This window comes from Sanguibacter sp. Z41_6 (assembly GCF_059621145.1).
Genome location: NZ_JCAQIF010000005.1, coordinates 57,672 through 114,644, shown reverse-complemented (window position 1 = coordinate 114,644; position 56,973 = coordinate 57,672). Strand labels below are relative to the sequence as shown.

Below are 56,973 nucleotides of genomic sequence, written 5' to 3'. Positions count from 1 at the left end.
GCAGGTCGTAGCACCACACGAGCAGCGCCTTGAGCTGGTCGAACACGGCGTCGAACGTGTCGGTCACCCAGTCGACGGCGGAGTCGACGACGTCGCCCAGCTCCACGCGGGGGACGCCGGTCGAGGATGCGGTGGTGCGGCTCATGCGGCGGGTCCTTCCTCGACGGGGGAGATATCGTCTGCGCTCGCCGGCACCATGGCCTCGAGGAGCGCGACGCGGGGGATGGCCCCGACGAGCCGTCCGGCGCTGTCGACGACGGGGACGGGCAGCGCGGACTCGGCTGCCGGAGCGAAGATCTCGGAGAGCGGGGTGTCCTCGGCGACCGAGGCGACGTCGGTGCGGACGAGCGCGTCGAGCGTGCTCAGGCCGTCGCGCTGAGCGGTGACGGCCTCGTGGTCGTGGACGACGCCGATGAGCTTGCGTGCACGGTCCACGACATAGGCGGAGGACACCTGTGCCTCGCGCATGATCCGCAGGGCGAGGCGGGGTCCGCCGCTCACGGGCACGACCGCGGGAGCGCGCTGGGCGAGGCTCGCGGCGGTGAGCACGCGGGTCCGGTCGACGTCGGCGACGAACTGGGCGACGTAGTCGTCAGCGGGAGCGGAGAGGATCTCCTCGCTCGTGCCGATCTGGACGATCCGTCCGTCGCGCATGACGGCGATGCGGTCGCCGAGGAACATCGCTTCGTTGAGGTCGTGGGTGATGAAGACGATCGTCTTGTTGAGGGTCTGCTGGAGCTCGACGAGCTGCTCCTGCATCTCTCGTCGGATGAGGGGGTCGAGCGCGGAGAACGCCTCGTCCATGAGGAGGATGTCGGTGTCGGCCCCGAGGGCGCGGGCCAGGCCCACGCGCTGGCGCATGCCACCGGAGAGCTGGGACGGCAGGTGGTCCTCCCAGCCCTCGAGCCCGACGAGGGCGAGGGCCTTGGCCGCGCGCTCGCGCCGCTCGGCCTTGTCGATCCCCTGGATCTCGAGGGGGTAGGCCGCGTTGTCGAGAACGGTGCGGTGGGGCAGGAGCGCGAAGTGCTGGAACACCATGCTCACCTTGGCCTGGCGCACGGCGCGCAGCTCCTTGGCGGAGATCGCCGAGAGGTCCGAGCCGTCGAGCAGCACGCGACCGCTCGTCGGGCGCCAGAGGCCGTTGAGCATGCGGATGAGCGTGGACTTGCCGGAGCCCGACAGTCCCATGACGACGAAGATCTCTCCGGGCGCGACGTCGAACGACGCGTCGACGACGGCCGCCGTCCCGTGGCTCTTGACCTCGGCGCGGGTGGCGCCGGCCTGGAGTGCTCGGACGGCTTCCTGGGGTCGTCGTCCGAACACCTTGTAGACATTCTCGACGTGCAGTGCGGTCATACGTCACCTCGTTCGGTGCTTGCGTCGGCATGGACGGCACGGCGCAGTGGCGCCGTGGATCTCGTCCGGGCCCGGGCGGGCCTGTCCGGCCGGGTCGAGTCGCGCTGCTCGGAGCAGCCGCGTTCGGCGCGCACGGTCCCGCGAGGGTTCCGGTCGCCGCGACAGCGGGCAGGACGGCCGACGTGGGGCACGTCGGCCATGACCAGCGTGCCTCATCCAGGGGTAATGCGGCCCAGATGGAGACCGTGCGAGGCCAGAATGAGGGGATTCCTTTACCTGCGAGGCGCATGATCTCGGGGATCCTGCGAGTTATGGAATCGTTATGGTCTGGGTACTGCCGGTACCGACAAACGGTGCAGGCCCGGCGCCGTGCCGTGCGCCTGTCACCCGCCGCCGTCCCGCCCTCCCGTCTGGACGGTCCGGGGCGCGCCGGGGCGGGGCGAGTAGGCTGAAACCCCACCTGCACCCGATATCTGCGGAGCGTCATGTCCACGCGAGGTTTCAGCGAAGTCCCCGGTATGTACAAGGTCCGCGACCTGTCCCTCGCAGAGGCGGGGCGCCACCAGATCCGCCTCGCCGAGCACGAGATGCCCGGCCTCATGGCCCTCCGCGAGGAGTACGGCGAGGCTCAGCCGCTCGCGGGGGCGCGCATCGCCGGGTCCCTGCACATGACCGTGCAGACGGCCGTCCTCATCGAGACCCTCACTGCTCTGGGTGCCGAGGTGCGCTGGGCATCGTGCAACATCTTCTCGACCCAGGACGAGGCAGCCGCCGCGATCGTCGTCGGACGCGACGGCACCCCGGAGGATCCCCGCGGCGTGCCCGTCTTCGCCTGGAAGGGCGAGACGCTCGAGGAGTACTGGGAGTGCACCGAGCAGATCCTCGTGTGGCCGGGGGAGGGCGACGACTACGCCGGACCCAACATGATCCTCGACGACGGCGGGGACGCCACGCTCCTCGTCCACCAGGGTGTGGCCTACGAACGTGCCGGCGCGGTGCCGAGCGACACGCGGCCCGGCGAGCCCCACCACTCCGAGGAGTCGAACGTCGTGCTCGCGCTCCTGCGCCGGGTGCTCCAGGAGGACCCGCTGCGCTGGTCCTCCATCGCGGAGAACATCCTCGGCGTGACGGAGGAGACGACGACCGGCGTCATGCGCCTCTACCAGCTCGCCGAGGCCGGACAGCTGCTCTTCTCGGCCATCAACGTCAACGACTCCGTGACGAAGTCGAAGTTCGACAACAAGTACGGGATCCGCCACTCCCTCCCGGACGGCATCAACCGCGCGACGGACGTCCTCATGGGCGGGAAGGTGGCGTTCGTCGCGGGCTACGGGGACGTGGGCAAGGGTGCCGCCGAGGCGTTCCGGGGCCAGGGCGCGCGCGTGATCGTCAGCGAGATCGACCCCATCTGCGCACTGCAGGCCGCGATGGACGGCTACCAGGTGGCGCGGATCGAGGACGTCCTCGACCAGGCGGACTTCTTCATCACGACGACGGGCAACAAGGACGTCATCACCGCCGAGCACCTCGCGGGGATGAAGAACAAGGCCATCGTCGGGAACATCGGGCACTTCGACAACGAGATCGACATGGCCGGCCTGGCGGCCGTGCCGGGCATCGTCCGCACGGAGATCAAGCCCCAGGTGCACGAGTGGACCTTCCCCGGAGGGACCTCGATCATCGTCCTGTCCGAGGGTCGGCTGCTCAACCTCGGCAACGCGACCGGTCACCCCTCGTTCGTCATGAGCAACTCGTTCGCCAACCAGGTCATCGCCCAGCTCGAGATCTTCACGAAGGCGGGGACCGACGAGGAGTACGAGCGCCAGGTCTACCGCCTGCCGAAGATCCTCGACGAGAAGGTGGCACGGCTGCACCTCGACGCCCTCGGTGTCCGGCTCACCGAGCTGTCGAAGGAGCAGGCCGACTACCTGGGCATCGACGCCGCGGGCCCGTTCAAGGCGGAGCACTACCGGTACTGACGGACGGAACGCCCGCGGGCGGGTACGGACGACCTCCGCCGCCCGCGGGGAGCGGGTCGTCGCCCGCGGGCATCCGCGCTGGTAGTGGTGCGCGTGCACCGTGCGCCACCCGCACCATGAAGCGTCAGCTCACGGGGTCGGGGACCTCGTACGGGAGCCGGTGGACCACCTCGGCCTGCTCGAGCGCGAGGGCGTGCGCGCGTGCACCGGCGCGGCGCTCCCGGTCGCTGCGCTCCGCGAGGACCGCCATGAGGAACGCCTCAGGGTGCGTCCCGGGCGGGGGCGCAGGGGCGACGAACCTGCTGACGCTCGCTGCGAGCTCGCGCCCGACCCGGTCCCGGGAGGGCGCGTCGAGGCGTTCCGCCCGGCCGAGGAACTGGCGGCAGGCCAGGGCCAGCCCGTCCGGGAGGCGCCGCATGTCGGCTGCCGCCGCCCATGGCGCCAGCCGGGCAGGCATCGCCAGCGGGACGAGCGTGGGCCGTCCGCCGCGCACCCTGATCGCGTACGTCCCCGCGAGCATGTCGCCGACCCGACGGCCCTTGGTGTTCGACAGGGACACGATGAGCGCGACGGAGCCCGCTGTGAACCACAGCTCGCCGAGGCCCACGAGGGCGCGGACGAACGCGTGCCGCAGCCGGACGGGTCCGCCGTCGTCGCGGACGATGCGGATGCCCGCCGCGAGCTTGCCGAGAGACCGACCCCGGGTGAGGGTCTCGACGGTCGTGGGCAGGACGATCGTCACGACGACGAGGATCGCGATGAACAGGGCCGGGGCGATGTCCTCGCCGGAGACGACGAACGAGCCCGTCGTCGCCCAGAGGAGCAGCAGGAGCACGGCCACAGTGACCGCGAGGTCGATGACGCTCGCGAGCATGCGCGTCGCGAACGATGCCGGCCGGGCGTCGAGGACCACGCCCTCACCGATGACGATGCCCTCGCTCACGCTTCCTCCGGTCGTCGTGCGGACGCGGGACGGGCGCCCGTCCCACCGCTGGCGTTCTATGGCAGGGTAGCGCCCGTGGACCTCGACGCCTTCTCGGACGTGCACGCCCAGGAGTGGGCGCGACTGAGGACGCTCACGCGTCGCCGTCGGCTCACGGGCGCGGAGGCGGACGAGCTCGTCCGCCTCTACCAGGCGGTGGCGACGCACCTGTCGACCGTGCGGTCGAGCGCCCCCGACCCGGCTCTCGTCTCCCAGCTCTCGGAGCTCCTCTCGCGGGCACGCACGACGATCGCCGGGGCGCACGAGCCTGCGTGGCGGGACGTGCGGACCTTCGTCCTCGTCTCGCTCCCTGCAGCGCTCTACCGGGTCCGGTGGTGGACGCACGGAGTGACGATCGGGTGCGTCGTCCTCGCGCTCGCGGTGGGCGTCTGGGTCGCGACGACACCCGAGGGACTCGCCTCCGTGGGGCCACCCGACTACCGCCAGGACTACGTCGACACGGCGTTCGAGTCGTACTACGACCCGGGGGGAGGGTTCGCGGCCGTCGTGTGGACGAACAACGCCTGGATCGCCGCCCAGTGCATCGGTTTCGGCATCAGCGGCATCTGGCCGGTCTTCGTGCTGTTCCAGAACGCTGTCGCGGTCGGGTCGATCGGCGGGATGATGGCCGAGTACGGCCGGCTGGACGTCTTCTTCCAGCTCATCCTCCCGCACGGCCTCATGGAGCTCACGGCGATCTTCGTCGCCGGGGGAGCGGGTCTCAAGCTCTTCTGGACGCTCGTGGACCCGGGTCGACGGTCGCGGTCACGTGCACTCGCCGAGGAGGGGCGCTCGCTCTTCACGGTCGCTGTCGGGCTCGTCGGCGTGCTCGCCGTCTCCGGCCTGGTGGAGGGCTTCGTCACCGGCTCGCAGCTGCCGTGGTGGCTGAAGATCGCGATCGGGGCGGTCGTGCTCGCGGCCTTCTGGACATACGTCCTGTGGTTCGGCCGCCGCGCTGCCCGGGCCGGCGAGACCGGTGATCTCGCGCAGGACGAAGCCGGTTATGTGCTGCCGGAGGCCGGCTGAGCCTCCTCAGCCGAAGAGCATGGCGAGCGCTGGCGCGGCGGTGATGAGGATCATGGCCGCGACGACAGACAGCGCGATGCGGCGGTTGCGCCGCTCCCGTGCTGACGTTCCGTTCGGTGTGAGTCGCATCTAGAGCCTTCCTGCTGCCTTGAGTGAGAGGTACGTGTCGGCCAGCCGTGGTGCGAGCGTGTCCGGGAGACCGGAGACGACCTCGACCCCACGTCGTGCCAACACCATTGTCGCTGCTCGTCGCTCGAGCTCGGCCCGTTCCGCCGCAGCGGCGTCGAAGACGTCGGCCGCGCTGTCCCGGCCAGCGCGGAGTGCAGCGACGTCCGGGTCGGCGACGGACGCCACGACCACCTGGTGCGCGGCGGTGAGCTGCTCGACGACCGGCAGCAGTCCCGCCTCGATCGCGGCGGGTTCGAGCGTGGTGAGCAGCACGACGAGCGACCGCTGGGAGGTGCGTTCACGCACCGCCGCGACGAGTCCGGACCAGTCCGTCTCGACGAGCCGGGGGTCGAGGGTCGAGAGGGCGTCGGCGAGGCCCGGCAGGAGCCGCGGGCCGCTCAGGCCCGCGACCTGTGCCCGCACGGCACGGTCGTAGGCCATGAGCTCGACCCGGTCGCCCGCGCGAGAGGCGAGCGCCGCGAGGAGCAGCGCCGCCTCGATGCTCGCGTCGAGACGAGGCTGTGCTCCGATCCGCGCGGCGGAGGTCCGCGCGGTGTCGACGACGATCAGCACCCGGCGGTCGCGTTCCGGACGCCACGTCCGCACGACCATGCCGAGGCTGCGGGCGGACGCCCGCCAGTCGATGGACCGGACGTCGTCCCCGAGCACGTACTCCCGCAGCGAGTCGAACTCGGTGCCCTGGCCGCGTACCTGGACGGCCGCGCTCCCGTCCATCTCGCGCAGACGCGCCAGCCTGCTCGGCAGGTGCCGCCGCGAGGCGAACTCGGGCAGCACGCGCAGACGGCCGGGCACCGGTAACGACGCCTGCCGTCCGGCAAGACCGAGCGGACCCAAGGTCCGCAGGGTCACGCGGTCGGCGTACCGGTCGCCCCGGCGGACCGGGGTGAGGACGGTGACGTACCGTCCAGCCTCTCCCTGCGGGAGGTCGACCAGATGGCGGTTGTCCTCCGCGCCGGCGGAGGGTGGCCACGCGTCCCGCACGACGCCCCGCAGTGCGCGGCCCGCGCCGTTCGTCAGGACGAGGGTCGACGACACGCTCTCGGTGAGGCGTACCGCACGTGCCACGGTCCGCTGGACCGCCACGCGCCGGGGGGACGCGGCGAGCGCCGCGTCTCCGGCGCACAGGAGCGCCACGGCGACCACCCACAGGAGGAGGACGCCGCGGCTGCCCGTCCACAGGACGGGGACGAGACCGAGCGCCGTGAGCGCGACGGCACGTCCGGTGATGACCACGACGATCTCGCCCGGCCCGTCAGCGGGGGACCGGCACGGACGCGAGGACGGTCTCGAGGACGCTCTCCGCGCTCACGCCCTCGAGCTCCGCCTCGGGCCTGAGCTGGACCCGGTGCCGCAGCGTCGGGTGCGCCAGCGCCTTGACGTCGTCGGGCGTGACGAATCCACGGCCAGAGAGCCACGCCCACGCCCGAGAGGTCGCGAGGAGGGCCGTCGCCCCGCGGGGTGAGACCCCGAGAGACAGCGAGGGAGACTGCCGCGTGGCCCGGCAGACGTCGACGATGTAGCCGAGGACCTCGGGCGAGACGTGCACCCCGGCGACCTCGGTGCGAGCACGGTCGAGGTCCGGGATGCTCGTCGTGGCACGCACGCCCGCCGCGGCGAGGTCCCGCGGGTTGAAGCCTGCTGCGTGGCGGGCGAGCACCTCGATCTCCTGGTGGCGCTCGGGCAACGGCAGGACGAGCTTGAGCAGGAAGCGGTCGAGCTGGGCCTCGGGCAGCGGGTAGGTGCCCTCGTACTCCACGGGGTTCTGCGTCGCGATGACGAGGAACGGGTCGGGCAGGGGGCGCGGCTGGCCGTCGACGCTCACCTGACGCTCCTCCATCGCCTCGAGGAGGGACGCCTGGGTCTTGGGGGGCGTGCGGTTGATCTCGTCAGCGAGCATGAGGTTCGTGAAGACGGGTCCCTCGCGGAAGCTGAACTCGGCTGTGCGGGCGTCGTACACGAGCGAGCCGGTGACGTCCCCGGGCATGAGGTCCGGGGTGAACTGGACGCGGGTGGTCCGCAGGTCCAGCGACGCCGCGAGGCTGCGCACGAGGAGCGTCTTGGCGACACCTGGGACGCCCTCGAGAAGCACGTGGCCGCGGCACAGGAGCGCGATGAGCAGGCCGGTGACGGCTGCGTCCTGGCCGACGACCGCCTTGGCGACCTCGTCGCGGACCAGGGCGATCTGCGTCCGCAGGGCGCGGTCCGGCTCGGGCGCTGCGCCGGGGGCGGGCGGGGTCTCGTGGGGGTCGGGGGGTGTGCTCACGGGCGGTGAACCTCTCTCTCCAGCTCGTCGAGTTCGGTGGCCAGACGCGTCAGCTCGACGTCGCTGGAGGGTGGGGGACCGTAGATCAGCCGGTGGACGTCCGCCGGGCTGCGCCCGGACGCCCGGGCGACCGCGTCGACCAGTGCCGGTGCCCCTGCCGAGCGGGGGAGCCCGAGGCGTGCTGCCATCCGGTCGGCTGCTCCCGCACGCAGCGCCGCGCCGGCGTGCCCGCGCGCGCCGGCGCGGCGGTAGAGCCGGCCGCGGCCGCGGGTCGTCTCGGAGGCCTGCACGACGACGGGCAGGTCCTCCGTGACGACCGGCCCGAGCCGCCTGCCCCGCCACAGGGCGAGGACGCCCGCCACGACGAGGAGGTGGAGCAGGGCGAGAGCCAGCCACCCGGGCACGGCGACGCCGCCCGGGGCCGGTTCCTCGGGCAGCAGCCACACGAGGCGTTCCTCGTGCCCGAGCATGCGGAGACCGAGTGCAGCCTGACCGTTCTCGGTGATGCGTGCGTTCGTCAGCGGGGCGGGGTCGTCGAGGATGCGGACGGCGGGGTTCCCGCCCGTCACGGCGTAGTGGCCGGTGTCCGGGGCGTCGCCGAAGCACAGGACGGATGCACCGACGCCGTCGGATGCGCCGGCCTCCTCGGATGCGCCGGCCTCCTCAGATGCACCGGCACGTCGCAGGCCGGGGCCGGGGCTCGCGAGCGAGCCCGCGGCCCGTGCGTCGGGGTCCGAGCAGTCAGCGGGGAGGGGAGAGCCTGTGTCCTGCTGCCCGAGGGCGAGGTCCGGGGCGGCGGCGGCGAGCAGCTCTGCGCCCGGGGCGACGAGCACCAGCGCGGACCCGGTCTCCACGAGAGACTGCGCCACGGCGGCGTCCATCCCGTAGTCGAGCGCGACGAGCAACGTCGTCCCTGGTCCGGCGAGACCGATCGCCTCTGCGACGGACGTCGTGTGCTCGACGCGCACGCCCTGGTCGGTGAGCACGGTGGCGAGCGCTCGCGCTCCCGTGTCGTCGGCGCTGTCGGGCGAGAACGGCTCGGCCGTCGTCTCGGGTCGCACCACGACGGACACGAGGACAGCGAGCGCGAGTGCGAGCGCGGCCGTGAGCGGCCACCGCGCTGCCCGGGCGCGCGCGCGGAAACGGCCCTTCCCGGTCGTCCCGTCCCCCGTCGTCGTTCCCTGCCCGGTCGTCGTCGGAGCACCGGTGGGAGAGCGGTCGGTGCTCGTCGTCGGCATGGCCGTCACCGCGGTGCCGTCCCGGCGCCGGCCGTCTCGTGCCCGGACACGGCGCGCCGTGCGGAGGCGACCGCACTCTCGACACGCCGCATGTGCGCGTACTCGTGGGGCCCGGCGCTCGAGTCCCCGTAGAACACCGAGTCGAAGGTCGACGCCGCGGTGGCCATCTCGTCCCCGGTCCCCGGCAGGAGCGCCCCCAGCGCCGCGGCAGCCTCGTGCGCCGTTCGTCCCGGGCGGGGATCGAGCAGTGCGCGCTCCTCGCAGCGACGCACGATGGCCCGGAAGACCTCGAGGGTCGCGGCGCGCATGTCTCCCTGCTGGGCGAGGGTGGCGGCGTGCGCACTCATGGCGTCGGCCGTCCGGTCGTCGCCGTCGAGGACGGCGGGCGCCCGGCGCAGCGACGTGGTCCTGCGGAGCGGACCTGCGACCCGGAGCGCGACGACGCCGACGCACAGGACGATGAGGACGATGACGAGAGCGGCCCACGGCCCCCTGATGCCGAGCATGGAGACGTCCGCGAAGAGCCCGAGGAACCAGTCGATCACGAGATCCATGAGGTTCGGTGGTTCGTGGTACACCGGGTCCGCGAGCTCGTCGAGCAACCAGTGCCGTGCCCGCAGCGCGTCCGGGTCGACGGGGACGTCCCGGAGCAGCATCAGACCCCGTCAGCCGCCGCAGCGAGCTCGACGTCCAGGCCCTCACGCCGCATGCGCACGTCGATGTAGAGAAGCGCGACCACCGCGGAGAGGAACGCCGTCGTGATCGTGTACGCGACGACGTTGAAGGCGATGCTCACCGCGAGGGCACCGATGCCCCCGTCCGCGAACACGAGGCTCGAGATGATCGTGCCCGGCACGGCGATGATCCCGACGACGACGTTGACGATGAGGTTCGAGAGCACGTAGATGCCCAGGAGCCGCCAGAACGATCCGCGGCTCAGTGTCCAGGCCCGCTTGAACGCCGAGACGACACCCTGCTTCTCGAGCACGTACGCGGCGGGCGCCAGCAGGACGCGCATCGCCACCCAGACCGCGAGGGCGACGAGACCGACGACGGCGAGCAGCATGAGCACGGCGGCCGGCCCGGAGCCGAGGGTGGCACCCACGAGCGCGACGAGGAGGACGACCACGAACACGACGACGGAGATCGCCACGGTGGGCAGTATCGAGATGACGAGCAGGCCGCCGACCTTGCCGCGCACCTCGGCCCACAGGTCGGCCGCGGTGTAGGGACGGTTGATGACGGCCCGTCCGATGGCGACGATGAGCAGCCCGGTGGTGACGACGGATGCGAGGTACACCGCGATGGTCGTCAGGAGCGTGACGGACAGACCAGGGCCGAAGTCGTCGACCGTGAGCAGACCGTCGGGATCGATGTCGGCGACGGCCCCTGCGAGCCAGTCGTTGACGGTGGGGGCGACCGCGTACCCGGCGAGGGCCGCGAGGATCGTCGCGACGGCGATGGCGAGCGCCACGACCCCGAGCATGACCTTGGGGTTGCTCCGGATCGCACCGAACGCCCCGTCGTAGATCTCACCGAGGCTGAGCGGGCGCAACGGGATGATCCCGGGCTTGGCCGCGGGGGCACGGAAGGCGGGGCCACCGAAACCCACGGGCGCGCCGTACGGGGACGGCTGCGACTGCCACCCGCTCGCCGGAGCGGGCGGGTAGGAGCCGCTGTCGGGCTTCTGCGCGCTCAGAGGTCCTCCGGGCGGCGCGTACTGGCCGAACCGAGGCTGGGCGGGGGCGGGGGCGGGGGCGTCCCCGGAGGACGGTGCGCCGCTCGTCCCTGCGGGGTATCCCGGTGCCGGCGAGGGCGGCGTGAACGGCGCCGGGTCAGGGGCCTGGGGGTCCTCGGGCGTCGTCATCGGTGCGGCCTCTCGCTGTCGGTGCCTCAGGTACGTGGTGCGCTCGCTGGGAGCGTGAGCGGGTGCTGCGGGTCGCGGGGCGTGCGGTGCGCCCCGCGTCCGGTCCTCGGGTGATCTTGGCGTGCGCCCCATCCATCGTGCCACGCGCACCCGCTGCGCGGATGAGGAGGTGGCAGGATAGCGGCATGAAGTCACGCGTGCTGGTGGTTGACGACGACACGGCGCTCGCAGAGATGATCGGGCTCGTCCTGCGCAGCGAGGGGTTCGAGCCGTTCTTCTGCGCCGACGGCGACAGCGCCCTGGCCGCGTTCCGGTCGTCGTCGCCGGACATCGTCCTGCTCGACCTCATGCTGCCGGGCAAGGACGGCACCGAGGTGTGCCGGGAGATCCGTGCCGAGTCGGTCGTCCCCGTGATCATGCTCACGGCACGCAGCGACACCGTCGACGTCGTGCAAGGGCTCGAGTCCGGGGCCGACGACTACATCTCGAAGCCTTTCAAGCCCAAGGAGCTCGTCGCACGGATCCGTGCCCGGCTGCGGCGGACGGACGAGCCCGCGCCGGAACGCCTGACCATCGGGGACCTGGAGATCGACGTGACGGGTCACCGGGTCCTGCGCGAGGGCGTCGTCATCCCGCTCACGCCGCTCGAGTTCGACCTCCTCGTCGCACTGGCCCGCAAGCCCTGGCAGGTCTTCTCCCGCGAGGTGCTCCTCGAGAAGGTGTGGGGGTACCGTCACGCGGCGGACACCCGCCTCGTCAACGTCCACGTCCAGCGGCTGCGGTCGAAGATCGAGCACGACCCCGAGAACCCCGAGATCGTGCTCACGGTCCGTGGCGTCGGATACAAGGCTGGTGCCGCACCCTCATGAGCCGTCGACGTCTTGCTCCCGTGCGCGCCGCCCGGCGGGCATGGGCGTGGGTTCGTCGACGCACCCGGCAGATCACCCGCGCATGGCGGTCCTCGCTCCAGCTGCGCGTCATCTCCACGACGCTCGCCATCGGGATCGTGTCTGTCGCGCTCCTCAGCGTGTCCTTGTCCAGCACGATCCGTGACGGGCTGTTCGAGCAACGGATCATCCGGGTGCTCGAGGAGAGCAGGCGGTCGACGGTGCAGGCGCAGGCGAACTTCAACTCCACCACCGCGTCCACCGCACCACAGGTCCAGCAGCTGCTCAACGACGTCATCCCCGCGCTCCAGGCCGGGGGGTCGGCAGGTCGCGAGATCTTCCTCCTGCGGGCCTCCGGGAACACGGCGCCCGTGTCCGTCCTCGACATCAGCACCGCCCCGCAGCTCAGCGACCTCATCACCCCCGCCCTGCGCCGTGCGACGGAGGAGGGCGTCGAGCAGCAGTGGCAGTCCGTGGCGATCCCGTCCTCGGACGGCCCCGAGCCCGGGGTCATCGTGGGCTCCACGGTGGACGTGCCCGCAGCGGGGACCTTCGAGCTGTACTACCTGTACTCGCTGGAGCCGGAGCAGGAGACCCTCGAGTTCATGCAGGGCGTGCTCGGCATCGCGGGTGCTGTGCTCCTCGCACTCCTCGCCGTGCTGTCCGCGATGGTCACCCGGCAGGCGGTCAAGCCCGTGCAACGGGCTGCCGAGGTTGCCGAGCGGCTCGCGGACGGACACCTGGACGAGCGTCTGCCCGTCCGGGGCGAGGACGAGATGGCGACCCTCGCGCGGTCGTTCAACGAGATGGCGGGCAGCCTGCAGGACCAGATCGAGCGGCTCGACGCGCTGTCGACCGTGCAGCGACGGTTCGTCTCCGACGTCTCGCACGAGCTGCGCACACCGCTCACGACCGTCCGGATGGCGAGCGAGATGATCTACGCCAGCCGCGAGGCTCTCGACCCCGTGGCCAAGCGGTCCGCGGAGCTGCTCGCCACGCAGCTCGACCGCTTCGAGGACCTGCTCGTCGACCTGCTCGAGATCAGTCGCTTCGACGCGGGGGCCGCGGTGCTCGACGCGGAGGCCCGCGACCTGCGGGACGTGGTCGGCGCCGCGCTCGACCATGCCCTGCCGCTGGCTGAGCGCAAGGGCGTCTGGCTGAGCGTCGAGCAGGACGACGGCCCGGTGACCGCGGACATCGACCCCCGGCGCGTGGAGCGGATCGTGCGCAACCTCCTCGTCAACGCGATCGAGCACGCTGACGGCGGGCCCGTCGAGGTCCGGGTCACGGGGGACGCGACCGCGGTCGTCGTCCGGGTGCGCGACTTCGGGATCGGGATGGCGCGGGACCAGGTGGAGCACGTCTTCGACAGGTTCTGGCGTGCCGACCCCGCTCGCGCCCGGACGAGCGGCGGGACGGGCCTCGGCCTCGCGATCTCCCTCGAGGACGCCCTGCTGCACGGGGGGTGGCTCGAGGCGTGGGGACGACCGGGGCAGGGTGCGTCGTTCCGCCTCACGCTGCCGCGCAGGGCGGGCATCGTGCTCACCCGTTCCCCCTTGCCGCTCGTCCCGGAACGGTCGGCCGACGTCCCGGAGACCCGGAGCGGCGACCTGGACGAGCACGGCCCCTCCACCCTCCCGAACGTCGACGACCTGCCCCACGACCCGGCGGACGGGTCCCGCCTCGCCGACCCTGTCGCGGCGGGCCCCCGGACCCGTCCCGCTGATCGCCCGACCGTCCCCGACGCCCCGCCCGAGGCACACCCATGACCGTCCTGCGCAGACTCGACCGACCGCTCCACGGACTGCCGGCCCGGGGCGCTCCGACGCGGCGCGGCAGCGTGCGCCGGGTCGTGGCCGGGGCGGTGGCGGCGGTCCTCGCCGTGGGAGTGGTCGCAGGCTGTGCGCAGATCCCGCTCGACGGGCCCGTCCAGCGCGGCGAGGTCGCCGAGAGCGTCGTCGGCCCGATCTTCCCCCAGGTCTACGGGCCCACCCTCGACGCGAGCCCGCTCGTCATCGTCGAGGAGTTCCTCAACGCGCAGGCGGGTGGCCCCTACGAGGACTGGAGCACCGCGCGGGAGTTCCTCGCCAGCGAGACCGCGCAGACGTGGGACCCCTCGGCCCGCACGACCGTCTACGCGGATGCACCGGACCTCGTCCAGGTCTCGGGCCCTGCGGAGGACGACCCGGCCGCGCCCCCGGAGGAGCTGGTGGAGGAGTCTGTCGGCCCGGACGCCGGGGCGCCGGTCCGTACCGCGGTCATCAGCTGGCAGGTGGGCGTGACGTCCACCATCGACGGTGAGGGTCGGTTCACGGAGGCACCGACGGGTGCGACACAGGATCTGCTGTTCAGCCTCGAGCAGGACGCGGCCGACCAGTGGCGCATCGTCGCCGTCGAGGACGGCACGTTCGTCTCGACGCCGATCTTCACGTCGACGTATCGCGCGACGTCCCTGTACTTCCCGACCCGGGACGGCGAGATCCTCGTGCCGGAGGTCCGCTGGTACCCGGGGAGCAAGACGGAGACCTATGCCGTCCAAGGGCTCCTGGGCGGCCCGTCCGAGTGGCTGCGTGACTCGGTCGACGTGTTCATCCCGAAGGGCACGCAGCTCGTCGTCGACTCGGTGACCGTCAACGACGCGGTGGCGAGCGTCGACCTCACCCAGGAGGTGCTCGCCCTCCTGCCAGCCAAGCGCTCCCTGCTCCAGGCGCAGTTCGAGGCGGTCCTCCTGCGGCTGCCAGGTGTACGGGCCGTGCAGATCACCGTACGGGGTGTCCCGCTCGCGCTGGGGGAGCGGGTGACCCTCCAGCGCGATCCCATCCCCGTCGGGCTGCCCTGGGTGCTCGACGAGGCCGGCGTCGTGAGCGAGGTGAGGTCGGGCGCGCTCGAGCCCGTCCCGGACATGCTCCCGCTCACCGGCGTCGACGTCACGGCACTGGCCGTCTCGGCTGACGGCGCGGGCGGTGTGTACCGAGAGGGCACCGGGTCGATCAAGACGTTGCCCACGTCGTCGAGAGCCTCGACGACGCTCGTGACGGGAACGAACCTCGCGGCCCCGTCCGTCGACCGCTTCGGATGGGTGTGGACGGCTGACTCCGGACGTGGCGCGGGGTTGGTCGCCGTCGCGCCCGAGGGCGAGCGGGTGAACGTCACGGGTGACTGGCTGACGGACCGGACGGTCGATGCCGTGCGCGTCTCGCACGACGGTGCCCGGGTGGCCGTGATCTCGACCGTGGACGGGTCGACGCAGATCGACGTCGCGGCGATCGTGCGCGACGACGACTCGCAGCTGCCCCTGCGCCTGTCGGAGGCCCTGACCATCGGCGCTCCCGTCCTGGGCTCGCGCCAGGTGGTGTGGCTCGACGAGTCGACGGTCGGGGTCCTGGCACGCGGCGCGACGTCCGGCATGCCCACGGTCCACGTCGTGCCGTTGGCCGGCCGCTCGGAAGCGTTGTCCAGCGTGGCCGGGACCGAGTGGATCGCCGCGGGGCGCGGGACGAGGTCGGTGTACCTCGCCACGGCCGACGACGAGCTGCTCAGCCGGTCGAGCACAGGTGCCACATGGTCGACCGTGGTCACCGGCGCGCGCCTGCCTGCCTACCCCGGCTGACACCCGCGGCCGCCGGTCGACCGTGCCCGTCCTCCACAGTGCGTCGGCGCAGCCCAGGGTCCACATCGTGCCCGCGCAGCCCGCGCCTGCGGTCGCGGCGCGGGAAGACTCACCGGATGCACCTGCCTGCTCACCCTGCCGCCCCCGCGCCCGCACCGGTCCACGTCCTGCGGGAGCTCGCGCGGGTGGTCGTCCCGCTCGCGTGCGCGGGGTGCGGCGAGCACGACGTCGTCCTGTGCGGGCGCTGCCGTCGCCGGTTCGCCGAGCCGCCGCGACGCGTGGAGCACGGTGCAGCGCGCCTCGACGCGATGGATGGCGCCGCCCGGTGGCCCGTCTGGGCCGCCACGGACTACACGGGTCCGGTGCGCGACGTCGTGGTGGCCTGGAAGGATCACGGCCGTACGGACCTCTCGCGGCACCTGCGCGCGGTGATGCTGCGCGTCGCCGAGGACGTCGCGGCAGACCTCGGGACCCGTGGGCTGCGAGTCCTGGCGGTCCCCTCGAGCGGTGCAGCCCGTCGTCGGCGGGGACGTGAGCCCGTGGTGGAGCTGGCGCGCGCGGTGGCTGACGGCACCGGCCTGCCGTTCGCCCGGGGTCTGGCTCAGCGGGCGGGGCTCCTCGCCGTCCGCGACCAGGTGGGTCTGGGCTCCCGTGCGCGCGCCCGCAACGTCTCGCGCACGGTCCGGCCCACCGCGCGGGCGTCGCTCGACGGTGCGGGCTGCGTCCTCGTGGACGACGTGCTCACCACGGGTGCCACGCTCGCCGAGTGCGCGCGTGCGATCACCGCGTCGGGTGGGCACGTCGTGGCGGCCCTGGTCCTGGCCGCCACCCCGCCGCCCGGGGGCTCCGCGACGTGCCGCGCACCCGGAACAGCGCCACGACCACCACAAACACCCGGTGAACTCCTGCACGGGAGACCGGATGAGGGATAGCCTGTAGACAGATCTCACGACGGAGGAGGTGGTACGGACCCAGGCGCCCGTGCGGGTGCCGCCCAGCTGACCGTCGGGCGCGTGAGCGCCCCCACTCCCCCCAGGAGGATCACATGGAGATTGTTGTTGTCGGACGTCACACCGAGGTGGCCGACCGGTTCCGCCAGCACGTGGAGGACAAGCTCGCGAAGGTCGAGCACCTCGCCCCCACGGCACAGCGCGTCGATGTCGAGGTCACCCACGAGAACAACCCCCGCCAGTCCGGCATCCGCGAACGCGTCGAGCTGACCGTCCGTGACAAGGGACCTGTGATCCGCGCCGAGGCAGCCGCGGACGACCGCTTCGGTGCGCTCGACCTCGCTGTGAACAAGCTCAACGAGCGTCTCCGGCGAGCGCAGGACCGCCGCAAGAACAAGTTCCGCAACCCGACCCCTGCCGACACCGCTGACGTGCGCCCCTACGTCCCGGAGCCGGTGCCGGTGCCCGCCCCGCCGACGGTTCCCGTCGAGCCCGGGGACGAGGTCGAGATCCAGCTGGGCGACTCGCCCGTCGTGATCCGTCAGAAGCTCCACAGCGCCCAGGCGATGTCGATCGACGACGCGCTGTACGAGATGGAGATGGTCGGGCACGACTTCTTCCTCTTCATCGACGCCGAGACCTCCCGCCCGTCGGTGGCGTACCGCCGCCGCGGCTGGACCTACGGAGTCATCGCGCTCGACACGTCGTGCGGGACGTCCACCGGGGACGCCTCGCCCGCCGCGAGCTGACCGCCGGACCCGTGCGGGGCGATACACGCACCGCGCACGGGTGAGCAGCAGGACCGACGTGCACGGCCCGGGACCACAGGTCCCGGGCCGTGCGCCGTGCCGTGCCGGACCGACGACGGAGGACCACCGTGCCGACCTCACGCACCCTGACGGCCGGGCAGGCGCGGCGCACCGCGCTCGCGGCCCAGGGGCTGGCAACGGTCCGACGCCCGGGCCGGGTGACGATGCGCGGCGTGCAGCAGGTGGTCGACCGCATCGGCGTGCTGCAGATCGACTCCGTGAACGTCCTGGCACGCGCTCACCTCATGCCCCTGTACTCCCGGCTGGGTCCGTACGACACCGGTCTGCTCGACCGGGCGACGCGCAGCGCGCCTCGGCGGCTCGTCGAGTACTGGGCCCACGAGGCCTCGTACGTCTCGCCCGAGACGTACGCGCTCCTCGTCTGGCGCCGCCGCCGCTACCAGACGCAGGCGTGGGCGACGATCAGCGGGACGGAGCTCGCGCACAGCGCAGAGGTCCGCGAGGTCCGCGCGATCGTGCGTGACCTCGGTCCCGTCACCGCGTCCGAGGTGGAGCGCCTCCTCACGACCTCCCACGAGCGGGACAGCACGGCGTGGGGGTGGAGGTGGTCGGTTGCCAAGCGCGCGCTCGAGCTCCTCTTCTTCACCGGAGAGGTCGCCTCGGCCGGGCGGGACGCCGCGTTCCAGCGCCGGTACGACCTGGCCGAGCGCGTCCTGCCGGCGTCCCTCCTCGACGCCCCCGAGCCGTCCGACGAGGACGCCGTGCGCGGTCTGCTCGAGATCGGTGCGCGTGCCCACGGGGTCGGCACGGTGCGGTGCTTCGCGGACTACTTCCGCCTGCGCGGGCCCGCGACGCGCACCGCCCTCGCCGAGCTCGTCGAGGCCGGGGTGATCGAGGCCGTCGCGGTGCGTGGGTGGGACCGTCAGACCTTCCTGCACCGCGACGCGCGCACGCCGCGGGCCGCTCGAGCAGCGACCCTCCTCAGCCCGTTCGACCCCCTCGTGTTCGAGCGCCGCCGCCTCGCGGAGCTCTTCGGGACGCACTACCGCATCGAGATCTACGTGCCGGCCCACGAGCGCCGGTTCGGCTACTACGTCCTGCCCTTCCTCGAGGGGGAGCGCATCACGGCGCGCGTCGACCTCAAGGCCGACCGTGCGGCGGGGGTGCTGCAGGTGCTCGCCGCGTACGGGGAGGAGTTCGCGACACCGCTGACCCCCGCACTGCTCGCCCAGGAGCTCGCGGTCCTGGCGGGATGGCTCGGGCTGGGCGGCATCGACGTGCGTGGCCGTGGCGACCTCGCGGGTCCGGTGGGCCTTGCCCTGGACGGGCGTGACGTGGAGCACCCCGCCTCGCCTACGATGGGTCGATGTACGCCGTCTGAGCCACTCGGGTTCGGTCGATGAACGAAACACTCGAATCGGGAGTACTGCGTGGCTGCGATCCTCGAGAAGGTCCTGCGCTTCGGCGAGGGCCGGATTGTCAAGAAGTTGTCCGGACTGGCGAAGCAGGTCAACGCGCTGGAGGAGAGCTTCGAGGCGCTCACCGACATCGAGCTGCGTGAGGAGACCGAACGCTTCAAGGAGCGGCTCGCGGACGGCGCCAGCCTCGACGACCTCCTGCCCGAGGCGTTCGCCACCGTCCGGGAGGCGGCGCGACGCACTCTCGGCCAGCGCCACTTCGACGTCCAGCTCATGGGCGGTGCCGCGCTCCACCTCGGCAACATCGCCGAGATGAAGACCGGTGAGGGCAAGACCCTCGTGGCGACGTTGCCGGCCTACCTCAACGCGCTCACCGGCGAGGGCGTCCACGTCGTCACGGTCAACGACTACCTCGCCCGCTACCAGAGCGAGCTCATGGGCCGGGTGTTCCGGTTCCTCGGCATGAGCACGGGGTGCATCCTCTCCGGTCAGACCCCGGCCGAGCGCCGGGAGCAGTACGCCAAGGACATCACCTACGGCACGAACAACGAGTTCGGCTTCGACTACCTCCGCGACAACATGGCGTGGTCGACCGACGACCTCGTCCAGCGCGGTCACCACTTCGCGATCGTCGACGAGGTCGACTCGATCCTCATCGACGAGGCGCGGACCCCGCTCATCATCTCCGGTCCTGCCTCGGGTGACATCAACAAGTGGTACGGCGAGTTCGCGCGCGTGGCGCGTCGCCTCGTCGCCGAGGAGGACTACGAGGTCGACGAGAAGAAGCGCACCGTCGGCGTCCTCGAGCCCGGCATCGCGAAGGTCGAGGACTACCTCGGCATCGACAACCTCTACGAGTCCCTCAACACCCCGCTCATCGGGTTCCTCAACAACGCCATCAAGGCGAAGGAGCTGTTCAAGCGGGACAAGGACTACGTCGTCATCAAGGGCGAGGTCCTCATCGTCGACGAGCACACCGGGCGCATCCTCGCCGGTCGCCGCTACAACGAGGGCATGCACCAGGCGATCGAGGCCAAGGAGGGTGTGGCCATCAAGGCCGAGAACCAGACCCTCGCCACGATCACGCTGCAGAACTACTTCCGTCTGTACTCCAAGCTCGCCGGCATGACCGGTACGGCCGAGACCGAGGCTGCGGAGTTCCAGGGCACCTATTCGCTGGGTGTCGTGCCGATCCCGACGAACCGCACGATGCAGCGCATCGACCAGCCCGACCTCGTCTACAAGAACGAGGACGGGAAGTTCAACGCCGTCGTCGAGGACATCGTCGAGCGCCACGCGAAGGGCCAGCCGGTCCTCGTCGGGACGACGAGCGTCGAGAAGTCGGAGCTGTTGTCGGCGAAGCTCAAGAAGCAGGGTGTCCCGCACGAGGTGCTCAACGCGAAGCAGCACGCTCGTGAGGCGGCGATCGTCGCGCAGGCCGGGCGCAAGGGCGCGGTCACGGTCGCGACGAACATGGCGGGTCGTGGGACGGACATCATGCTCGGCGGCAACGCCGAGTTCATGGCGATCGAGACGCTCACGGCCCGGGGCCTGGACGCCACCGAGTCGCCCGAGGAGTACGAGGCCGCGTGGCCCGAGGCCCTCGAGGCCGCGAAGAAGGCCGTGTCCGACGAGCACGACGAGGTCGCTGAGCTCGGAGGGCTCTACGTCCTGGGCACCGAGCGGCACGAGTCGCGCCGCATCGACAACCAGCTGCGTGGTCGGTCAGGCCGTCAGGGTGACCCGGGGGAGTCGCGGTTCTACCTGTCGATGCAGGACGACCTCATGCGCCTGTTCGGTTCCGGCCTCGCCGAGTCGATGATGCAGCGTGCGGGGTTCCCGGACGACATGCCGCTCGAGTCGAAGATCGTCACGCGCGGGATCGCGAGCGCGCAGGGCCAGGTGGAGAGCCGCAACTTCGAGATCCGCAAGAACGTCCTCAAGTACGACGACGTCCTGTCCCGTCAGCGGTCCGTCATCTACGACGAGCGCCGCCGGGTGCTCAGCGGCGAGGACATGGCCGAGCAGATCCAGCACTTCATCACGGACGTCCTCACGGCGTACGTCGAGGGCGCGACGGCGGCCGGCAACCCGGACCAGTGGGACCTCGAGGCCCTGTGGACCGCGCTGCGCGCGGTCTACCCGGTGTCCATCGAGGTCGACGAGGTCGTCGAGCAGGCGGGCGGCGTCGAGCGGCTCACGCACGACCTCATCCTCACGGAGGTCCTCTCCGACGCGAAGCACGCCTACGAGGCGCGCGAGGCCGAGCTCGGCGAGAAGAACATGCGTCAGCTCGAGCGTCGCGTGGTGCTCTCGGTGCTGGACCGCAAGTGGCGCGAGCACCTCTACGAGATGGACTACCTCAAGGAGGGCATCGGTCTGCGTGCCATGGCGCAGCGTGACCCGCTCGTGGAGTACCAGCGCGAGGGGTTCCTCCTGTTCCAGGCGATGACCGAGGCCATCAAGGAGGAGTCGGTCGCGTACCTGTTCAACCTCGAGGTGAAGGTCGAGCCGGCGGCGAACGTCGTCTCCGCGGCGGGCGCTGCGGCGGCCGCCACGAGCGCCACGGGAGCGGCCCTCGGGTCCGCAGGTGCTGCGCAGGCGCAGACCGAGGCGGAGCCGGTGCTCGTCGCTAAGGGCCTCGACGGTCCGGACCGCAAGGTCCCGCTGAGCTACACGGCACCGAGCGAGGACGCCGTCGGCCCGGTCGGCGGCGACATCGCCGAGACGACCGGCGAGAACGGCACGCCGGCCCCCGCTGGCGACGCCGGCAACCGTGAGGCACGTCGGCGGGCCGCGAAGCAGACGAAGAAGCAGTAGCACGGTCCCGCGGCGCACCGCGGGGTTCGAGAAGGGCGCCTCCCACTCGTGGGGGCGCCCTTCTCGTGTCTCGAAGCCTCGGCGAGCGCCCGGGCGTGCGCGGTCGTCGCGGCACGCCTCAGCCGATCTCGAGCACGACGACGCGCCACCGTCCCCGGTGCTCCTCGACCCGCAGCGCCGCAGCGCGGACCCGGTCGACGTCGTCGACGACCACGGCGGCCTCGGCGACGCCCGGTGCGAGGCGGACGACGCGTGCTCGGCGGACGCGTGAGCTGCTCTGCAGCGCGGGTGCGTCCGAGCCGCTCGCCCGACGAGCCTGTTCTCTCACCTGGGCGCGAGCGTGCAGGGCGTCGAACACCTCGGGGGAGACGGACCGGGCGAGCTGAGCCAGGGGGCGCACGCCCCGCAGCGACTCCATCGCGGCGTGCGCGACGGCACAGCACAGGGCGGTGGGGTCACCGAGGTCCACGGGTGCGCGCGGCGCGTCGATGTCGCGCGGCTGCAGGGGGCCGCCGGCACGGTGGCTGAACTCGCGTGGTCCGTTCGCGCGCGGACGGCGGGGCGCGCGGCTGACGCTCGCCGCCGCGAAGTCGGTGCGTCGTGGAGCCCGGACGCTCCGCGCGGCGGGTTCCGGTCGGAGGGTCGTGCCGGCGCTCGTGGGGCTGGGCGTGCGCATCGTCGTCGTGGTCATCGGTGCTCCTGGTCGCAGGGTGGTGGGTATGGGCACGAGCGGTCAGTGGTGGACGGGCGGGGTGACGAGCATCTGGCCGACCTGGATGACGTCGGGATCGTCGCCGATCGTGGCGGTGTTCGCGGCGTACCAGGCGGGCCATGCGGCGGCGATCTGGTCGTCGCCGGCACCGGCCGCGAGGTGGTCGCGGGCGATGGACCACAGCGTGTCCCCGGCGCCGACGGTCACACTGTTCGCGAGGGCAGGAGTGGTCCCGGGCTCGACGGCGGTGTCGACCGGAGTCGGTCCCGCGGGGCCGCCGGGCTCCTGGGGCGTGGTGCGGTCGGCGGCAGCGTCTGTCGCGGCTGGGGCTGTCGACGGTGTCGTGACCCATCCGAGGTCCGGCGGGGGCTCGGCGGCCTGGGCCGGGGCGACGAGCAGCACGAGTCCTGCGCCGAGCCCGGCGACGGCCAGACGCTGCACGGCGCGCGGTGCGAAGGTGCTCACGCACCGCAGCAGGAGGGTGGCTCGTGCCCCGGTCGCCCGAGCGGCAAGTGTCACCGTCGCGAGAAGCAGGCTCAGTGCCCACCAGGCGGCGATCGCGACGCCGAACGCCAGCAGAGGGAGCTCGACGATCTGGCCGAGCGCCCCGCTGCTCGGGCGTCCGGAGAGGAGGGTCTCGCGTGCTGCCCACCCCGTCGTGAGCCGCGTCGCGAGCGCGCCGCACAGGAGGAGGCACGTCGCTGTCCCGAGCGCGGCGACCGCGAGCGGTCGTGCTGCGTTCGGTGCTGTTTGATGCTGTTTGATAGCGGTGAGCATGTGTTGATCAAACTGGATGCATGTCGTGCTGTCTACACCCGGTACCAGCCTGTGGACGACTTCGGGGTCGAGCGGTGCGGGACGCGACGCTGGTGACATGCGGTGGGAGACGTTGTTCGCGGACCTTGCGGGCCAGCTCGAGTCGGCCGACGCCGCCGAGCGGGACGCCGTCGTCGCCGACCTCACCCGTGCGGAGTGGGCGACGCTCACGCTCCGGGACCGGCTCCGGGCCGTGCTCGGCGCTCCGGTGTCGGTGGTCGTGCGCGGGGGCCAGGACATCCACGGCCAGGTCCGTGAGGTGCATGCGGACTGGGTGCTGCTCGTCTCCGGCGGGCGGGAGGTCCTCGTGCCGACCGCGGCGGGCGAGGTGTGGCGCGGGCTAGGAACGCGAGCACGTCCCGTCGACGCGGCGACGTCGCGCAGCGTGGACGTCACGCTCGGCCGGGCGCTGCGTGAGATCGCGCGCGACCGGCGGGTGGTCTCGGTGGGGACGCCGGAGCGCAGGTACCTCGGTCGGATCAACCGGGTGGGGCGCGATCACCTCGACCTCGCCCCCGCGCACGTGGAGGACCGGGTCCGGACGTCGGTCGACGAGGCGGACGTCATCGCCTTCAGCGCGATCACCTGCGTGAGCTCGACGGGGTGACGCGAGGCCCTGCGGTGGGGCGGTGCCCCGTCAGGCTTCGTCGAACCCGCTCGCTTCGACCTTCGCTCGGGTCTGGGCGTACATCCGCTGGATGTACGCCTCGAGCTCGACGGTCTCGACGCGCCACTGGCCGCGACCGCCGACCTGGATGGCGGGGAGCTCACCGCTCCGCACGAGCGCGTACGCCTGGGCCGCAGAGATGTTGAGTGCCTCCGTGACATCGGCAAGGGTGAGGAATCGAGCAGCCATGCCCCCAGTTTTGCACGATCGCACGCAGGTGTTCCGCGTGTCCACAGGCAGGTGCACGACCTGCGGAAAACGGGCAGGATGTGCCCCAGCCCGGCGCCTGCCGCGCGTCGCGCCCGCTCCCTGACGACAGGATCTCGTTCATGCCCGAGAGAGCCGCTGCCCTGCTCGACCGCCCCGCGCCCGTCGCACCGCGCCTGCGACGACCCGGGTGGCGAGACCCCCGGCTCGGGGTGGGCGTCCTCCTCGTCGTGGGTTCCGTCGCGCTGGGGTCCTGGGCCGTGTCCGACGCTGCGCGGACGGTGGCCGTGTACGCCGTCGACGCGACGATCGTGCCGGGCGAGCCCGTCCGACCGGAGGACCTCGTCGTCGTCGACGTGCGGCTGGGCGACCAGACGGACCTCTACTACACCGCCGCGCAGGACGTGCCCGCCGACCTCGTCGCGCTGCGGACCGTCGGAGAGCGGGAGCTGCTCGCGCGGTCCGCCGTGGGCAGGCAGGCGGACCTCGAGATGCGCGCCGTGGCGGTCCCGGTCGGTGGCGCGCTCTCCTCGAGCGTCGTCACCGGGGCGCTCGTCGACCTGTGGTTCGTCCCGGCGGCGGACCGCGCGACGGGCGCCGGGCTCGAACCTGCGCTCCTTGCCGAAGCGCTCGTCGTGGCTGAGCTCGGGGAGGAACGGGGTGGGTCGCTCGTCGCGGGCGGGGCCCGGACGATCCACGTCCTTGTGCCCACCCGCGACCTCCCCGACGTGCTCTCCGCGCTGTCGTCCGACGGATCCGTCTCGGTCATGCCGGTGCCCGGGATCGACGGATGACGCCCTCGGCCGTCCGGCCCCCGACGACCGTCCTGTGCTGCGTGCGCGGTGCCCTCGAGGGCACGGTCGTGAGTGTGCTCGCGCACCCAGGAGCCGGGCTCGACGTCACGCGTCGGTGCGCCGACGTCCCCGAGCTGCTCGCCGCCGCAGCGTCCGGGCTGGGCGTGATCGCGGTCGTCTCCGCCGACCTCGATGGACTCGACCGGCCCGTCGTCTCGGCGCTGCGCGCCGACGGTCTCCGGGTGATCGGGCTCGTCGACGGAGCGGACGACGTTGCGCCGGGCCGGCTCGCGGCCCTCGGGGCCGACGCTGTTCTCGTCGCTGCCGACGTCGAGAGCGCTCTCGTGGAGTCCGTGCGTGCGCTCGCTGCAGCCGGACCTGCCACGACCGGAGCCACGGGCGCGGTCCACGGCGCGCGACCGGGTGCGGACGGCCTCGAGCACACCGCGTGGCCGTCGTTCACCGTCCGCGACGCGGACCAGGTCGGGACGGTGGACCTTGCGACCGAGACCCCTGGCCGCGTCGTCGCCGTGTGGGGCCCGACGGGAGCCCCTGGACGATCAACCGTCGCCCTCAACCTCGCCGCGGAGCTCGCGGCCGGCCCGGGGCGCCCCCGAGCACGGATGCGCAGAGGCGGCGGCGCCGCGGCAGCGACCGGTGACCGGACCCTGCTCGTCGATGCCGACACCTACTCCGGATCCCTCGCTCAGATGAGCGGGATGCTCGACGAGTCCGCGGGGATCGCCGTAGCCAGCCGCGCCGCGGCCCAGGGCGGTCTCGATGTCGCGGTGCTCGCGCGCCTCGCCCCCGAGATCTCCCCGCGGCTGCGGGTGCTCACCGGCATCGCGCGCCCGTCGCGCTGGCCGGAGGTGCACCCTGCCTCCCTCGAGGCGCTCTGGGAGGCTGCGCGGTCACTGGCCCGGTGGACCGTCGTCGACTGCGGCTTCGGCATCGAGAGCGACGAGATGCTCTCGTACGACACCCGCGCGCCGCAGCGCAACGGCGCGACCCTCGCTGCGCTGTCGGCAGCGGACACGATCGTCGTGGTCGGCAGTGCGGGTCCGGTGGGCATCCAGCGCCTCGTCCGCGCCCTCGACGACCTCCGGGACTGCGGCGTCGCAGATCTCACCGAGCGGGTGGTCGTCGTCAACAGGCTCCGTGCCTCCGCGGTCGGTCCGCGTCCGGCGGCGCTCGTGCGGGACGCGCTGTACCGCTATGCGAGCGTCAACGACGCACTCTTCGTCCCGGAGGACCAGGCGGTGTGCGACGCCGCAGTCCTCGCCGGTCGCACCCTCGTCGAGCACGCGCCGGGCTCCGCTGTCCGGCAGGGGGTGCAGGCGATCGCCGACCGGGTGCGCGCCGCCGCCGGTGGGACGGCCGACGGGGCTGGTGGCGCGGATGCGTTGGCCCCGGCCGGGCGCTCACCGGCTGGCGATCGACGCGTGGCGCGCTAGGTCAGCGGTCAGTGCGCTCGGCCCCGGCCCGCGACGGACGGGTGGCAGACTAGGCCCATGCGCCTCTACCTGCCCGCGACGCTCGACGAGCTCGACGCCCTCCGCCGCGGACGGCTCGACCTGCAGCCCCGTCGCGCCCACGCCGCGACGCCGGCCCTCGTCCGGGCGCTCGCCGCGGAGGGCGTCGAGGACCTCGAGGAGGTCGAGTACGTCGCCCAGATGTTCGCGGCAGACGACTCCCTCCTCGCCATCGCTGCCGACCCGTCGGTCCCGTGGCTGCGCCTCGTGCTGTCCGTCGACGTGCCGGACACCCTCGTGGGACCCGCCGCGCAGGACCCCGGCGCGGAGGAGGACGAGGTCCCGCTCAGCGCCGTCGAGATCCGCGAGCCGGTCGCCGACGTGCTCGTCGTGTGCGCGCACGTCGACGAGCCCGAGGCCGCGACGGACGTCCAAGCGGTCATGGCGGGGGACGAGGCCGCGATGGAGCGCCTCACCGAGCGGGACCTGCTGTGGTACGACACGTCGGAGCTCGGCAGCATCCCTCGGGCGTGAGCCGCGGACGCGGCGCGCCCTACGGAGTGGGGTCGCCCAGGACGGCGCGCACCTCGTCGTGCAGCAGGCCGTTGGAGACGAGCGCATCCCCGCCGTGCGGCCCGTCGACGCCCGCGAGCGAGCTGAAGCGTCCGCCGGCCTCGGTGACGATCGGCACGAGCGCCGCCATGTCGTACAGGGCGAGCTCCGGCTCCATCGCGACGTCGACCGCCCCCTCGGCGACGAGCATGTACGACCAGAAGTCACCGTAGGCGCGGGTGCGCCAGGCCTGGCGCGAGACGTCGAGGAAGCCCGGGAGCATGCCCCGCTCCTCCCAGCCGGACAGGCTGGAGTAGGACACCGACGCGTCAGCGAGCTCCCTGACCCCGGAGACCCGCAGCCGGGTCGCGTGCGCGAGCGATCGCCCTGTCCAGGCGCCGGTTCCCTTCGCCGCCCACCAGCGTCGCCCGAGCGCCGGCGCGCTCACCACCCCGACGACGACGTCGTCGCCCTCGGCCAGCGCGATGAGCGTGGCCCACACCGGCACGCCGCGGACGAAGTTCTTCGTCCCGTCGATGGGGTCGATGATCCAGCGCCGGGAGCTGTGGCCCGTCGTGCCGAACTCCTCACCGACGATGGCGTCCCGCCCCCGGGAGCGGCTGAGCTGCCCGCGGATGATCTCCTCCGCGCTGCGGTCCGCGTCGGTCACCGGCGTCGCGTCCGGCTTGGACTCCACGTGCAGGTCGAGGGCCTTGAACCGGGACATCGTCAGGGAGTCGACCTGGTCGGCCAGCACGAGGGCGAGTCGCAGGTCGTCGTCGTATACCGATCGAGGGCTCATGGGACTCACCGTATCGGTGCGGCCGGGCTCCACGTCGGAGGCGGTCAGGAACGCGCGGTGAGCAGTCGGCGGAACGAGTCGAGGCGTGCGGCCCGCGCCGACTGCTGCTCGGGAGCGGCGTCGACGGCCGCGACCCAGTCGTCGAGGGCGCAGTCGGGGGAGCCTTCGAGGTGCGTGCACCCGCGGGGGCACGCGGCGGCGACCTCGTCGAGGTCGTCGAACGCCGCGAGGAGGTTCTCGATCTGGACGTGCGCGAGCCCGAACGAGCGCACACCGGGTGTGTCGATCACCCAGCCGCGCTCCCCGTCGTGCTCGGGGAGGCGCAGCGCGACGGCCGAGGTCGAGGTCTGGCGGCCGCGTCCCGTGACGTCGTTGACGACGCCGACCGACCGGCGTGCGCCGGGTACGAGCGCGTTGACGAGGGTGGACTTTCCCACGCCCGAGTGCCCCACGAACACCGAGGTCCGGCCGGCGAGCGCGTCCCGGACCGTCTCGAGGGGCGTGATCGTCCCGTCGGGCGCCTGCTGGGTCGTGACGACACTGACGCCGATCGGCTCGTAGAGCGCCCGCAAGGCGTCCGGCGAGGCGAGGTCCGCCTTGGTGAGGCACAGCAGGACGTCCATCCCGGCCTCGTACGCGGCGACGACGCACCGGTCGATCATGCGGGTGCGGGGCTCGGGGTCGGCGAGCGCGGTGACGATGACGAGCTGGTCCGCGTTGGCGACGATGATGCGTTCGAACGGGTCGGTGTCGTCGGCCGTGCGCCGCAGGACGGTGGTGCGCTCGGTGATCCGCACGATGCGGGCGAGGGTCCCGGCGTCGCCCGAGGTGTCCCCGACGACGTCCACGCGGTCCCCGCACACGACGCGCTGGCGGGTGAGCTCGCGTGCCTTCATGGCGGTGATCGTGTGCTCGTCGGGGCCGTCCTCGTCGACGAGGAGCGTGTACCGGCCACGATCGACACCCGTGACGAGACCCGAGACGGCGTCCTCGTGGTCGGGACGCGTCTTCGTGCGGGGCCGTGTGCCACGCTTGCTCGGGCGCTGGTGGAAGTCCGACTCGTCCTTCGCGCGACCTGCCACGGCCGTCAGCCCGCCGTTCCCGCGGTCGCAGCGCCGTCTGTACCCACCTGGGGCCCAGGAGCAGCGGCGCTGCCGAGCATCGCGTCCCACATCTGCGTGAACCCCGGCAGGGTCTTGGCGGTCGTGCCGACGTTCTCGACGAGGACCCCCGGCACGCGCAGTCCGAGGATCGCGCCCGCAGTCGCCATGCGGTGGTCGTGGTACGTGCGCACCCGGCCCCCGTGCAGGGGTGCGGGCGTGATCGTCAGCCCGTCGCTCGTCTCCTCGGCGCGACCGCCCAGCCGGGAGATCTCCGTGGCCAGGGCGGCCAACCGGTCCGTCTCGTGGCCGCGCAGGTGCGCGATCCCACGCAGCCGGCTGGGGGAGTCGGCGAGAGCGGCGAGCGCAGCGATCGTGGGTGCGAGCTCACCCGCCTCGTGGAGGTCGACGTCGATCCCCGAGATCGCACCGGTGCCTGTCACGGACAGCACGTCGCCGTCCTGCCGTGCGCTGGCACCCATCGCGGTGAGGAGGTCCGGCATCATGGCGCCGGGTTGCGTGGTGCTCGTCGGCCACCCCGGGACCCGGACGGTGCCCCCGACGACGAGCGCAGCCGCGAGGAAGGGACCGGCGTTCGACAGGTCCGGCTCGACCCGCACGTCCCTGGCGCGGATGGGTCCCGGGCGCACGGACCAGGTGAGCGGCTCCGAGGTGTCCACCTCGACGCCGGCTTCCCGCAGGACGTCGACGGTCATGTCGATGTGGGGCACGCTCGGCAGGGTCGCACCGGTGTGGGTGAGGACGAGGCCGCTGTCGAACCGGGCGGCGGCGAGCAGCAGCCCCGAGACGAACTGGCTGGACGCCGACGCGTCGACGCTGACCCGTCCCCCCGGCACGCGGCCGGTCCCGTGCACGACGAGCGGCAGCAGCCCCCGCCCCTCGTCGTCGACGCGCACGCCGAGCCCACGCAACCCGTCGATGACGGGCCCCATCGGGCGGACCCGCGCGCCGGGGTCACCGTCGAGCGCGACACTGCCGGCCGCGAGCGCGGCGACCGCCGGGAAGAAGCGCATGACCGTCCCCGCGAGACCGCAGTCGACGGAGGCCCCACCGGTGAGGGCGCCCGGCTCGATCCGCCACTCGCCCGGCTCCGCGCCCTCAGTGATGCCCACACCCACGGCACGCAGGGCAGCGACCATGAGGTCGGTGTCCCGGCTGCGGAGCGCGCCCCGCAGCCGGCCCGGTCCGTCGGCCAGCGCCGCGAGGACGAGGTACCGGTTCGTGAGCGACTTCGACCCGGGGACGTCGACGAGCGCATCGAGCCTGCCGGGCGCGGGGGCGACCGTCGGCGCGGGCCACAGATCGGCGTCGGGCGGGGAGGTGAGCGGGGCAGGCGCGGTCATGCTCACAGGCTAGGGCACCGGCCTGCCCGGCTCGTGGAGGGACGTCAGTGGTTGACCTTCTTGCGGGCGTGCTCGACGCGCCACGCGAACCCCGGCCGTCCCTCGCGGTCGAGGCCCGCGAGCAGGGCTGCACCGACCGCGCCGAGCCGACGGGCGAACAGCGTCGTGCGCTCGCGGCGGTCGTCGCCACCGCTGAACGGCTCGTCGGCGACCGCGAGCGGCACCGTGAGGACCGCGAGGAGCAGCGCTGCCGTCCGTGGTGCCTTGCCGAGGGCGAGAGCCGCACCAGCGGCGAGGGTGAGCGCACCGTGCGTCCGCACGGCCGTGGTCAGCTGGCGGTCGGTGAGCGGCACGCCGGGCCCGACGAGCCCGGCGATGCGGTCGGCCGGGACCCGCGCGGCAGCGACGTGGCGGTCGGGGTGACGCACGGCGTCGAGCCCTTCCTGGATGAAGGACGCGGACAGCAGGGAACGGGCGATGGGGCGGATGAGCATGTGGTTCTCCTTGTGCGGTGAGGTGAGGTGAGGTGCGCGTGACGGTCCGGTCAGATCGCGCCGCCGGCGGCGGGCGGGGCGTCTGTGTGGACCCCGCTGTCGCCGACGACCTCGCGCGCGAGGTAGTTCTCGATGTCGAAGAGGTTGTCGCCCGCACGCCGAGCGATCGTCAGGAGGGTGTTCGCGGAGGCGACCTCCTCGACCTGCTCCTTGAGGAACCACAGGAGGAACTGCTCACCCACGACGTCGCCCTCGGTGCGCGCGGCACGGAAGATCGCCTCGATCTGCGCGGTGACCTGGCGCTCCTGGTCGAGCGCGAGCTGGAGGGGCTCGACGACCGTCGAGAAGTCGTTGCGGACCGGGCCCCCGCTGGGGATCCTCACGGGCAGGTCCCGGTCGAGCATGTACTGGACGATCATCATCGCGTGGTTGCGCTCCTCGACCGCCTGGCGGTAGAAGTGCGCGGCGAGCTGGGGAAGGTCCTCGCTGTCGAACCACACGGCGATGGCGATGTACTGCTGGTGCGCGTCGAGCTCGTGGCCGACCTGCTCGCGCAGCAGGGTGAGGAACTGGGAGTCGGGTGCGATGGTCGTCATACCTGAACCGTATCCCCGTGGGTGGGGGTCTGGCCGCTCGAACCGCTCGTTCCTCCCCGCGCTGCCAGCAGGTGCGTGGGTGAGCAGCGCGATGGGAATGCCCGGGCGGTGGGCGGCGTTGTGCCCCACGTGACCTGTGCTGTGGAGTGCCGACCAGCGGACCTGACGAGCGGACCGCGGACGTTCGTCGCCGTCGACGACCGTCCGCGCGAGGGGGCCGTCGGGCGACTAGGCTCGTCGGTGATGACCGACGACCTGAACCGCTCCCCGGAGACCGAGAGCGACGCCGCGCGCACGGCCCGCTTCGAGCGCGACGCGCTCGCGCACCTCGACCAGCTGTACTCGGCGGCGATGCGGATGACCCGCAACCCCTCGGATGCCGAAGACCTCGTCCAGGAGACGTTCGCGAAGGCGTACGCGGCCTTCCACCAGTACCGGCCCGACACGAACCTCAAGGCGTGGCTGTACCGGATCCTCACGAACACCTTCATCAACACGTACCGCAAGAAGCAGCGTCAGCCGTTGCAGTCCGCCGCGGACGACGTCGAGGACTGGCAGATCGCCCGGGCCGCCTCCCACTCCTCGACGGGTCTGCCGTCCGCCGAGGCACAGGCGTTGGACCGGCTGCCGGACTCCGACGTCAAGCGTGCGCTCCAGGAGCTGTCCGAGGACCGGCGGATCGCGGTCTATCTTGCCGACGTGGAGGGCTTCCCCTACAAGGAGATCGCCGAGATCATGGGAACGCCGATCGGCACCGTGATGTCGCGGCTGCACCGTGGGCGCGCGCAGCTGCGGGAGCTGCTCGGGGACTATGCGGTCGAGCGAGGGCTTGTTCCTGCCGGTGGTAAGGAGGACGTGCGATGACGGCCGACGACTGTACCGAGGCGATGCGGCACCTCGAGTCCTGCGACGAGGTGATGCGCCACCTCGACGAGTACCTCGACTCGGAGATGACCCTCCAGGATGCGCAGCGGATGCAGGAGCACGTCGCGGGCTGCTCGCCGTGCCTCGCCGAGCTCGGGGTCGAGGAGATGGTCAAGCGTCTCGTGCGTCGGTCGTGCGCCGAGCAGGCTCCGGATGAGCTGCGAGCACGGATCCGCGCTGCAATCGCTGTGCACACCGCGTCGGCCGGGCCGCCGCCGACGCCCTGAGCGACGTCCCGTCGGCTGGCGAGCCGGGTGGAACGACGAAGGCCCGGCTGCCATGGCAGCCGGGCCTTCGTCGTCCGTCACGGCCTCCGGAGCATGCTCGGGTGGCCGTGCGACGTGAGGTCAGGAGTTGGGGCGCTTGCCGTGGTTGGCTGCGCTCTTCTTACGGTCACGCTTCTTGCGTCCGCGCTTGCTCATGATGGTCTCCTAGAGTGAAAGGAAGGGGTAGCCGCGCGTGTGGCCGCACGTGCCTCTTCCTATCGTCCCACACATGCCGCCGAGAACCAGCACGGGGCGTCCGGGGACGGCCCGTGACGCTCCGGTGGGCCGCGCCGGTGTGGCGGCCCACGCCCACCGAGACCCTCAAGTGCGGCGCGACGATGCCGATAGACCATGCGTGAGCGAACAGAGCCAGTCCGTCATCCCGCTGCTGCACGCACTGGCGAGCACCGGTGCGTCCGATCTCCACTGCAAGGTGGGGTCGTCGCCGCGCGTGCGTGTCGACGGCCGTCTGCGCCGGCTGCAGACACCCCCGCTCACCGAGGATGACACGATGTTCATGCTCTCGGAGGTGCTGCCGAGCCAGTTCGTCGACGACTTCGAGCGGTCGCACGAGGCTGACTTCGCGTTCCAGCTCGACGGCGTCGGCCGGTTCCGCGTCAACGCGTACCAGGCCCGTGGCCACGTCGGCCTCGTGTTCCGCCGGGTCACCGAGGGGACCCTGTCCATCTCCGAGCTGGGCCTCCCCGAGGTCGTCGGCGAGCTGGCGCTCGAGCCGCGAGGACTCGTCCTCGTCACCGGGCCCACCGGCTCGGGGAAGACGACGACGCTGGCCTCGATGGTCGATCTCATCAACACGCTGCGCGAGGTGAACATCATCTCCATCGAGGACCCCATCGAGGTCCTCCACACGGACAAGAAGGCGATCATCTCCCAGCGCGAGGTCCGGCAGGACACCGCCGACTTCACGTCAGCGCTCCGCGCGGCCATGCGCCAGGACCCGGACGTCATCCTCGTCGGCGAGATGCGCGACGCCGAGACGGTGCGCGCAGCCCTGCAGGCCGCTGAGACCGGGCACTTCGTCATGTCGACCCTGCACACGATCGACGCGCAGGAGACGGTCAACCGCATCGTCGACTTCTTCCCGCCCCACGAGCAGGTCCAGGTCCGTACGGCGCTGTCCCAGGCGCTGCGCGGGATCGTCTCGCAGCGCCTCGTGCGGCGCGCGGACGGCAACGGCCGACGTGTCGTGTCGGAAGTTCTCGTGAACACCGGACGCACCGCGGAGGCGATCGTCCACCCCGCAGACAACCCGCCCCTCCTCGACCTCATCAAGGAGGGCGAGTACTACAAGATGCAGACGTTCGACCAGCACCTGTTCGACCTCGTGCGGGACGCCGTCATCACGTACGACGAGGCGTGCGGCGCGGCGACGAACCCGCAGGACCTCACCGTCGAGCTGCGCGGCGCCGGCATCATCTCCTGAGCCCGCGTCACCGCTTGGTCGACCCAGGCCGCCGGGCTACCGTTGCGCGTGTGACCTCACAGAGCATGCGCACCGAGTCCTGGACCATCAGCGAGCCGAGTACCGTCTCGACCGCGCTCCTTGCGCGCGCGGGGAACCCCGAGGACACCGAGCCCCACCTCGCGCTCGACCTGCCGAGCCCCGTGACGACGGTCGTCGTGTCGATCAATGCCGGCTCCGTGCGGGTCGTCGCGCACGAGCACCTCGACGTCCGCACCGAGGTGCTCGCCATCTCGGCGCGACCGCTCGTCGTCGGCCTCGCCGGGGACGAGCTCCGGGTCTCGTACGACTTCACGGGGATCGACGGCGTCGTCGACCGGATCCGTGGGCTGCGGGACAAGGACTCCGTCGAGGTTGTCCTGCACGTGCCGCCGGCCGTGGCCGTCCGGGTGTCCACGGTGCGTGCGTCCGTGCACGTGGCGGGCGTCGAAGGCGCGGTGACCGTGAGCACCGTCGACGGCCCGGTCGAGCTCGACGGCGTCATCGGCTCCGCGACGGTGTCGACCGTGTCCGGCGCGGCGGACGTCGCGCAGCACCGCGGTCCCGTGAACGTCCGGACCGGTACGGGTTCGATCGGCGTCTCCGGGCGTCCGACGCGGGCCGACATCAGCACCGTCTCCGGGGTCGTCGCGCTCACCACCGACCCCGGCGCCTGCGTCATCACGACGAAGACGGTGTCCTCGGACATCGTCCTGCGCGCCCCCGAGGGCACCCGCATCGACCTCCACGCCCGGAGCGTCTCGGGCAAGATCGTGCTCGACGGCGTGGACCTGCGGGCCCGCGGGGCGCGCCCGGCGGCCGTCGACCGGGCGGAGCCGGACGCCACGACCTTCCTGTCCACGAGCACCGTCTCGGGCGACGTCATCGTCTCCCGCGGCTGAGGGATCCGGCGCGCTGGTCTGTTGTGCGCTGCCGCTGGGCAGGGGCCGGTGATGAGTGGGGCCTGTCCGCTCCCGGCGAGGCGTTCTTGCGCCGGTGATCCCGCGACGGCTAGTAGTCCCGCGACGACAGGACGCAGAACTCGTTGCCGTCGGGATCGGCCAGGACCTCCCAGGTCACGTCGGGTCCCTGCCCGACGTCCGTCCGCTGCGCCCCGAGTCCGATCAAGCGCTCGATCTCGGCCTCGCGGTCCTGGCCCGTATGCGGGGCGAAGTCGAGGTGCAGGCGGTTCTTCCCCTTCTTCCGATGCTCCACGGGCACGAACACGAGGCCGGGTGGTACCTGCTCGAAGGCGAGTGTGCGCCCGAGCTCGCGGGCCCAGGGTGGAACGACGACCGCCTCGTCGTCGGACTCGAGCAGCACCTCCCATCCGAAAGCCTCGGACCACCAGCGCGCGAGGTGGCGGTGGTCGGTGGACTCGATGACCGTGGAGTACCAGCGAAGCGTCATGGCACCACTCTGCCGTCTCCAGGAGGCTCGCGCACCGCGTCCACGGCCATCTCCCGGCCGCAGGTGACAGACTTCCTCCCGACCCGCCCGGACCGCAGCGAGACACCCGCACCCGGCGGACGGCACAGCTCCGACGGGCTCAGGCGGCGTCGTCGGGCAGCCCGAGCCAGCGGTACCACCCGGTGTGCAGCACGAGCCACGCCATGAGGCCGTAGCCCGCCTGCCCGGGATAGGGCGTGCCGTTCGCTGCGAGGTCGCTCAACCACTGCTCGTGGCTGACGAGCGGGGTGAACGTGTCGACGTATGGCACCCGTCGGCGGTTCGCGACGTCCCCGAAGGCTGTCGACAGCTCACCGAGACGGTCGCGCTCCGCGTCCGGTCCCGGAGGTGGTCCGACGACGAAGGTGGGGATCTTCCTGTCGTCCGCGACGTCGAGGATGTTCGCGAGGTTGAGCCGGCTGCGGGCGACGGAGAGCCCGGCGGCGATGTCCGCGCGGCCGAGCGCGATGACGAGGCGGTGGTCGACACGGGGGTCGCCTGTCGCGCGCCGGTTGAACTCGGCCTCCCAGCGTGCGCTGAGCGCCGTGGTCGTCTCGCCGGGGACCGCGAGGGGGAAGACCATCGTGAGCGCGGGGGAGTGGGTGCGTGCGGTCACGCGCCCGAGCCAGCCGAGACCTTTCGGGTCTCCCACCCCGGCAGCGAGCTCGTCTCCGACGACGCAGATGCGCAGCTGGTCAGTGCCGGGCGAGGTCACAGGGGGCTCCCGTTCGGGTCGAGGGTGGAAAGGGCGCACGGTGCGTCGTGCCATTGTCCGCCCCCGTACGGCAGACGCCCGGCACACCGGTGGGTGTGTCGGGCGTCTGCCGGGTTGCCGCGGCGGACAGCGGGGGGGACCGGACCGATCAGCGCTCGAACGCCCGCGCGATGAGCTCGGCCTGCTCCACCTGGTGCTTCTTCGCGGACCCCGCCGCGGGCGACGCGGACGCCGAGCGCGAGACGACGCGGAGCGGGCGACCGATGGCCGACGGGAGGTTGAGCGCGATGAACGGCCACGCACCCTGGTTCTCCGGCTCGTCCTGCACCCACACGAGCTCAGCGTCGCCGAACGGGGCGAGCGCCTCGGTGACCGCCGCGGGCTCGAGCGGGTAGAGCTGCTCGATCCGGACGATGGCCGTGCGCGTGTCCTCGTTCTTGGCCTGGTGGGCGAGGAGGTCGTAGTAGACCTTCCCCGAGCACAGGAGCACGCGGTCGACCGGCGACCCGTCCGCAACCCGACGCTCGGCGGCATCGTCCCCGATGACCTCGCGGAAGGTGCCCGAGGTGAAGTCCTCGGGCGCCGAGGCTGCGGCCTTGAGCCTGAGCATCGACTTCGGCGTCATGACGACGAGCGGGCGGCGGGGCCGGGCGTACGCCTGCCGCCGCAACAGGTGGAAGTACGACGCCGGGGTGCTCGGGAACGCGACCGTGAGGTTGTCCTCCGCGCACATCTGCAGGAACCGCTCGAGACGGGCCGACGAGTGGTCCGGACCTTGTCCCTCGTAACCGTGCGGCAGCAGGAGCACGACGGAGGAGTTCTGACCCCACTTCTGCTCGGCGGAGGAGATGAACTCGTCGATGATGATCTGCGCACCGTTGACGAAGTCACCGAACTGGGCCTCCCAGAGCACGAGGGCGTCGGGGCGCTCGACCGAGTAGCCGTACTCGAACCCGAGGGCCGCGTACTCGCTGAGGGACGAGTCGTAGACCCAGAACTTCGCCTGGTCGGCCGCGAGGTAGAGCAGCGGGGTCCACTCCGCTCCGGTCTCGCGGTCGTGCATGACCGCGTGCCGCTGGACGAACGTCCCGCGCCGCGAGTCCTGTCCGGCCAGGCGCACCGGCGTGCCCTCCATGAGCAGCGAACCGAAGGCGAGGATCTCGCCGTAGCCCCAGTCGATCCCTCCCTCGCGGGACATCTTCGCGCGCTTCTCGAGGAGCTGGCCGAGCTTGGGGTGGACGGTGAAGCCCTCCGGGGGCGTCACGTGCGCGTGCCCGATCCGGTCGAGCACGCTCTGGTCGGTCGCGGTCTTCCACCCCACCATGGTGCCCGCGTCCTCACGCTGGGACTCGGGACGCTCGAGGCCGGCGATCGGGTCGGCGTCGGAGTTCGGCGTGTAGTCACCGTCCCGCGTCTCGGTGAACACGCGCTCGAGCTGCGCCTGGTAGTCCTGGAGGACCTGCTCGGCCTCGTCGAGGCTGATGTCGCCGCGCGCGACGAGGTTCTCCGTGTACAGCGTGCGGACGGAGCGCTTGGCCTCGATGAGGTTGTACATGAGCGGCTGCGTCATCGAGGGGTCGTCGCCCTCGTTGTGGCCGCGGCGGCGGTAGCAGATCATGTCGATGATCACGTCACGGTCGAACTGCTCGCGGAACTCGAAGGCGAGCCGTGCGACGCGGACGACCGCCTCGGGGTCGTCCCCGTTGACGTGGAAGATCGGAACCTGCAGGCCCTTCGCCACGTCCGTGCAGTAGAGCGTCGAGCGTGACGACGACGGGCCGGTGGTGAACCCGACCTGGTTGTTGATGATGACGTGGATCGTCCCGCCCGTGCGGTAGCCGCGCAGCTGGGACAGGTTGAGCACCTCGGTGACGACGCCCTGCCCCGCGAACGCCGCGTCGCCGTGGATGAGGATCGGCAGCACGGAGAAGCCGTCCCCACCGAGGTCGATCCGGTCCTGCTTCGCCCGGGCGACGCCCTCGAGGACGGGGTCGACGGCCTCGAGGTGGGACGGGTTGGCCGCGAGGTACACCTTGGTGCGGGCGCCCGACTCGGACGTGAAGGTCCCCTCCGTGCCCAGGTGGTACTTCACGTCGCCGGATCCCTGGACGCTCTTGGGGTCCTGGTTGCCCTCGAACTCCTTGAAGATCTGCGCGTAGCTCTTGCCGGCGATGTTCGCCAGGACGTTGAGACGCCCACGGTGAGCCATGCCGATGCAGACCTCGTCGAGGCTCGACTCCGCGGCGCGGGAGAGCACGGCGTCGAGAAGGGCGATGACGGACTCGCCACCCTCGAGGGAGAAGCGCTTCTGCCCGACGAACTTCGTCTGGAGGAAGGTCTCGAAGGCTTCGGCGGAGTTGAGGCGACGCAGGATCCGCAGCTGCTCCTCGCGGGGCGTGCGCTCGTACCCGGCCTCGAGACGGGCCTGGAGCCACTTGCGCTGCGTGCGGTCGGCGAGGTGCATGTACTCGGCGCCGATGGACCGGCAGTAGGAGTCACGCAGCAGTCCGAGGATGTCGCGGAGGGTCGCCTTGGGCGTCGACCCGAACCCGCTCGTCGGGAAGACCCGGTCGAGGTCCCACAGCGTGAGGCCGTGCGTCTGGACGTCGAGGTCCGGGTGCTTGCGCTGGCGGTACGCGAGCGGGTCGGTGTCCGCCATGAGGTGCCCGCGGGACCGGTAGGAGTGGATGAGCTCGGCGATGCGCGCGGGCTTCGCAGCCTCCGCGTCGGCGTCGATCGTGTTGTCACGCACCCAGCGCACGGGCTCGTAGGGAACGCGCAGGGACGCGAAGATCCGGTCGTAGAACCCGTCCTCGCCCAGGAGCTTGGTGCCGAGGATGCGCAGGAAGTCGCCCGACTGGGCGCCCTGGATGATCCGGTGGTCGTACGTCGAGGTGATCGTCAGGACCTTGGAGATCGCCATCCGGGACAGCTGCTCGAGCGACGCGCCCGCGAACTCGGCCGGGTAGTCCATCGCACCGACACCGATGATCGTGCCCTGCCCCTGCATGAGGCGCGGCACCGAGTGCACGGTCCCGATGGTGCCGGGGTTGGTGAGCGAGATCGTCGTGCCCTGGAAGTCCTCGACGGTGAGCTTGTTGCCGCGGGCACGGCGCACGACATCCTCGTAGGCGGACCAGAACTGCGCGAAGTCCATCGTGTCCGCGGACTTGATGCTCGGCACCAGCAGCTGGCGGGTCCCGTCCGGCTTCGCGAGGTCGATGGCGAGACCGAGGTTGACGTGCGCGGGGGTGATGACGGCGGGCTTGCCGTCGAGCAAGGTGTACCCGGCGTTCATGGCGGGCATCTCGGCAAGAGCCTCGACGAGCGCGAACCCGATGATGTGCGTGAAGGAGATCTTGCCACCGCGGCCACGGACGAGGTGGTTGTTGATGACGATGCGGTTGTCGACCATGAGCTTGGCAGGGATCGCCCGCACCGACGTCGCGGTCGGGACCTCGAGGCTCGACTCCATGTTCGTCACGACACGTGCGGCTGGGCCACGGAGCTTCGTGACCTGGGGGTCCGCAACCGGGGCTCGGTCCTTCGCGCGGGTCTCGGGCACCTGGGCGTAGGGGGCCGTGGCGGGCTGCGCCGTGGCGACGGGGGGAGCGGGCTCGGCGTCGGCCTGCGTGGGCGACGACTGCGCGACCGCGGCGCTCTGGACGGCCTGCGCCTGCTGGGCGGCCTGTGCGCCGTGCCCGGGCGCGGTCGAGGGGTTCGAGGGCTGCGGGGCCGAAGCGGGCTTCGCGTCCTTCACGGTGTCTGCGTCCTTCGTGGGGGTCGAGTCCTGCACGGTCTGGGGAGCAGGGGTGGTGCTCCTCGCCGGCGTCGGGCTGGCTGTGGCAGGTGCGGGCCGTGCGGGTGCGGCACTCGACGGGTCGGCGCCGTGCGCGCTGTCGGACGGCTGCGAGGGGCTGTACCGCTCGAAGAACTCCCACCAGGCGGGATCGACCGAGTCCTTGTCCTGGAGGTACTGCTCGTACAGCTCGTCGACAAGCCATTCGTTGGCGCCGAAGACGGCGCTCACATCGCTGATCGGCTCTGAGTCAGCATTCGAGGACACGCTGGGATCGCCCACTTTCACCACGGTTCGTCACCGCTCGGAGTGCGGCGCGAGACCACTCCACCCTAGAGCCTCCACGCTGTCGGTCGAGACCGAAAGTGGGCGGAATCACCCAACGACTTGTGTGATTCGTGAGGCGGTTCACTCGCAGGTAAACGCGCGGCAACGGGTCCGCGGTGTTCGTCCAAAGACGGTGCTGCCCAGGGCACAGTGGGGTAAGAGCGCCGGGAGCTGCACAGCGGCGACCTGCGTCAGGGCACGTCCCGGCGCAGGGACGTCGCAGCGCCGGCCGCCGCGAGGACGAGCGCGTAGGCGAGCAGCACCGCGAGACCCGCCCCCCACGGGAGCATGTCCCCCAGGCCCATCGCCGAGAAGACGCTGCCCCCCGTCGCGGCCTCCCCGGCCGCACCGGGCAGGAACTTCGCGGCCTCGCCGAGGGCGCCACCCAGGGTGCCGAGCACCAGCCTCAGCACGGCCTCGACGAACTGGGTGTAGACGAGGATGACGATCACGGCGAGCACCTGGTTGGTGATCAGCGAACCGATCCCGACGCCGACGCACGCCCAGACGGCCAGCACGAGGACGGAACGCAGCGCGAGCGTCCACGTCTCGGGTGCCAGGAGCTGGGTCGGGTTCCCGGTCGCGGCCAGTACCGCCGCCCCGGCGACGATCGTCGCGAGGGTCCCGACGATGCCGAAGATGAGTCCGACGGGAACGGCGGCGAGGACCTTGGCGCCGAGCACGCGGACGCGGTTCGGGTCCGCGAGGTACGTGGGGATGATCGTCCGGTGCCGGTACTCCCCGGTGACGGACAGTGCGCCGATCGTCACGGGGAACACGTAGCCGAACGCGGCGGCGACGCCGTAGACGGAGGTGCGGACCATCTCCGGGGTGATGACGGGCGCATCGGGCCCGCTCTGGGCGCCCTCGGACAGGCTGAAGGCGAGGATCGCTCCGAGGAACGCCATGTAGCCGCCCAGGGCGAGCAGGAGGATCCACCACAGCCGTGTCGTCACGAACTTGCGGTACTCGCTGACCAACGACGCTCTCATGACGCAGTTCCTCCGGGCGTGGTGGTCGGGGTGACCGGGAGCGGCTCGCCGATCATCCGCAGGAAGATCTCCTCGAGGCTCTCCGAGCGGTCGGTGAGCCCGTGCAGCTCGAGCCCGGCGGCGTGCGCCGCGGCGCCGGCCCGGGCCGTCGTGATGTGCTCGACCTCGACGGTGCGCCCCTCGTCCCAGGTGGCGCTCGGCTCCCAGCCCTGCGCGACGAGGAGCTTCGCGAGCCCAGCGGGATCCGGTGAGGAGATCCGCACGCGGGGGACGGACAGGGTGTCGAGCGTGTCGATCGGTGACGCGTGGAGCAGGCGCCCGCGGGCGATGACGATGACGTCGTCGACCGACTGCTGCACCTCGGAGAGCATGTGGCTGGAGACGAGGACGGTACGCCCCTCGCTGGCGAGGAAGCGCAGGAATCCGCGCAACCAGCGGATGCCCTCCGGGTCGAGGCCGTTCGACGGCTCGTCGAGGAGCAGCACCCGCGGGTCGCCGAGCAGGGTGGTCGCCAGCGCGAGCCGCTGGCGCATCCCGAGGGAGTATCCGCTCGCCGGCCGGCGGGCGGCGGCCGCGAGGCCCACCTGGTCGAGGAGATCGCGGCAGCGGGCGTCGCTCGCCCCGGCGAGCGGTGCGTAGACGCGCAGGTGGTCGATCCCCGACCGTCCCGGGTGGAAGCTCGTCGCCTCGAGCGCCGCACCCACCTCGCGCAGCGGATGGGGGAGCTGCTGGTACGTCATGCCCGAGATGGTGGCGGTCCCCGACGTGGGTCGGGTGAGCCCGAGGAGCATCCGGAGCGTGGTGGTCTTGCCGGACCCGTTCGGGCCGAGGAAGCCGGTGACACGCCCGGGCTCGACGTCGAAGGACAGGTCGTCCACGGCCCGGACGGCACCGAAGTGCTTGGACAGGCCACGCACCCGGATCCTCCCTGGCTCGGGTGCTGCGGAGGTCACGCTCACGACGTCAGTTCTCCCTCGTCTCGAACAGCTGGTCGGGCCCGTCGTCGGGCCCGGGGTCGTACGGCGTGCCGTCCTGCGGGAGGGTGATGCGCAGCGTCGCCCCGCTCGGGGTGTCCGCCACCTCGATCGTGCCTCCGTGGAGATCGACGGCCCACCGCACGATGGCGAGGCCGATCCCCGTCCCGCCCGAGGTCGTCGGGCCGGTCTGGCCGCCGGAGCCGCGGGCGAAGCGCTCGAAGATGCGTTGACGGTCCTCCTTGGCGATGCCGGGCCCCCGGTCGCTCACGTCGATGACCACCGAGCTTCCGGCGCGGCGCGCGCTCACCGTCACCACCTCCCCGAAGGGCGAGTGCCGGATGGCATTCTGCACGAGGTTGACGATGATCTGTCGCAGGCGCTCAGGATCGGCGGTGAGCGAGAGCCCCTCCGGTTCGACGTCGACGACGAGCTCGAGGTGCTTGCCCGCCTCGATGGTGGACATGGAGTCGACCGTCTCCTGGAGGAAGGAGTGCGCGTCGAGCTCCGTCATCCTGAGGTCGGCGGCGCCCGCCTCGATGCGGGACAGGTCGAGCAGGTAGGTGATGAGCCGGGTGAGGCGCTCCGTCTGGGTGAGCGCGGTCTGGAGCGTCGCGGGCGTCGGTTCGACCACGCCGTCCACGAGGTTCTCCAGCTGTGCCTGCAGGGCCGCGACGGGGGTCCGCAGCTCGTGGGAGACGTTCGCGATGAGCTCCCGACGCACCTGGTCGGACGACGCGAGGTCCTCGGCCATGACGTTGAACGCCATCGCCAGCTGGCCGACCTCGTCGTGGCTCGTGGCGCGGACCCGGCGCGAGTAGTCGCCCTCGGACATCGACCGGGCAGCCGCAGTCATCTCCCGCAGGGGTGAGGTCATGCCGCGGGCGAGGATCATCGTGAAGAGCATGGAGACGCAGAACGCGAGCGGGAACGTGTACGTCGGGCCCGTCGTGTTGCGCAGACCGATCCACGTGATGAACGCGGCGACCGTCACGCTCGCCGCGACGAGGACGGCGAGCTTGGTCTTGAGGGAACGGAAGCGGTCGAGCGGGCGGACGTCGGGCAGGTGGGGGCGCAGGGGCCGCGGATGCCGGGGGCTGCTCATGCGCGAGGACTCTCAGTCGGAGGTGGGCGGTTCGAACGCGTACCCGACGCCGTGCACGGTCCGGATGAGGTCGGGCCCGAGCTTGCGGCGCAGGGCCTTGATGTGCGAGTCCACCGTGCGGGTCCCGCTGGCGTCGGCCCAGTCCCACACCTCGGCGAGCAGGCGCTCCCGGGTCTGGACGGTGCGGGGGGAGGACGCGAGCATGACGAGAAGCTCGAACTCGGTGGGCGTGAGGTGGATGTCGGCTCCCGCGCGGTGCACCCGACGCTGCGCACGGTCGATGTGCACGTCGCCGACGATGATCGGGGGCTCGGACGGATCCGCCGCGCTCGCCCGGGCCGCACGATCGACGCGCCGCAGGAGCGCCTTGAGCCGTGCGACGAGCTCCCGCATGGAGAACGGCTTCGTCATGTAGTCGTCGGCGCCGACACCGAGGCCGACGAGCATGTCGGTCTCGTCGTCGCGCGCCGTGAGCATGAGGATCGGTACCGGGCGGTCGGCCTGGATGCGACGGCACACCTCGAGGCCGTCGATCCCGGGCAGCATGACGTCGAGCACGACCGCGTCCGGCTGCAGCCGTGCCGCAGCCTCGACGCCGGTCAGCCCGTCGCGGGCGACCTCGGTACGCCACCCCTCGGCCGCGAGGCGCTGAGCGATCGCGGTCGCGATCGCGGGCTCGTCCTCGACGACGAGGATCGTGGCGCCGGGGCTGCTCCCGGCCGATGGTGAAGGTGCTGACATACGACCACAATCCCACACCTCGCGCGGGGCGCGGTGCATCCGGATTCCCGTGGCCGCGCCGACTGTGACGTGGAGGGGGTTGGCTGGACCGGTATCGTTCGTTACTCTTCCGTAACAGTACTTGCGGTCTTGCTCCTCCCGGTTCCTTCGCCCGGTTCGCCCTGCGGCGGAGACGTGCGGTGAGGAGTGGGACCGCTTCGTGCGACCGGCGTTCGGCGCGGGTTGTGACTACAGCGAGGTGTCGTGCAGCAGAGCAACATGCCGTCAGGCGAAGCGCCTCTCTCGAGGCGAGCCCTTCGGGAGGCGGCCGAGGCCGCGGCCGCGCAGAACTCGCGGCGTCCGAGGCTGACCCGCCCGACCGTGCAGCCTGCGGCGTCCCCTCGCCCCGCGCTCGTGGCGTCGACGACGGCTCCGACGGTGGCCGGACCGGCCGCGAAGCGGCCGGAGAAGCGCACGGAGACTCCCCGCCGGGGAACCGAGCGGGGTGCCTCGTTCGCTCCCCGGGCGCGGTGGATCCCTCGCGCAGCAGTCCTCACGGGACTCGCGATCGCGACGATCGCTGTGCCGCTCACCGCAGGGGCCGACGGCGGAGCTGGTACCGGGGCGTCCTCCTCGGGTGCTGGCACGGCGGTCGCCGCAGCTCTCCCGGCTGACGGCGTCGACGGACCCAGCACGCTCGAGGTCGTCGGTAACGCCACCGTCGACGCGACGCCGCCGCCGAGCATCGCCCAGGTCGTCCCCGAGGACCAGCGCACCGTCCAGGCAGCGAGCCGCTCCGCGGAGCGCACCGGGACCTCCGGGTGCGATGCGAGCACGGAAGCGATCGGCACGAACGGGAACCTCGACACGAGCACGCTGTGCAAGCTGTGGGGGACCGGGCAGATGCTGCAGGCGGAAGCCGCGGTGGCGCTCACCGCCCTCAACGACGCGTACGTGGCCGAGTTCGGCGTGAACATGTGCATCACGGACTCCTACCGGACGCTCGCGTCGCAGTACACGCTCAAGAGCCAGAAGGGCGGGTTCGCCGCACGGCCCGGGACGTCGCAGCACGGCTGGGGCCTCGCGGTCGACATCTGCAGCGAGAGCTACAAGGGCTCGGACAAGTGGGACTGGCTCAACACCAACGCTCCGTTGTACGGCTGGGACAACCCCCCGTGGGCGCGCAAGGGCGGCTCCGGTGCGTACGAGCCGTGGCACTGGGAGTACACGTCCGGTGTCGAGGCCCAGAAGACTTCCCGCTGATCGGCTGAGCACCCCGGCCGCCCGCCCGGAGACAGGCCGCGGCGAGCGCCCGCACGCAGAAGGACCCCGTACACGCAGAAGGACCCCGTACCGGTGGTACGGGGTCCTTCTGCGTCGCGGCTACCGAACGGGAGCTGGGCGGACGGTCAGGTGACCGTCACGATGCCGCGGGGTTCTCCGATGCCGCAGGGCTCTCGGACGCCGCGGAAGTCTCCGACGCCGCGGCCCGGCGGGCCCGGACCTCCGCGAAGGACGTGCCGTAGTAGGCCGCCTCCATGAGCGTCTTCATGTCCTCGAGCATCGGCATCCGCGGGTTCGCGGGAGCGCACTGGTCCTCGTAGGCGCCCATGGCGAGGGTGTCGAGCTGGCCGATGAAGTCGGCCTCCGGGACGCCCTGGTCCTGGAACGACCGGGGCATGCCCACGGCGTCGCGGAGCTTCTCGACGGCACGGGCGTAGGACTCGACGCCCTCCTCCGGTGTCGCAGCAGGGAGCCCGAGGTGCTGGGCAATCTGCTGGAAGCGCTCCGGAGCGACGTAGTGCTCATACTTGGGCCAGCTCGTGAGCTTCGTCGGGACCGTGCCGTTGTACCGGATGACGTGCGGCAGGTACGTCGCGTTCGTGCGTCCGTGGATGAGGTGGAACTGCGCACCCGTGACGTGGGCCATGGCGTGGACGATCCCGAGGAACGCGTTCCCGAACGCCATGCCGGCGATGGAGGCCGCGTTGTGCAGCTTCTCGCGCGCCTTGACCACGGTCTCCTCCGTGCTGCCGGGCCCGCCGACGACCGACGCCTCGATGTTCTCGAAGATGAGCTTGATCGCGTGGAGGCACAGCCCGTCGGTGAAGTCGTTCGCGTAGACCGACACGTACGCCTCGGTCGCGTGCGTCAGGGCGTCGAACCCGGAGTCGGCGGCGAGGAAGGACGGCATCATCGCGGTGAGCACCGGGTCCACGATCGCGACCGTCGGGGTGAGCGCGTAGTCGGCGAGCGGGTACTTCTTCCCCGACACCGGGTCGCTGATCACCGCGAACGGCGTCATCTCGGAGCCGGTACCCGACGTCGTCGGGATGCACACGAGGCTGGCCTTCTCGCCGAGGTCGGGGAACTTGAAGGCGCGCTTGCGGACGTCGAAGAACTTCTCCTTCATGTCGGCGAACTCGATCTCGGGGTGCTCGTAGAGCAGCCACATGACCTTCGCGGCGTCCATCGGCGAGCCGCCCCCGAGCGCGATGATCGTGTCCGGGTTGAAGTGCCGCATCTGCTCGGCGCCCTTCTGCACGGAGTCGACCGTGGGCTCGGGCAGGATGTCGTCGATGATCTGCAGGGCGATGCGGTCGCCGCGCCGGTTGAGCACGTCGAGGATCTTGTCGACGAAGCCGAGCTTCGTCATGGTCGAGTCGGTGACGATCGTCACCCGGCTGATGCCACGCATGTCCGCGAGGTAACGGATGGCGTTGGGCTCGAAGTACGTCTTCGCGGGGACCTTGAACCACTGCAAGTTGTTGTTCCTCCGACCGATGCGCTTGATGTTGACGAGGTTCACCGCGGAGACGTTGTTGGAGACGGAGTTGTGGCCGTAGGAGCCGCACCCGAGCGTCAGCGAGGGGATGAAGGCGTTGTAGATGTCGCCGATGCCGCCGAGCGAGCTCGGGGCGTTGGTGATGATGCGGACCGCCTTGACGCGGGACCCGAACTCCTCGATGACGGCTGCGTCCTCGCTGTGGATGGCGCCCGAGTGACCGAGGCCGTCGAACTCCACCATCTGCTCGGACAGCGAGATGCCTTCTTCGGCACCGTCGGCCCGGAGCACGGCGAGCACCGGCGCGAGCTTCTCGCGGGTGAGGGGCTCGTGGGGCCCGACGCCGGAGACCTCCGCGAGGATGATGGAGGTGTCCTCCGGGACGGTGAACCCGGCCTGCTGGGCGATCCACACGGGCGACTGGCCGACGACCTTGGCGTTGAGCTTCGCCTCGCCGCAGTTCGTGGAGCCGGCCTGGACGCCGAAGATGTACTCCTCGAGCATCGCCTTCTCGGCCGCGTCCGCCCGGTAGGCGTGCAAGGTCGCGAACTCTGCCATCGCGTCGTCGTAGATGGGTGCGTCGAGGATGACGGCCTGCTCCGACGCGCAGATCATGCCGTTGTCGAACGCCTTGGACAGCACCACGTCGTTGACGGCGCGCTTGAGCTTGGCGGACCGCTCGATGAACGCCGGGACGTTCCCGGCGCCGACGCCGAGCGCGGGCTTGCCGCACGAGTACGCCGCGCGCACCATCGCATTGCCGCCGGTCGCGAGGATGAGGGAGACGCCGGGGTGGTTCATGAGGAGGCTCGTGGCCTCGAGCGACGGGGTCGCGATCCACTGGATGCAGTTCTCGGGGGCGCCGGCCGCGACGGCCGCGTCACGCACGACCTTCGCTGCGGAGACCGAGCATCCCTGTGCGGACGGGTGGAAGCCGAACACGATCGGGTTCCGGGTCTTGAGGGCGATGAGGGCCTTGAAGATCGCGGTGGAGGTCGGGTTCGTCACGGGGGTGACCCCGCAGATGACGCCGACGGGTTCGGCGATCTCGGTGATCCCCGTGAGCTCGTCGCGGCTGATCACGCCGACGGTCTTGAGACCGACCATCGAGTTGGTGACGTGCTCGCACGCGAAGATGTTCTTCACGGCCTTGTCCTCGAACACCCCGCGCCCTGTCTCGCGCACGGCCTGGACGGCGAGCTCGCCGTGGTGGTTGAGCGCGGCGACCGAGGCCTTCTTGACGATGTGGTCGATCTGCTCCTGGGTGAAGGACGCGTAGTCGGCCAGCGCGCCCTGCGCGGCCTCGACGAGCTGGTCGATGTGCTGCGCGACCGATCCGGTGACCGGGGTGTCCGTGAGTGTCATGGTGTCCTCTTCGTGGCTACCTGGGGTGAGTGGGTCTACGCATCACGCTAGGTCGCCGAGGGGGCTGGCACATGCGTCGAAGGTCCCACGTGCCCGGTTCGCCAGGGGCGATCGGCAGGACCGGCGACCGGATCAGGTCGCCGCGCGGCTGTCCGTGGTCGCCTCGGAAGGGCGGCGTGCCCTGGCCCGGAGACCGTCGACCAGGGTCGAGACCATGCGGTCGACGAGGTCGGGCGTGGCGTGCCGGACGAGGGTCGGCTGGGGGCGCGTGAGGATGGCGACGGCCACGACGAGGTCGAGCGCACCGAGGTCGTCCGGGACGAGGCCGGCGCTGCGGACGTCGATGAGCAGCGCGTCGACGGCTGTCAGGGCCGTGTCCTGGGCGGTGCGGACGGGGCCGTCGAGACGGTCGCCCAGGTGCTGGGACAGGGCGGCGGTGAGTGCGCCGAGGTCGAGCTCGACGAGTCGGTCGACGTAGGTGCGCCAGGCGGCCTCGGGTCCGTGTGTGAGCTCGCCGGCGGCCTCGTCCGTCGCTGCACGGATGTCGTCGAGGATCGCGAGGGCGACCTCGTCGATGATCTCGGCGCGTGAGGCGAAGTTGCGGTAGAGCGTCGCGATACCCACGCCCGCGCTGTCGGCGACCGCCTCGAGCGCGACGTCGCTGCCTGCTTCGGCGAAGAGCCGGCGCGCCTCCCGGACGAGGGCGGCCCGTCGTCGGGCGGCGTCTGCTCGCATGGCCTGCTCCAGCTTCTGGGGGCTCGCGTGCCCGGGGGACGGCGGGCGGGTGTCGTGGCGCTGTGACGGATCTCCTGCGCACCCATCCTACGTGGAGGAAGATCCTCCGCTAAAGTGGAGGATCTTCCTCCACTACAGATCGGACAGCACCCCATGGCGACGACCGCCCTCACCGACGCGCCCACCGACACCCCCGACGTGGCGCCCGACGGGCGGGACACCGGCCAGCGCGGCCGGCGCGCACCTCACCCGGCGGTCTCGCTCGCGAGGATGACCGTGGGGCTGGGTGCGATCCTCGTCGCTCTCCTCGCGCTGTTCATCCTTCCCTCGCTCAAGAGCGGGGCACGGGACCTGCCGACCGGCCTCGTCGGCAGCCCGGCCGCGGTCGCGCAGGCGCAGGAGTCCCTCGCGACGCTCGCACCGGGCGCCTACACCCCGCAGTCCTTCGCGTCCGACGACGCGCTCCGGACGGCCATCGAGGAGCGCGACGTCGTCGGAGGCCTCGTCGTCGACGACGAGGTGCACGTCCTCGTCGCGAGCGCCGGGTCCACGGCGATCTCCGGGGTGCTCACCGCCACCGCCACCCAGATGGCCGCAGCCCTCGACGTCCCGGTCGTCGTGACCGACGTCGTCCCGTTGCCCGACACGGACCCCACCGGCATCGGGATCGGTGGGCTCGCGTTCCCGCTCGTCTTCGGCGGCATCGTCCCCGCAGTCGCCTTCCGGTCCGTCTTCCCCCGCAGCCAGGCGTGGCGCGTCGCCGGGCTCCTCGTCTTCTCCGCGATCGGCGGATCCGTCGTCGCCGCGGTGCTCCAGGTCTGGTTCGGCAGCATCGTGTCCGCGTTCTGGCCCGTCGCCGGCTCCATGGCGCTCGGCATCGCCGCCCTCGCGCTCCCGCTCGCCGGCCTGCAGCAGCTCTTCGGTGGCAAGGGCTTCACCCTCGGGGCCATGGCGATGATGTTCCTCGGCAACCCGCTCGCGGGCATCGCGACGACCGGCGCGTGGCTGCCGGCCGGCCTCGGCGCCGTCGGACAGCTGCTCCCGCCCGGAGCGACGGGTGCGCTCGTCCGCTCGGCCGCGTACTTCGGCGGCCACGGTGGCCTCGCACCTGCCGCGACCCTCGCCGTGTGGGTGGCCGTCGGGGTGGTCCTCAACCTCGTCGGCGCACGTCGGTCGGCCGCGGCAGCTGCGAGCGGCACGCGCGAGGCAGGCGGACCGACGATCGTGAGCGCGGGCCCGTCCGGCACGAGCGACAGGCCGACGTCGTCTCACTGAGGGGTGCGCCGGATCATCCAGCGCTCGACGAGGGAGTGGGGGAGGTGGCCCACCAGGCCGGTGGGCCACGGTGCGTGCACCCACGACGTGTGGTGCCCTCGATAGGATTCGAACCTACGACCTTCTGCTCCGGAGGCAGACGCTCTATCCCCTGAGCTACGAGGGCGGGGACCGTGCCGGCGGGGTCGGGGACCCATGACCGGTCAGGCATGGAGCACATTACCAGCACCTCGGGACCGTGTTCACGCGGGACGCCCCGGCGGTGCGCCCAGCGGTCGCGGCCCGCACCGGGCCGGACGTCGATGCGCCTGTCGCTAGACTCGGGGAGTGACCCCCAACGAGCTCTCCACCGTACTGAGCGCTGCCCTCGCCGCCGCTGTCGCGGACGGCACCCTCGCGCTCGATCCCGCCGACCTTCCCACCGAGGTCCGGGTGGAGCGACCGCGTCAGCGCGAGCACGGTGACTGGGCGACGAACGTCGCCCTGCAGCTCGCCAAGAAGGCGGGAGTCCCGCCGCGTCAGGTCGCCGAGAACCTCGCCGCGCGCCTCGCGGGCAGCGACGGGATCCGTTCCGTCGACGTCGCGGGTCCCGGCTTCCTCAACATCACGCTCGACGCCGCTGCCGCGGGTGAGCTCGCTCGGACGATCGTCGAGCAGGGAGAACGGTACGGGCGCGGCGACGCGGAGGCCGGCAAGCGGGTGAACCTCGAGTTCGTCTCGGCGAACCCGACCGGCCCCATCCACATCGGTGGTGTCCGCTGGGCCGCGGTCGGCGACTCCCTCGCGCGCGTGCTCCAGGCGGCGGGCGCCGAGGTGACCCGTGAGTACTACTTCAACGACCACGGCGCGCAGATCGACAGGTTCGCCCGGTCGCTCCTCGCCCGCGCGAAGGGCGAGGACGCCCCCGAGGACGGCTACGGCGGGCAGTACATCCAGGACATCGCCGACGCGGTGCTCGCCCAGGTGGCAGCCGACGGTGGCCCGGACCCGCTGACGCTCCCGGAGGCGGAGGCCCAGGAGGTGTTCCGGTCGATCGGCGTCGAGCGCATGTTCGGCGAGATCAAGGCCGCGCTGCACGGCTTCGGTGTCGACTTCGACGTCTACTTCCACGAGGACTCGCTCCACGAGTCCGGCGCTGTCGAGCGCGCCGTCGCCCGGCTGCGCGAGGCGGGCCACATCTACGAGAAGGACGGCGCCACGTGGTTGCGCACGACGGACTTCGGCGACGACAAGGACCGCGTCGTCATCAAGTCCGACGGCGAGGCCGCGTACATCGCGGCGGACATCGCCTACTACCTCGACAAGCGCGAGCGCGGGGCGACGGACGTCATCATGATGCTCGGCGCCGACCACCACGGGTACGTCGCACGGCTCATGGCCGTGTGCGCGGCGTTCGGCGACACCCCCGGTGAGCACCTGCAGATCCTCATCGGACAGATGGTCAACCTGCTCAAGGACGGCCAGCCGCTGCGCATGAGCAAGCGGGCGGGCACCGTCGTCACGCTCGAGGACCTCGTCGAGGCCGTCGGCGTCGACGCCGCGCGGTACTCCCTCGTGCGCTCGTCCACGGACTCGAGCCTCGACATCGACCTCGACCTCCTGGCGCGTGCCACGAACGACAACCCGGTCTTCTACGTGCAGTACGCCCACGCGCGCACCGCGAACGTCGCGCGCAACGCCGCGGACCACGGCGTCGCACGCACGGCCGCTGACGGCACGGACGCCTTCGACCCGTCGCTGCTCGTCGACCCCACCGAGGCCGCGCTCCTCGGGGCGCTCACCGAGTTCCCCCGCGTGATCGCGCAGGCCGCGGAGCTGCGTGAGCCGCACCGGGTCGCGCGGTACCTCGAGGCGCTCGCCGGTGACTACCACAAGTGGTACGGCGCGTGCCGCGTGACGCCCGTGGGCGACGAGGACGTCACCGACACCCACCGGGCTCGTCTGTGGCTCAACGACGCGACGCGTCAGGTGCTCGCCAACGGCCTGAGCCTCCTGGGCGTCAGTGCACCTGAGCGGATGTGAGCGGCAGGTGACGCAGCAGAGCATGCCCGCGGCCGGCCCGACCGACCTCGACGCGTCCGTCTGGCCGCTCACGGCCGCGATCCACGACGGCGCGCTCCAGCTCGCCGGCCTCGACGTCCGAGAGGTTGCCGCCGAGCACGGCACCCCGGCGTTCCTCCTCGACGAGCAGGCGTTCCACGAGCGCGCCCGGATGTTCCAGGACGCCTTCGGCGAGGCGTTCGGTGCCATCGGCAGCGAGGTCGACGTCTACTACGCGGGGAAGTCGTTCCTCTCCGTCGCCGTCGCCCGGTGGGCGCACGAGGACGGGCTGCGCGTCGACACGTGCACCGGCGGGGAGCTCGCCGTCGCCCTGCGCGCAGGCGTCCCCGGGCCGGCGATCGGGCTGCACGGGAACAACAAGTCCGACGACGAGCTGCGGCGCGCCATCGAGCACCGCGTGGGACGGATCGTCGTCGACTCCTTCGCAGAGATCGACCGGGTCGCGGAGCTCGCACGCGCGGCCGGCCGGTCCGCGGCGGACCGCGTGCCGGTCATGGTGCGGGTCACCACCGGTATCCACGCAGGCGGCCACGAGTTCATCTCGACGGCTCACGAGGACCAGAAGTTCGGCATCTCGCTCGCCGGCGGAAAGGCCCTCGAGGCCCTGTCGGCCGTGCTGGACCACCCTGAGCTGGAGCTGCTCGGCGCGCACACGCACATCGGGTCGCAGATCCAGGACCCGGCGGCGTTCGAGGTCAACACGCGGGTCATGCTCGTCCTGCGGGAGGACCTGCGTGCCGCGACGGGGTACCTCCTGCCCGAGCTCGACCTCGGTGGCGGGTACGGCATCGCGTACGTCCCGGGTGAGATCCCCATCGACGTCCCCCTGCTCGCCCGCCAGCTCGCGGCCGTCATGGCGGACGTGTGCGCCGAGCTCGGCACGACCGCGCCGCGTGTCTCGATCGAGCCCGGCCGCGCGATCGTCGGCCCGACGACCGTCACCCTCTACACGGTCGGCGTCGTCAAGCCGGTGACGCTCGACGACGGGAGCGTGCGTACGTACGTCGCGGTGGACGGCGGCATGAGCGACAACATCCGGCCCGCTCTCTACGGCGCGCAGTACACCGCCCGCCTCGTCAACCGACCGGGTTCCGCCGAGACGGTCCGGGCACGGGTCGTCGGCAAGCACTGCGAGAGCGGCGACATCGTCATCGGCGACGTGCAGCTCCCTGCGGACGTGGCCCCCGGTGACCTGCTCGCCGTGCCCGCCACCGGTGCCTACGGGCGTTCCATGGCCTCGAACTACAACCACGTCCTGCGCCCGCCCGTGGTGGCGCTGCGCGACGGTTCGGCACGCGTGATCGTGCGCCGGGAGACCGAGGACGACCTGCTCGCGCTCGACGTGGGCTGACGTCCGGGGACCCGCTCGCGGCTGCGTATCCTGGGACGACTCCTGACCCAGCTCGAATCGATCGAAGGGTGGCCAACCTGTGCCTGCACCAACAGTGCTTCGTGTCGCACTGCTCGGATGCGGTGTCGTCGGGACGGAGGTCGTGCGCCTGCTCGTGGAGCAGGCCGACGACCTCGCGGCGCGCGTCGGCGCGCGGCTCGAGCTCGTGGGGATCGCGGTGCGCGACGTCGCGTCGGAGCGTGACGCGGTCGTCGACCGCACGCTCCTCACGCAGGACGCCGAGGACCTGGTGGCCCGTGCGGACATCGTCATCGAGGTCATGGGCGGCATCGAGCCGGCGCGCTCGCTGATCCTGCGCGCGATCGCTGCCGGGGCGTCGGTGGTGACCGCGAACAAGGCGCTGCTCGCCGAGGACGGGCCCACCCTCTACCGGGCGGCCGACGAGGCCGGGGTCGACGTGTACTACGAGGCGGCGGTCGCGGGTGCGATCCCGATCGTCCGCCCGGTCCGTGAGTCCCTCGCGGGTGACCGTGTGCAGCGTGTGCTGGGCATCGTCAACGGCACGACGAACTACGTCCTCGACCAGATGACGACGCTCGGTCTCGACCTCGACACGGCCGTGCGCCAGGCCCAGGAGCTCGGGTACGCGGAAGCCGACCCCACGGCCGACGTGGAGGGCTTCGACGCCGCGGCGAAGGCAGCGATCCTCGCGTCGCTGGCCTTCCACACGCGGGTGACCCTCGACGACGTGAGCCGCGAGGGCATCACGGCGATCACCGCCGACGACGTCAGCTGGGCGACGAGCACCGGCCACGTCATCAAGCTCCTCGCGATCTGCGAGGTCACGGCCGAGGGGGTGTCCGCACGCGTCCACCCCGCGCTCGTACCGCTCAGCCATCCGCTCGCCGGCGTGCACGGGGCGTTCAACGCCGTCTTCATCGAGGCCGAGGCTGCCGGGGAGCTCATGTTCTACGGGCGCGGCGCCGGTGGCGCGCCGACGGCGTCCGCGGTCCTCGGAGACGTCGTGTCCGTCGCGCGGCACCGCGTGCTGGGCAGCAAGGGTCCCGCCGAGTCCAGCTACGCGGAGCTCGCGATCGCACCGGCCGCGTCGGCGACCACCCGCTACCAGGTGCGGATCGCTGTCGCCGACCGGCCCGGCGTGCTCGCGCAGGTGGCGCGGGTCGTCGCCGAGCACGGCGTGTCCATCGAGGCCGTCCGCCAGGCGCCGCAGCCCGCGGCGCCCGGGAGCGACGGGACGGCACACCTGGTCATCACGACCCACAGCGCGCCGGAGGCTGCGCTCGTCGCGACCGTGGCCGCGATCGCCGACCTGGACGCCGTCCAGGACGTCACGTCCGTTCTGAGAGTCGAGGGAGCCTGATGGCCCACGTGTGGCAGGGAATCATCCGCGAGTATGCAGCGCTGCTGCCCGCACACCTCAAGACCCACGTCGTGACCCTCGGCGAGGGCGGCACACCCCTCGTCCCGGCTCCCGCGCTCAGCGCGCTCACGGGTGCTGACGTCTTCCTCAAGGTCGAGGGAATGAACCCGACCGGGTCGTTCAAGGACCGCGGCATGACGACCGCCATCTCGGCGGCGGCGCACAAGGGCGCCAAGGTCGTCGTCTGCGCGTCGACGGGCAACACCTCCGCATCCGCCGCGGCGTACGCGACCGCAGCGGGTATGACGTGCGCCGTGCTCGTCCCGGACGGCAAGATCGCGCTCGGCAAGCTCAGCCAGGCCATCGCGCACGGCGCCAAGCTCCTCCAGGTCGACGGCAACTTCGACGACTGCCTCGTGGCCGCCCGCAAGCTCGCGGACTCCTACCCGGTGGAGCTCGTCAACTCCGTCAACCCCGACCGCATCGAGGGACAGAAGACCGGGTCCTTCGAGGTCGTCGACGTCCTGGGCGATGCTCCGACGATCCACGCGCTGCCCGTGGGCAACGCCGGCAACATCACGGCGTACTGGAAGGGGTACACGGAGTACCTGGCCGCTGGCGTCTCGACGCGACTGCCCCAGATGTGGGGGTTCCAGGCCGCCGGTGCTGCCCCGATCGTCGCCGGGCACCCGATCACGGAGCCGGAGACGATCGCGACGGCGATCCGCATCGGCAACCCGGCCTCGTGGTCGCAGGCCGAGGAGGCGCGGGACACCTCGGGCGGTGTCATCGAGGCGGTCACCGACGAGGAGATCCTTGCGGCCCACCGCCTCCTGTCGTCCCAGGTCGGGGTGTTCGTCGAACCGGCGTCGGCGGCAGGTGTCGCCGGGATCCTCTCGCGTGCGCGGCGGGGCCTCGTGCCCGCCGGGGCCCGCATCGTCGTCACGGTGACGGGTCACGGTCTCAAGGACCCGCAGTGGGCGCTCAAGGGCGCGGACGGCATCGAGGTGGTCCCGCAGCGTGTGACGGCGGACGTCGTCTCGATCGCTGACGCCCTCGAGCTCGTCTGACCGGGCGTCCCGTGCAGCTGGGAGCGGACCACGTCCGCGTGCACGTTCCGGCGACGAGCGCCAACCTCGGCCCGGGCTTCGACGCCCTCGGTCTCGCGCTCGCGCACCACGACGTCGTCGAGGTGCGCGCTGTCGCCGACGACCGCGTCCGCGTCGAGGTCGTCGGCGAGGGCGCGGGGGAGGTGCCCGACGACGAGGGGCACCTCGTCGTCCGCGCGCTGCGGATGGCGCTCGACCATGTCGGAGCGCCGATCACCGGGCTGCGCCTGACGTGCACCAACGCCATCCCGCACGGGCGCGGCATGGGGTCGTCGGCGGCCGCGGCGGTCGCCGGGCTCCTCGCCGCACGTGGGCTCGTCGCGGACCCCGCGGCTCTCGACGACGAGACGGTCCTCGCCCTGGCCACGGAGCTCGAGGGGCACCCGGACAACGCGGCCCCAGCCATCCTCGGCGGTGCGACGGTCGCCTGGACGGAAGGCCGGCCGCGGGCCGCTCGCCTGCAGGTCCACGACGAGGTCGTGCCCCTGCTCGTGGTACCCACCGCCAGGCTGTCGACGCACGCAGCGCGGGGCGTGCTGCCCGCGACGGTGCCGCACGCCGACGCGGCGTTCAACGCCGGGCGTGCCGCGCTGCTCGTCCATGCCCTGGCGCACGAGCCGGCGCTGCTGTTCGACGCGACCGAGGACCGTCTCCACCAGGAGCAGCGGTCGGCGGTCATGTCCGCGTCCTGGGAACTCGTGCAGGGGTTGCGGTCGCACGGGCTGGCCGCTGCCGTCTCCGGTGCCGGACCGACGGTCCTCGTGCTCGGGCGCACCGGCGCGCGTGCCGTCGAGGACGCGGCGGTCGACGAGCTCATCGGTGGCTCAGGCGCCTGGCGGGCCCTGCGCCCAGGCGTGGAGCAGCGCGGCGGGTTCGTCGAGCGGCTCTGATCGTCCCGGCTCGGGGACTCTTCCGGAGAAGCCCGCGGTGCTATAGTGGCGAGAGTTTCTCGCAGGGCCGGCTGTCGCCGGCCGACAGCGCGCCTCTGACAGCCGTGAAGAACCGACCCACCGTTCGTCGTCGATCGATCTGATCGCGGACACGGGGGATGCGGTCTGGGCAGGCGATGCGAGTTTCCATCCGAACCGCGTCAGCTGACGTCATCTCTCCTCGACGTGGCGCGTTCGTACTGCGTCCCGGCCGCCTCAGTGCCGGACGTCGACCGCCCGTGGCCCGTCGTTCCCGACGTGAGGCCATGACGAGGGGGAAGGGTCCTTCGTGACAGAAACCATCGAGACCACGTCGAA

52 protein-coding genes and 1 tRNA gene (2 of these 53 running past the window's edge) are annotated in these 56,973 nt (G+C 71.8%); 25 read left to right on the top strand and 28 right to left on the bottom strand.

What is annotated here, in order from left to right:
• Together AC54T1_RS12400 and AC54T1_RS12395 are read right to left on the bottom strand one after the other, a co-directional pair.
• Positions 1-145: the start of an ABC transporter permease gene (locus AC54T1_RS12400; RefSeq protein ID WP_496912119.1), read on the bottom strand. Its footprint begins 737 nt before the window's first position; 145 of the gene's 882 nt are visible here — the first part of the coding sequence; the start codon lies at positions 143-145; its stop codon lies beyond the left edge, outside the window.
• Positions 142-1,356 (bottom strand): quaternary amine ABC transporter ATP-binding protein, encoded by a 1,215-nt coding sequence (locus AC54T1_RS12395; RefSeq protein WP_484345957.1) that lies wholly within the window; start codon positions 1,354-1,356, stop codon positions 142-144. Before AC54T1_RS12395 ends, AC54T1_RS12400 begins: the two co-directional genes overlap by 4 nt.
• A 485-nt stretch (positions 1,357-1,841) precedes the next feature.
• Between AC54T1_RS12395 and ahcY the strand changes: the two genes are divergently transcribed.
• Positions 1,842-3,335 carry an adenosylhomocysteinase gene (ahcY, locus tag AC54T1_RS12390; protein ID WP_484345958.1) on the top strand — a complete coding sequence of 498 codons (1,494 nt, stop codon included), beginning with the start codon at positions 1,842-1,844 and terminating at the stop codon, positions 3,333-3,335.
• Positions 3,336-3,459: 124 nt separating this feature from the next.
• Here the strand turns inward: ahcY and AC54T1_RS12385 are convergent, their stop codons facing one another.
• Positions 3,460-4,278, bottom strand: a complete 819-nt coding sequence (locus AC54T1_RS12385) for an RDD family protein (protein ID WP_496912118.1) — start codon at positions 4,276-4,278, stop codon at positions 3,460-3,462.
• Positions 4,279-4,353: 75 nt separating this feature from the next.
• On the opposite strand from AC54T1_RS12385, the gene AC54T1_RS12380 reads away from it, so the two are divergent.
• On the top strand, positions 4,354-5,343 hold the full coding sequence (locus AC54T1_RS12380; protein ID WP_484345960.1) for a stage II sporulation protein M: 990 nt from the start codon (positions 4,354-4,356) through the stop codon (positions 5,341-5,343).
• A 6-nt stretch (positions 5,344-5,349) separates the two neighbouring features.
• Here AC54T1_RS12380 and AC54T1_RS12375 read toward each other — a convergent pair whose 3' ends face one another.
• The 6 genes from AC54T1_RS12375 to AC54T1_RS12350 all read right to left on the bottom strand — a co-directional run bounded on the left by AC54T1_RS12375 (position 5,350) and on the right by AC54T1_RS12350 (position 10,900).
• A complete protein-coding gene (locus AC54T1_RS12375; protein WP_484345961.1) occupies positions 5,350-5,472 on the bottom strand; it encodes a hypothetical protein in 123 nt (40 codons plus the stop codon).
• The gene (locus AC54T1_RS12370; protein ID WP_496912117.1) at positions 5,473-6,765 is read right to left on the bottom strand and encodes a DUF58 domain-containing protein; all 1,293 of its coding nucleotides are present in this window, start codon (positions 6,763-6,765) and stop codon (positions 5,473-5,475) included.
• Between the two features lie 19 nt (positions 6,766-6,784).
• Positions 6,785-7,726 (bottom strand): AAA family ATPase, encoded by a 942-nt coding sequence (locus tag AC54T1_RS12365; RefSeq protein WP_496912163.1) that lies wholly within the window; start codon positions 7,724-7,726, stop codon positions 6,785-6,787.
• A 65-nt stretch (positions 7,727-7,791) separates the two neighbouring features.
• A complete protein-coding gene (locus tag AC54T1_RS12360) occupies positions 7,792-9,033 on the bottom strand; it encodes a DUF4350 domain-containing protein (protein ID WP_496912116.1) in 1,242 nt (413 codons plus the stop codon).
• Between the two features lie 5 nt (positions 9,034-9,038).
• The gene (locus AC54T1_RS12355; RefSeq protein ID WP_496912115.1) at positions 9,039-9,689 is read right to left on the bottom strand and encodes a DUF4129 domain-containing protein; all 651 of its coding nucleotides are present in this window, start codon (positions 9,687-9,689) and stop codon (positions 9,039-9,041) included.
• The gene (locus AC54T1_RS12350; protein WP_496912114.1) at positions 9,689-10,900 is read right to left on the bottom strand and encodes a DUF7847 domain-containing protein; all 1,212 of its coding nucleotides are present in this window, start codon (positions 10,898-10,900) and stop codon (positions 9,689-9,691) included. The genes AC54T1_RS12355 and AC54T1_RS12350 overlap by 1 nt, the downstream gene beginning before the upstream one ends.
• A gap of 185 nt (positions 10,901-11,085) precedes the next feature.
• On the opposite strand from AC54T1_RS12350, the gene mtrA reads away from it, so the two are divergent.
• The 7 genes from mtrA to secA all read left to right on the top strand — a co-directional run bounded on the left by mtrA (position 11,086) and on the right by secA (position 21,355).
• Positions 11,086-11,769 (top strand): MtrAB system response regulator MtrA, encoded by a 684-nt coding sequence (gene mtrA, locus AC54T1_RS12345; protein ID WP_484345967.1) that lies wholly within the window; start codon positions 11,086-11,088, stop codon positions 11,767-11,769.
• Positions 11,766-13,556, top strand: a complete 1,791-nt coding sequence (gene mtrB, locus AC54T1_RS12340) for an MtrAB system histidine kinase MtrB (protein WP_484345968.1) — start codon at positions 11,766-11,768, stop codon at positions 13,554-13,556. The genes mtrA and mtrB overlap by 4 nt, the downstream gene beginning before the upstream one ends.
• The gene (locus AC54T1_RS12335) at positions 13,553-15,397 is read left to right on the top strand and encodes an LpqB family beta-propeller domain-containing protein (protein WP_484345969.1); all 1,845 of its coding nucleotides are present in this window, start codon (positions 13,553-13,555) and stop codon (positions 15,395-15,397) included. Before mtrB ends, AC54T1_RS12335 begins: the two co-directional genes overlap by 4 nt.
• A gap of 116 nt (positions 15,398-15,513) precedes the next feature.
• Positions 15,514-16,329 carry a ComF family protein gene (locus tag AC54T1_RS12330; protein WP_484345970.1) on the top strand — a complete coding sequence of 272 codons (816 nt, stop codon included), beginning with the start codon at positions 15,514-15,516 and terminating at the stop codon, positions 16,327-16,329.
• A gap of 113 nt (positions 16,330-16,442) precedes the next feature.
• Positions 16,443-17,096, top strand: a complete 654-nt coding sequence (hpf, locus tag AC54T1_RS12325; RefSeq protein ID WP_484345971.1) for a ribosome hibernation-promoting factor, HPF/YfiA family — start codon at positions 16,443-16,445, stop codon at positions 17,094-17,096.
• A 128-nt stretch (positions 17,097-17,224) separates the two neighbouring features.
• A complete protein-coding gene (locus AC54T1_RS12320) occupies positions 17,225-18,520 on the top strand; it encodes a winged helix-turn-helix domain-containing protein (protein WP_496912113.1) in 1,296 nt (431 codons plus the stop codon).
• A 27-nt stretch (positions 18,521-18,547) separates the two neighbouring features.
• On the top strand, positions 18,548-21,355 hold the full coding sequence (gene secA, locus AC54T1_RS12315; protein ID WP_484345973.1) for a preprotein translocase subunit SecA: 2,808 nt from the start codon (positions 18,548-18,550) through the stop codon (positions 21,353-21,355).
• Positions 21,356-21,473: 118 nt separating this feature from the next.
• On the opposite strand, the gene AC54T1_RS12310 is transcribed toward secA, so the two are convergent.
• A complete protein-coding gene (locus tag AC54T1_RS12310; protein ID WP_484345974.1) occupies positions 21,474-22,046 on the bottom strand; it encodes an Rv3235 family protein in 573 nt (190 codons plus the stop codon).
• A 42-nt stretch (positions 22,047-22,088) separates the two neighbouring features.
• A complete protein-coding gene (locus AC54T1_RS12305; RefSeq protein ID WP_496912112.1) occupies positions 22,089-22,844 on the bottom strand; it encodes a LysM peptidoglycan-binding domain-containing protein in 756 nt (251 codons plus the stop codon).
• Between the two features lie 97 nt (positions 22,845-22,941).
• Between AC54T1_RS12305 and AC54T1_RS12300 the strand changes: the two genes are divergently transcribed.
• On the top strand, positions 22,942-23,490 hold the full coding sequence (locus tag AC54T1_RS12300) for a hypothetical protein (protein ID WP_484345976.1): 549 nt from the start codon (positions 22,942-22,944) through the stop codon (positions 23,488-23,490).
• Positions 23,491-23,520: 30 nt separating this feature from the next.
• Here AC54T1_RS12300 and AC54T1_RS12295 read toward each other — a convergent pair whose 3' ends face one another.
• A complete protein-coding gene (locus AC54T1_RS12295) occupies positions 23,521-23,739 on the bottom strand; it encodes a helix-turn-helix domain-containing protein (protein WP_484345977.1) in 219 nt (72 codons plus the stop codon).
• Positions 23,740-23,879: 140 nt separating this feature from the next.
• Between AC54T1_RS12295 and AC54T1_RS12290 the strand changes: the two genes are divergently transcribed.
• From AC54T1_RS12290 to AC54T1_RS12280, 3 genes are read left to right on the top strand one after another with little or no spacing between them, the layout of a single operon-like run.
• Complete coding sequence (locus tag AC54T1_RS12290; RefSeq protein ID WP_496912111.1) at positions 23,880-24,551, top strand: hypothetical protein; 672 nt, start codon at positions 23,880-23,882, stop codon at positions 24,549-24,551.
• On the top strand, positions 24,548-26,005 hold the full coding sequence (locus AC54T1_RS12285) for a CpaE/TadZ family protein (RefSeq protein ID WP_496912110.1): 1,458 nt from the start codon (positions 24,548-24,550) through the stop codon (positions 26,003-26,005). Before AC54T1_RS12290 ends, AC54T1_RS12285 begins: the two co-directional genes overlap by 4 nt.
• A 57-nt stretch (positions 26,006-26,062) precedes the next feature.
• A complete protein-coding gene (locus AC54T1_RS12280) occupies positions 26,063-26,557 on the top strand; it encodes a DUF6912 family protein (RefSeq protein ID WP_484345980.1) in 495 nt (164 codons plus the stop codon).
• A 19-nt stretch (positions 26,558-26,576) separates the two neighbouring features.
• Here the strand turns inward: AC54T1_RS12280 and hisN are convergent, their stop codons facing one another.
• From hisN to AC54T1_RS12255, 5 genes are read right to left on the bottom strand one after another with little or no spacing between them, the layout of a single operon-like run.
• Positions 26,577-27,377 (bottom strand): histidinol-phosphatase, encoded by an 801-nt coding sequence (gene hisN / locus AC54T1_RS12275; RefSeq protein WP_484345981.1) that lies wholly within the window; start codon positions 27,375-27,377, stop codon positions 26,577-26,579.
• A 44-nt stretch (positions 27,378-27,421) separates the two neighbouring features.
• Positions 27,422-28,459 carry a ribosome small subunit-dependent GTPase A gene (gene rsgA, locus AC54T1_RS12270; protein WP_496912109.1) on the bottom strand — a complete coding sequence of 346 codons (1,038 nt, stop codon included), beginning with the start codon at positions 28,457-28,459 and terminating at the stop codon, positions 27,422-27,424.
• A 5-nt stretch (positions 28,460-28,464) separates the two neighbouring features.
• Positions 28,465-29,841, bottom strand: coding sequence for a 3-phosphoshikimate 1-carboxyvinyltransferase (gene aroA, locus AC54T1_RS12265; RefSeq protein WP_496912108.1), 1,377 nt, complete (start codon positions 29,839-29,841; stop codon positions 28,465-28,467).
• Between the two features lie 44 nt (positions 29,842-29,885).
• On the bottom strand, positions 29,886-30,335 hold the full coding sequence (locus AC54T1_RS12260; RefSeq protein ID WP_484345984.1) for a DoxX family membrane protein: 450 nt from the start codon (positions 30,333-30,335) through the stop codon (positions 29,886-29,888).
• A 50-nt stretch (positions 30,336-30,385) separates the two neighbouring features.
• The gene (locus tag AC54T1_RS12255) at positions 30,386-30,931 is read right to left on the bottom strand and encodes a ferritin (RefSeq protein ID WP_484345985.1); all 546 of its coding nucleotides are present in this window, start codon (positions 30,929-30,931) and stop codon (positions 30,386-30,388) included.
• Positions 30,932-31,093: 162 nt separating this feature from the next.
• On the opposite strand from AC54T1_RS12255, the gene AC54T1_RS12250 reads away from it, so the two are divergent.
• Positions 31,094-31,795: a sigma-70 family RNA polymerase sigma factor gene (locus tag AC54T1_RS12250; protein ID WP_484346050.1), complete on the top strand. Its 702-nt coding sequence runs from the start codon at positions 31,094-31,096 to the stop codon at positions 31,793-31,795.
• Complete coding sequence (gene rsrA, locus AC54T1_RS12245; RefSeq protein WP_484345986.1) at positions 31,792-32,082, top strand: mycothiol system anti-sigma-R factor; 291 nt, start codon at positions 31,792-31,794, stop codon at positions 32,080-32,082. The genes AC54T1_RS12250 and rsrA overlap by 4 nt, the downstream gene beginning before the upstream one ends.
• A gap of 120 nt (positions 32,083-32,202) precedes the next feature.
• Here the strand turns inward: rsrA and AC54T1_RS12240 are convergent, their stop codons facing one another.
• On the bottom strand, positions 32,203-32,277 hold the full coding sequence (locus AC54T1_RS12240) for a 50S ribosomal protein bL37 (RefSeq protein ID WP_484346051.1): 75 nt from the start codon (positions 32,275-32,277) through the stop codon (positions 32,203-32,205).
• A 199-nt stretch (positions 32,278-32,476) separates the two neighbouring features.
• Here AC54T1_RS12240 and AC54T1_RS12235 point away from each other — a divergent pair, with 199 nt between their 5' ends.
• Complete coding sequence (locus tag AC54T1_RS12235) at positions 32,477-33,565, top strand: type IV pilus twitching motility protein PilT (RefSeq protein WP_484345987.1); 1,089 nt, start codon at positions 32,477-32,479, stop codon at positions 33,563-33,565.
• A gap of 50 nt (positions 33,566-33,615) precedes the next feature.
• The gene (locus AC54T1_RS12230; RefSeq protein WP_496912107.1) at positions 33,616-34,485 is read left to right on the top strand and encodes a DUF4097 family beta strand repeat-containing protein; all 870 of its coding nucleotides are present in this window, start codon (positions 33,616-33,618) and stop codon (positions 34,483-34,485) included.
• 109 nt (positions 34,486-34,594) lie between these two features.
• On the opposite strand, the gene AC54T1_RS12225 is transcribed toward AC54T1_RS12230, so the two are convergent.
• The 7 genes from AC54T1_RS12225 to AC54T1_RS12195 form a co-directional block, all read right to left on the bottom strand.
• Positions 34,595-34,993, bottom strand: a complete 399-nt coding sequence (locus AC54T1_RS12225) for a VOC family protein (RefSeq protein ID WP_496912106.1) — start codon at positions 34,991-34,993, stop codon at positions 34,595-34,597.
• Between the two features lie 139 nt (positions 34,994-35,132).
• Positions 35,133-35,747 (bottom strand): GDSL-type esterase/lipase family protein, encoded by a 615-nt coding sequence (locus AC54T1_RS12220; RefSeq protein WP_484345990.1) that lies wholly within the window; start codon positions 35,745-35,747, stop codon positions 35,133-35,135.
• Between the two features lie 148 nt (positions 35,748-35,895).
• Positions 35,896-39,813, bottom strand: coding sequence for a multifunctional oxoglutarate decarboxylase/oxoglutarate dehydrogenase thiamine pyrophosphate-binding subunit/dihydrolipoyllysine-residue succinyltransferase subunit (locus AC54T1_RS12215; RefSeq protein WP_496912105.1), 3,918 nt, complete (start codon positions 39,811-39,813; stop codon positions 35,896-35,898).
• Between the two features lie 251 nt (positions 39,814-40,064).
• Positions 40,065-40,865: an ABC transporter permease gene (locus AC54T1_RS12210; RefSeq protein WP_496912104.1), complete on the bottom strand. Its 801-nt coding sequence runs from the start codon at positions 40,863-40,865 to the stop codon at positions 40,065-40,067.
• A complete protein-coding gene (locus AC54T1_RS12205) occupies positions 40,862-41,824 on the bottom strand; it encodes an ABC transporter ATP-binding protein (protein ID WP_484345993.1) in 963 nt (320 codons plus the stop codon). Before AC54T1_RS12205 ends, AC54T1_RS12210 begins: the two co-directional genes overlap by 4 nt.
• A gap of 4 nt (positions 41,825-41,828) precedes the next feature.
• The gene (locus tag AC54T1_RS12200) at positions 41,829-42,944 is read right to left on the bottom strand and encodes a HAMP domain-containing sensor histidine kinase (RefSeq protein WP_484345994.1); all 1,116 of its coding nucleotides are present in this window, start codon (positions 42,942-42,944) and stop codon (positions 41,829-41,831) included.
• A 12-nt stretch (positions 42,945-42,956) separates the two neighbouring features.
• Positions 42,957-43,685, bottom strand: a complete 729-nt coding sequence (locus tag AC54T1_RS12195) for a response regulator transcription factor (protein ID WP_484345995.1) — start codon at positions 43,683-43,685, stop codon at positions 42,957-42,959.
• A 417-nt stretch (positions 43,686-44,102) separates the two neighbouring features.
• On the opposite strand from AC54T1_RS12195, the gene AC54T1_RS12190 reads away from it, so the two are divergent.
• On the top strand, positions 44,103-44,927 hold the full coding sequence (locus tag AC54T1_RS12190) for a M15 family metallopeptidase (RefSeq protein ID WP_484345996.1): 825 nt from the start codon (positions 44,103-44,105) through the stop codon (positions 44,925-44,927).
• 157 nt (positions 44,928-45,084) lie between these two features.
• On the opposite strand, the gene adhE is transcribed toward AC54T1_RS12190, so the two are convergent.
• Positions 45,085-47,814, bottom strand: a complete 2,730-nt coding sequence (gene adhE, locus AC54T1_RS12185; protein ID WP_484345997.1) for a bifunctional acetaldehyde-CoA/alcohol dehydrogenase — start codon at positions 47,812-47,814, stop codon at positions 45,085-45,087.
• 132 nt (positions 47,815-47,946) lie between these two features.
• Positions 47,947-48,549: a TetR/AcrR family transcriptional regulator gene (locus AC54T1_RS12180; RefSeq protein WP_496912103.1), complete on the bottom strand. Its 603-nt coding sequence runs from the start codon at positions 48,547-48,549 to the stop codon at positions 47,947-47,949.
• Between the two features lie 153 nt (positions 48,550-48,702).
• On the opposite strand from AC54T1_RS12180, the gene AC54T1_RS12175 reads away from it, so the two are divergent.
• A complete protein-coding gene (locus tag AC54T1_RS12175; RefSeq protein ID WP_496912102.1) occupies positions 48,703-49,824 on the top strand; it encodes a hypothetical protein in 1,122 nt (373 codons plus the stop codon).
• A gap of 90 nt (positions 49,825-49,914) precedes the next feature.
• On the opposite strand, the gene AC54T1_RS12170 is transcribed toward AC54T1_RS12175, so the two are convergent.
• Positions 49,915-49,990 (bottom strand) — tRNA-Arg (locus AC54T1_RS12170).
• Positions 49,991-50,151: 161 nt separating this feature from the next.
• Between AC54T1_RS12170 and argS the strand changes: the two genes are divergently transcribed.
• The 6 genes from argS to rho all read left to right on the top strand — a co-directional run.
• Positions 50,152-51,846, top strand: a complete 1,695-nt coding sequence (gene argS / locus AC54T1_RS12165; RefSeq protein ID WP_496912101.1) for an arginine--tRNA ligase — start codon at positions 50,152-50,154, stop codon at positions 51,844-51,846.
• Between the two features lie 22 nt (positions 51,847-51,868).
• The gene (gene lysA / locus AC54T1_RS12160) at positions 51,869-53,236 is read left to right on the top strand and encodes a diaminopimelate decarboxylase (RefSeq protein WP_496912162.1); all 1,368 of its coding nucleotides are present in this window, start codon (positions 51,869-51,871) and stop codon (positions 53,234-53,236) included.
• Between the two features lie 79 nt (positions 53,237-53,315).
• Entirely contained in the window at positions 53,316-54,617 is a 1,302-nt protein-coding gene (locus AC54T1_RS12155) for a homoserine dehydrogenase (protein WP_496912100.1), read from the top strand.
• Positions 54,617-55,687 (top strand): threonine synthase, encoded by a 1,071-nt coding sequence (thrC, locus tag AC54T1_RS12150; protein WP_484346002.1) that lies wholly within the window; start codon positions 54,617-54,619, stop codon positions 55,685-55,687. Before AC54T1_RS12155 ends, thrC begins: the two co-directional genes overlap by 1 nt.
• An 11-nt stretch (positions 55,688-55,698) precedes the next feature.
• On the top strand, positions 55,699-56,616 hold the full coding sequence (thrB, locus tag AC54T1_RS12145; RefSeq protein WP_484346003.1) for a homoserine kinase: 918 nt from the start codon (positions 55,699-55,701) through the stop codon (positions 56,614-56,616).
• Positions 56,617-56,944: 328 nt separating this feature from the next.
• Positions 56,945-56,973, top strand: partial view of a transcription termination factor Rho gene (rho, locus tag AC54T1_RS12140; protein ID WP_496912099.1) — the 5' end (the start) only. The gene runs 2,128 nt beyond the window's last position; only the first 29 of its 2,157 coding nucleotides appear in the window; its start codon is at positions 56,945-56,947; its stop codon lies beyond the right edge, outside the window.

What these genes read in the sequence shown, in the direction of transcription:
- thrC (WP_484346002.1), top strand. Translation starts at nt 54,617, where the DNA reads ATGGCCCACGTGTGGCAGGGAATCATCCGCGAGTATGCAGCGCTGCTG.
- lysA (WP_496912162.1), top strand. Translation starts at nt 51,869, where the DNA reads ATGCCCGCGGCCGGCCCGACCGACCTCGACGCGTCCGTCTGGCCGCTC.
- aroA (WP_496912108.1), bottom strand. Translation starts at nt 29,841, where the DNA reads ATGACCGCGCCTGCCCCGCTCACCTCCCCGCCCGACGCCGATCTGTGG.
- AC54T1_RS12395 (WP_484345957.1), bottom strand. Translation starts at nt 1,356, where the DNA reads ATGACCGCACTGCACGTCGAGAATGTCTACAAGGTGTTCGGACGACGA.
- hpf (WP_484345971.1), top strand. Translation starts at nt 16,443, where the DNA reads ATGGAGATTGTTGTTGTCGGACGTCACACCGAGGTGGCCGACCGGTTC.
- AC54T1_RS12195 (WP_484345995.1), bottom strand. Translation starts at nt 43,685, where the DNA reads ATGTCAGCACCTTCACCATCGGCCGGGAGCAGCCCCGGCGCCACGATC.
- AC54T1_RS12200 (WP_484345994.1), bottom strand. Translation starts at nt 42,944, where the DNA reads ATGAGCAGCCCCCGGCATCCGCGGCCCCTGCGCCCCCACCTGCCCGAC.
- AC54T1_RS12295 (WP_484345977.1), bottom strand. Translation starts at nt 23,739, where the DNA reads ATGGCTGCTCGATTCCTCACCCTTGCCGATGTCACGGAGGCACTCAAC.
- mtrA (WP_484345967.1), top strand. Translation starts at nt 11,086, where the DNA reads ATGAAGTCACGCGTGCTGGTGGTTGACGACGACACGGCGCTCGCAGAG.
- AC54T1_RS12225 (WP_496912106.1), bottom strand. Translation starts at nt 34,993, where the DNA reads ATGACGCTTCGCTGGTACTCCACGGTCATCGAGTCCACCGACCACCGC.
- AC54T1_RS12310 (WP_484345974.1), bottom strand. Translation starts at nt 22,046, where the DNA reads ATGACCACGACGACGATGCGCACGCCCAGCCCCACGAGCGCCGGCACG.
- AC54T1_RS12260 (WP_484345984.1), bottom strand. Translation starts at nt 30,335, where the DNA reads ATGCTCATCCGCCCCATCGCCCGTTCCCTGCTGTCCGCGTCCTTCATC.
- AC54T1_RS12175 (WP_496912102.1), top strand. Translation starts at nt 48,703, where the DNA reads ATGGCGACGACCGCCCTCACCGACGCGCCCACCGACACCCCCGACGTG.
- rsrA (WP_484345986.1), top strand. Translation starts at nt 31,792, where the DNA reads ATGACGGCCGACGACTGTACCGAGGCGATGCGGCACCTCGAGTCCTGC.
- mtrB (WP_484345968.1), top strand. Translation starts at nt 11,766, where the DNA reads ATGAGCCGTCGACGTCTTGCTCCCGTGCGCGCCGCCCGGCGGGCATGG.
- AC54T1_RS12360 (WP_496912116.1), bottom strand. Translation starts at nt 9,033, where the DNA reads ATGCCGACGACGAGCACCGACCGCTCTCCCACCGGTGCTCCGACGACG.
- AC54T1_RS12180 (WP_496912103.1), bottom strand. Translation starts at nt 48,549, where the DNA reads ATGCGAGCAGACGCCGCCCGACGACGGGCCGCCCTCGTCCGGGAGGCG.
- AC54T1_RS12255 (WP_484345985.1), bottom strand. Translation starts at nt 30,931, where the DNA reads ATGACGACCATCGCACCCGACTCCCAGTTCCTCACCCTGCTGCGCGAG.
- adhE (WP_484345997.1), bottom strand. Translation starts at nt 47,814, where the DNA reads ATGACACTCACGGACACCCCGGTCACCGGATCGGTCGCGCAGCACATC.
- AC54T1_RS12300 (WP_484345976.1), top strand. Translation starts at nt 22,942, where the DNA reads ATGCGGTGGGAGACGTTGTTCGCGGACCTTGCGGGCCAGCTCGAGTCG.
- AC54T1_RS12355 (WP_496912115.1), bottom strand. Translation starts at nt 9,689, where the DNA reads ATGCTGCTCCGGGACGTCCCCGTCGACCCGGACGCGCTGCGGGCACGG.
- AC54T1_RS12335 (WP_484345969.1), top strand. Translation starts at nt 13,553, where the DNA reads ATGACCGTCCTGCGCAGACTCGACCGACCGCTCCACGGACTGCCGGCC.
- AC54T1_RS12305 (WP_496912112.1), bottom strand. Translation starts at nt 22,844, where the DNA reads ATGCTCACCGCTATCAAACAGCATCAAACAGCACCGAACGCAGCACGA.
- AC54T1_RS12280 (WP_484345980.1), top strand. Translation starts at nt 26,063, where the DNA reads ATGCGCCTCTACCTGCCCGCGACGCTCGACGAGCTCGACGCCCTCCGC.
- AC54T1_RS12285 (WP_496912110.1), top strand. Translation starts at nt 24,548, where the DNA reads ATGACGCCCTCGGCCGTCCGGCCCCCGACGACCGTCCTGTGCTGCGTG.
- AC54T1_RS12330 (WP_484345970.1), top strand. Translation starts at nt 15,514, where the DNA reads ATGCACCTGCCTGCTCACCCTGCCGCCCCCGCGCCCGCACCGGTCCAC.
- AC54T1_RS12350 (WP_496912114.1), bottom strand. Translation starts at nt 10,900, where the DNA reads ATGACGACGCCCGAGGACCCCCAGGCCCCTGACCCGGCGCCGTTCACG.
- AC54T1_RS12290 (WP_496912111.1), top strand. Translation starts at nt 23,880, where the DNA reads ATGCCCGAGAGAGCCGCTGCCCTGCTCGACCGCCCCGCGCCCGTCGCA.
- ahcY (WP_484345958.1), top strand. Translation starts at nt 1,842, where the DNA reads ATGTCCACGCGAGGTTTCAGCGAAGTCCCCGGTATGTACAAGGTCCGC.
- AC54T1_RS12375 (WP_484345961.1), bottom strand. Translation starts at nt 5,472, where the DNA reads ATGCGACTCACACCGAACGGAACGTCAGCACGGGAGCGGCGCAACCGC.
- AC54T1_RS12210 (WP_496912104.1), bottom strand. Translation starts at nt 40,865, where the DNA reads ATGAGAGCGTCGTTGGTCAGCGAGTACCGCAAGTTCGTGACGACACGG.
- hisN (WP_484345981.1), bottom strand. Translation starts at nt 27,377, where the DNA reads ATGAGCCCTCGATCGGTATACGACGACGACCTGCGACTCGCCCTCGTG.